The following is a 57,093-nucleotide window of genomic DNA, read 5'->3' as shown; positions in this document are numbered from 1 at the left end:
AGGGCGCCAGCGCCGAAGAACGCCTTCCAACGATTGAAACCGGGGGCCGTCCAGGGCACGGCTGCCCGGCACGATGGCTGGATGAACTCAAACCCCATCCTTCCGGGCTTCAACCCTGACCCGAGCATCGTCAGCACCCCGGACGGCTACTACCTGGTCACGTCGTCCTTCGAATACCTGCCGGGCCTGCCGGTCTACCACAGCCCGGACCTGGAGCACTGGGAGTTGGTGGGCCACGTGGCTACGCGGGAGGAACAGGCAGGGATTGCCAACGTCCCCACACCGGGAGGCGTATGGGCTCCAACCCTCCGCTACCGTGACGGCGTGTTCTACCTGATCGTCTCGGTGTTCCTCGGGGGCAGGGGGTGCGTCCTGTTCACGGCCACCGACCCCTCCGGGCCATGGAGTGACGGCACTGTTATCGGCGCGGTGGACGGCATCGACCCCGACCTTGCCTGGGACGAGGAGGGGACAGCGTACGTGACGTTTGCCCGCCACCCAGACGCGATCCAGCAGGTGCGGGTGGACCTCGAGACCGGGGAAGCCCTGGAACAGCCGCGGGCACTGTGGCCCGGCAGCGGGTTGTATTCGCCGGAAGGGCCACACCTCTACCGGCGTGACGGCTGGTGGTACCTGCTGGCGGCGGAGGGCGGAACGGACCGGGGCCACGCCGTGACGGTGGCCCGCTCACGCCGGCCGGACGGACCGTTCGAATCCGCGCCGCACAATCCAGTCCTCACCGCTGCCGGAACCGGTTCGCCCATCCAGAACACCGGGCACGCAGACCTCGTTGAACTGCCCGACGGCGGAACCGCCATGGTCCTGCTGGGCGTCCGCCCGGTGGGGCTGGCAAGGTCGTTCTCACCGCTGGGACGGGAAACATTCCTGACCGAGGTGGAGTGGGTTGACGGCTGGCCGCACGCGCGGCTGCCACAGCCCGGCGGGACGCCGCCGGAAGAGCTTGGCTACGACTTCAGCCACGGTGAAGGGCTGGCGGACCCGCGGTGGATCAGCGTACGAAGGGTGCCGGGGGAGTTTGCATCACCCACCTCGAAGGGCCTGCTGATCAGGGGAGAGGGGAACACCCTCAGCTCGCGCCGGCCCAGCTTCGTGGCGCAGCGCCAGCGCCATCTTGGCATGGAGTTCCGGGCCGTGCTGGATGTCAGCGGGGGCACAGGCGGGGTGGCGGTCCGCAACGCGGAGGACAACTGGTTTGGAATCGAAGCCGCTGGCGACGGTGCATCCATCAGGGTTACGGCGCGCGCAGTCGTTGCCGGGTTCGACCGGACGTGGGAAGCAACGGTTCCCGGCGGCGACGTCGAACTCGCTGTCATTGCCAGCCCGCCGCCGTCGGACTTCAGCGCCGGGGCCGTGGGCGGTGACCGGATCCGCCTCCGGGCCCAACCCGCCGACGGCACCACGGACGGTGTGGTCCTCGCCGAGCTGGACGGCCGGCACTGGGCCTTTGAAACCGCCAAGGCCTTTACCGGCCGCACCGCAGGCGTCTTTGCGGTGCACGGCGAGGTGCTGGTCCGGCGGCTGTCCTACAGCGGTGTGGACGAGCCGCTGCAGCCCCTGGATTCCCGGGCCTCCTGATACTGTGGGCGCACCGTCCAGCCCCGGCGAAGGAGGGCCGTGTGTCGTTCTTCCAGCTGTCGCTGATCGCGGCGGTGGCGCTCCTTGGCCCGCTCCTGGCATTCCCGCGGAAATGGCACCTGCCCATGGTGCTGGGGCAGCTGTTGGCGGGGATCGCCATCGGCCGCACCGGGCTTGGCCTGGTGGACGCCGCTGATCCCACCTTCACGTTCGTCGCGGACGTCGGCTTCGCGCTCATCATGTTCGTGGCCGGAACCCACGTCCCGGTGCGTGACCGGGCCATCCGTTCCGCCCTGGGCAGCGGCGCCATCCGTGCCGCCATCGCCGCACTGCCCGCAGCCGCCGTCGGAACTTTGATCGCGTTCGTCTTCGGCACCGGACATGCCCCTCTCTACATCGTCCTGCTCGCGTCCTCGTCCGCGGCCCTGGTGCTGCCCATCGTCGACTCACTGCAGCTTGGCGGACCGAAAGTCCTCACCACGACGGCGCAGGTGGCCGTGGCAGACATCGCCTGCATCGTGGCGCTGCCGCTCGCCGTCGACCCGCCCAACGCTGCTAGGGCAGCAGCCGGGGCCGCCGGCGTCGGCGCCTGCGCGCTCCTGCTGTTTTTCGTGCTCCGACGGCTGGAGCTCAGCGGTGCGCGCAGGCGCGTCCACATCCTGTCCGAGAACCGGAAGTTCGCCTTGGAACTGCGCATCCAGCTTGCCCTGCTCTTCGCGCTCTCCGGCCTGGCCGTCGCGGGCCACGTGTCCGTCATGCTCGCTGGTTTCTCCTTTGGCCTGGTGGTGGCCGCCGTGGGTGAGCCACGGCGGCTGGCCCACCAGCTGTTTGCCGTCAGCGACGGGTTCCTGGGACCGGTGTTCTTCGTGTGGCTGGGCGCGTCCCTGGACCTTGGTGCCCTGGCGGGAAGCCCCTCCATGGTGTTGCTGGGGATCTGCCTGGGCCTGGGCACCCTGCTGGTCCATGGCAGCCTGCGCCTGGCTGGCCAGCCGCTGCCGCTGGCTGTGCTGGCAGCTTCCCAGTTGGGAATACCCGTTGCCGCGGCCGCCATCGGTTCCCAGCGGAACCTCCTGCAGCCCGGTGAGGCCGCGGCGCTGATCCTCGGGGCCATCATCACCATCGGCGCAGCTGCCATTGCCGGTTCACGCGCGGCCCGCACTTTTGCGGTGCCGGCGGTGGTGGGCAGGTGAAGTCCGGGCGATGCTGATCCGGGAGCTTGCCTCTGCTGACCTGCCATCCCTGGACGCCGTCTGCGACGCCTGCGGGCGGGAGCGCTGGAGTGCGGCGTCAGTCAGTCCCCGGAGCGACCGGCTGGTCCTGGTGGCTGTCGAGGCGGGACAGGTGGTGGGAACGGCGAAGACGCACTTCCATTCCACTCCGGACGGGGCGGCACCCGCGGGCCACTACCTTGGAGGCCTGCTGGTCGTCCCGGACTTCCGACGGCGGAGCCTGGGTTCCGCGCTGACCCGCGCCAGGATGGAGTGGGCGTGGAGCCGCGCACCCAGCGTTTTCTACTTCACGAACGAACACAACGCGGCGTCCCTTGCCATGCACGAAGCGCTGGGATTCCGTCCCGCAGGCCGCTTTGCCGCCATCCACGGCGTCACGGCGGACAACGGAGCCTCGGAACTTCTCCTCTTTGCGGCTGCCAGGCCGGGGCTGGCCGCCGCCCGGCAACGGACGGCTTAGGCGGCGCAGGCCGTCCGGGGCTCCACGACAGCCAGCTGGCCGGTGGTGTCCGGGACGCCGGGTAGATGCACCGCCGGTGCCTCGTCCACGGGAACAGCCTTTGCTCCGCGCATCCGGAACAGTGCCACGGCGGAGATGAGGCACCACGCCACGTTGGAGACCACCGATGGCCAGGCTCCGTGGAATGCGCCGTTGACGATGAACGCCGCGGCCCCGATGAGGTTGGCGGTCTGGAAGGCCCGGCCGGCCTTGAGCCAGCCCATCGAGACGGCCAGGAAGGCACCCAGAATAGCCACCGCGCCTGCCCATCCGGCGATTTCCCACAACAGTTCCATGATGTCCTTCCCCCTCTTTCTTTGCTCGTTCTGCTGCAATTATTGGGCTGCGTATTTCTTCAGTTCAATTGCATTCTTCTGAAGATGTGGTTTAGAACTGCTTAATATGAATCTTGACCCGCGCCGGCTGCTGGTTCTGCTGGCCGTCGCCCGTACCGGCGGAGTCCTCGCGGCCGCCGACGAACTGCGTATTACGCCCTCCGCCGTGTCCCAGCAAATCGCCAAACTGGAGCGCGAAACCGGCCACACCCTGGTGGTCCGTACCCCGAAGGGCTCGGTGCTGACGCCCGCGGGCCTGGCCATCGCCGAGGCCGGCGAAGAGATTGAGCGGGCCCTCAGTGTTGCCCGTGCGCGGATGGCCGACGGTGCCAATATCGCCGGCGTTGTGCGGCTGGGCGGGTTCACCAGCTTCATCAGGACCGTGGTGATCCCGCGCCTGCCCGAGTGGCGCAACCAGTACCCTCAGCTTGAGCTGCGCATCGTGGAGGACGACTTTCCTGCCCTGATGCGGCTGCTCCGTCAGCGCCAGCTCGACGCTGTGGTGGTGGAGCACGATTCCACCACCCCCGAACAGCTGTCCCTCGCCGCGGGCATGATCGAGGAGCCGCTGCTCGATGAGCCGTGGAAGTTGGCTGTCCCCTCGGGGGCCCTGCTCACCACCGGGAACATCGACCTGGGACGCCTGCCGCTGCCATGGCTGGGGGTGGACGCCTCCGCGGCGAATTCGGCAGTGCTCGGCAGGCTCCGCCGCTCCACGGGCGCGGACATGGAAACCGTGCACCAGTACCAGGAAACCCTCACCGCGCTGGCGTTGGTGGCTGCCGGGGAAGGTGTTGCGGTGCTGCCCACCCTGGCGCTGGCGGGCGTGGTCCAGGACGGCGTGGATGTGCTGGACGTACCCGGGCTGGGAACGCGCCGCATCGTGCTGAGGCGGTTCGTCGGCCGCCGGACAACCAGCACGCCGGTGGATACCGTCGCACGGCTCCTGCGCGAATCAGCGGCGGCCTACGACACCAGGTCGGCGTCATGAAACCCGCCGCCTCCGCTCAGAGACTGGTGTAGCCGCCGTCCACCAGGTAGTAGCCGCCGGTGCAGAACGATGCCTCATCCGAGAGCAGGAAGCAGACCAGGTGCGCCACTTCCTCCGCGGTGCCGAGCCGGCCCAGCGGATGCTTGGCCATGAGGCCCTGCTTGGCTTCCTCGTTCAGGTTCTTGTCCAGCAGCGGCGTGGCGATGTAGCCCGGCCCCACCGAATTGATCCGCAGCCCCTGCGCCCCGTACTCGGCGGCGGCGTTCTTGGTCACGCCCACCACGCCGTGTTTCGCCGCCGTGTAGGCGCCGCTCATGGGAGCCGCCACGCTGCCGTGGATGGATGCCATGTTGACGATGGCACTGTCCTTGGCGCCGGCGTCGAGCATGGCCGGAATCTGGTACCGCATGCCATACAGCACGCCGTTGAGATTAATGCCGATGACCTTGTCCCACTCATCCAGGTCGAACTCTCCGGCGGGGGCGGGCTTGCCGCCGATGCCGGCGTTGTTCACGGCGTAGTTGAGCTTTCCGTAGGTGTCCACAGCGAACTGGACGGCCCTTTGATTGTCCTCCTTGGCGGCCGTGTTGCCCTGGCAGGCCGCAGCAGTCCCACCTGAACCGCCGATCTCCCCGGCCACGCGTTCGGCTGCTGCGAGGTCAAGGTCCAGCACCACCACCTTGGCACCCTTGGCCGCGAGCTCCTTTGCCGTGGCCTCGCCAATGCCTGAGCCGCCTCCGGTCACCAGCGCCACCTTGTCCGTGAACTGTGCCATGCCCATACCTCGATTCCGCGCCCGGCGGTTTCCGTCAGGCCCGCTCGTTCCTGCCAACCGGCCTGCTGCGGAGGTCCCGCGCCGCCGATGCAAACGTACCCGGCGGCAGGCCTTTCCAACAGGGCTTGTGCTACCCCCGGGAGTGCGTCCGCACCTCGGTGCTGACCGTGGCCTGGTGCCCCAGGTTCCTGGACACCGCCCGTGCGGTGGCGCGCACCGCCGGGGCCAGCACGTTCGGCGGAGTGGAACCGTCGGGGACGACGATGGACAGGGCCGCCACCACCGAGCCCTGCGCGTCGAAGATGGGGGAGGCCACGGAGACCGTCATCGAGGGGTGGCTGCGCCTGATCATGGCGATCCCGGTCCGGCGGACGTCGGACAGTGTCCGCCGCAACTGGCCCTCGGGCATCTCGGCCACGCCGGGTTCCTTTTCCGCCGGCTTGGCCATGATGGCTTCCTGGAAGTGCTGGTCTGCGCCGGCCAGGAGCACCAGGCCGACGGCGGTGGAACGCAGCGGCGCGCGCCCGCCCACCCGGTAGGCCACCTCGGTGGCGTCCTTGGAGGACAGGCGTTCAATCAGCACAGCCTCTTCGTTGTCCCGCACGGCCAGCAGGACGTGATGGCGGGTGACCTCGAACAGGTCCTCCAGGTACGGCAGCGCGATTTCCCGGACCCCGTGCCCGCGCGGCGACAGGGATGCCACCTCCCAGAGCCGGACACCCACCACGTACCGGCCGTCGTCGAGCCTTTCCAGCGCGCCCCAGGCCACCAGCCGGGAGATCAGCCGCAGCGCCGTGGGGGCGGGCATGTCAGCGTGGCGGGCCAGTTCGGACAACGTCAGCGCGCGGCGCCGGTCGGAAAAGACGGCGAGCAGGCTCAGGGCGCGGTCAATGACGGGTTCGCCCTGCTTGGGGCGTTTGCCGCGGGCGGGCGCTTCAGTTGGAGCGTCCGTGTCCGGAGTGGCAGTCATGGCAGTGGTTCCTAGCGCCGGTGGTAGCAAATGGCTCACAGTGAGCTGAACCACAATACTATTCCAACCATTGAAAGCCACCTGTGGAGGGAAAGCCACGGAACGCGAAGCTGGAACTCCCAGTTACCGCGCCTTCCAGGAGTCCTGCCCCATGAACGCCCCCACCCGGCTTCGCACCGAGCACCTGCCCGAGGCGATGGGCCTGGCCATCAGCGAGCCACGGCTCAGCTGGACACCGCCCGCCGGAACCCTGGGCCAAACGGCTTACCGCATCACGGCCAGCAACGGCTGGGACACCGGCAGGCAGGAATCAGCGGTGTGCGCCGTCCCCTACGACGGCCCCACGCTGGGTTCCCGCAGCCGGTTCGAGTGGCGGGTCCGCACCTGGAACATCGGTGAAAACGGCAGCGACACAGCCAGCGGCTGGTCCGAACCGATGCCCGTGGAACTGGGCCTCCTGCACGCCACGGACTGGACCGCGCGATGGATCGGCCCCGACGAGCCGGAGGTCCCGGCTCCCGGACGGCGCCCCGGCTATGCCCTCACCAAGACCTTCTCGCTCCACACAGCTCCGGAAAGGGCGCGCGCCTACGCCACGGCCCGCGGGATCTACGAGCTCTTCATCAACGGGAACCGCGTGGGCGACCAGCAGCTGACCCCCGGCTCCACCAGCTACAACACCACGCTCCAGGTCCAGGCCTACGACATCACCGGCCTGCTCCGCGAAGGCAGCAACACCGTCCGGGCCGTCCTCACCGACGGCTGGTACCGCGGCACGTTCGGCTACACGCGCGACGCCGACATGTACGGCACCCACACCGCCTTCCTGGCGCAGCTGGAGCTGGAGTCCGGGGCGGGCAGGCAGGTCATCGGCACCGACAGTTCCTGGCTGGTGTCCGCCACGGAGATCGTCAGCGCCGACCTCATGGGCGGCCAACAGGTGGACTTCAGGAAGCACGACGGCGGGAGGGCTCCTTCCGCGGGCAGCCCACCCACGGTGCGTCCCGCCGTCGTCCGCCCCGGCAACGCTGCGGCACTGACCGGGCCCCTTGCGCCACCGACCAGGGTGACGAAGGAACTGGCCCCCGTGTCCATCACCAGGCTGCCCAGCGGCCACCAAGTGGTGGACTTTGGCCAGAACATCCACGGCTGGGTCCGGCTGGCCAAACCGGGGCTGCCCGGTGAAACAGTCACCCTTGAATACGGCGAGGCGCTGGGGCAGGACGGTGACGTCACCCGGGACCACCTGCGCCCGCACGACTTCCGCGCACCCGGAGCCTTCCTGGATGCCGGGCAGGTGGACGCGGTGACCGCCTCCGGCTCCCCCAACGAGGTGTTCGAGCCGCGCCACACCACCCACGGTTTCCAGTACGTGTCCGTGCAGGGCCTCGCAGCCGACCTGCAGCCTGGGGACATCACCGGCTGCCTGGTGCGGACGGACCTGGAGCGCATCGGTACCTTCCGCTGCAGCGATGAACGGCTCAACAAGTTCCACGACATCGTGGAATGGAGCTTCCTGGACAACTCCTGCGAGGTCCCCACCGACTGCCCCCAACGCGAAAAAGCCGGCTGGACCGGGGACTGGCAGCTGTTCGTCCCCACCGCCGCGTACCTGTACGACGTCACCGGCTTCTCCCGTAAATGGCTCCGCGACGTCCGCGCGGACCAGTGGGACAGCGGCGTCATTGCCAACATCTCGCCGTCGCCAGGACCCGCCGTCACTTCGGCCGAGTTCATGGGCTTCACCAACGGTTCTGCCGGATGGGGCGACGCCATCGTCATGGTCCCCTGGGAGGTCTACCTCGCGTCGGGGGATGCCGGGATACTCGCGGAAAACTGGGACGCCATGAACCGTTGGCTGGGTTTCGTCCGGGCATCGGCACAGACGCAGCGGCACCCCTCCCGCGCTTCACAACCTCCGGCGCCGCACGAGCAGTACCTCTGGGACACCGGCTTCCACTTTGGCGAATGGATGGAACCGGGCGGCCCGGAGCCGGACCTGTTCGCCGCCCGCAGCGCCGACCACGGGATCGTGGCCACCGCCTTCTACCGGCACACCACGCACCTGATGGGACGCATCGCTGCCGTGCTCGGCCTGGCGGCGGAGGCGGCGGAGCTGGCCGAGCTCTCTGCGAACATCAGGGACGCCTGGGAAACCGAATACCTCGATGACGCAGGCCTGGTCACGCGTGCCAGCCAGGCCAACTGCGTCCGTGCACTGGCCTTCGACCTTGTCAGCCCGGAACACCGCGCCGCCGTGACCACGCAGCTGGTGGACCTGGTGCGGGCCGCGGGGACGCACCTCGGCACCGGCTTCCTGGCCACGCCGTACCTGCTTCCCGTCCTGGCCGGCAACGGCGAACAGGGCCTGGCCTACGAGCTGCTCACGCAGGACACCGAACCGTCATGGCTGGCCATGGTGAACCGCGGTGCCACCACGGTGTGGGAGCTGTGGAACGGCATCGATGCCGCCGGCACCGCGCACCAGTCGCTCAACCACTACAGCAAGGGGGCTGTGGTCTCCTTCCTGCACCGGTACACCGCCGGGTTGCGGCAGGCGCCCGGCAGCGCCGGCTGGGAGCGGGTCATCATCGGACCACGTCCCGGCGGCGGCATCACGTCCGCCTCCACCTCGCACCAGGGGCCGCGCGGCCTGCTCTCGGTTGCCTGGAGCCTGGGTGCCGCGGCTGCGGGAGAGCCCGCCGGGGTGGAACCAGCGGACGACGGCGTGCTGACGCTCACTGCCGATATCCCGCCCGGCACCACCGCCGAGGTGCTGCTGCCGGGCGCGCCGGCCGCCGTCGTCGGACCCGGACACCACACCTTCCGTGCCGCGACCGGCACGAACAACGCCTACCCTGAGCTGATGAGGAGCATTCCATGACCCGGAACGATGCCACCGACGTCCTCGATCCGTCCCGCGGCGCCTCGCGCCCGGGAGGCCGCGAGGTGCCGCCCTTCCCGGTGTACGACGCCCCCGGCACTCCGGACCACGTCTCTGATGCCTCCTCCGTGTACCGGGAGGTGACCTACGCCCGTGCCCTCGGATTCCGGCCGTTGAAGCTGGATATCTGGCTGCCCCGCAAGGCTTCCGGACCCGTCCCGCTGGTGCTGTGGGTGCACGGCGGCGCGTTCCAGCTGGGGGACCGGCGCGAACTGCCGCCCACCTTCGCCCCGGGTTCAGTCTTCAGGCTCCTGAACGAGGCCGGCATCGCCTGCGCCACCGCGGATTACCGGCATTGCCTTGAGGCGCCTTTCCCCGCCCAGCTGCACGACCTCAAGGCCGCCGTCCGGTACCTCCGTGAATTCGCGGCAGTGCTCAACGTGGACCCGCAGCGGTTCGGTGCGTGGGGCGAATCTGCGGGCGGCCATCTGGTAGCCCTGTTGGGCCTCACCGGCGGGCACCCTGGCCTGGAAGGCGGCCTCGGTGCCCAGGGGCACCCCAGCGGCGTGAGCGCCGTCGTCGACTTCTACGGAGTCTCTTCCCTTGCGGATATTCCTCCCATGCAGCGGCCTGACGGGCTGTTCCCGGCCGCGCTGACGGCAGCGGTCCCGCCGGGCATGACACTGCAGCCCGAACACATGCTGGTGGGCGGCTCGGACGATTCCGCGCTGCTGGCGGCGGCCAGCCCGGTCAGCTATGTCAGTGCGGGCGCGGCCCCGTTCCTCCTGGTCCACGGCGACAGCGACGGCCTGGTCCCGCACTCCCAGACGGACCTGCTGGCGGCGGCGCTCGCCGCGGCCGGCGTGGACCACGAGGTGGTGACGGTCAAGGGCGGAGACCATTGCTTCTTCGGGGCAGAGGACCAGGTGGAGTCCATCCTGGCCGGCGCCGTTGACTACTTCGTCCGGAAGCTGGGCACGCCATGACCCCGCGGCAACCCGGCACCGCCGCGCAGGCCGCTGACCATCCCCGGCCAGGGCCTGCGGAGGTGCCGGCAGCGGGCTTTGCCGAGTACCTTGCCAGCCCCGAAGGCCCCCGGTTCCTGAACCCGGACGCCGTCCGCGCACCCGGACCGGAGGTTCCCGTCCGCACGGTGACCGCAGACGGCCGGAGCGGCCAGGTGCGCATCAGGATCTACGGTGAAGCTGCGGAAGCTGGGATGCCGGCGCTCGTGTGGCTGCATGGCGGCGGGTTCGTCAGCGGCAGCGTGGACATTCCGGAATCGGACTACCTTGCGCGGGTGCTGGCGGACGGCGGGATGCCCGTCCTGTCCGTGGACTATCGGCTGGCACGCGACGGCGTTTCCTACCCCATCCCGCATGAGGACGCCCTGGCCGGCTGGTTCTGGGCCCGCGGGAACGCGTCATCATTGGGCATTGACCCCGGCCTGCTCTGCCTGGGCGGGGCCGGGGCCGGCGGAAACCTGGCGGTGGGTGCGGCCCTCTACCTGATGGACGCCGGGAAACCCCTGCCCGCCAAACTCCTGCTGGCCTACCCCTTCCTGCATGCCGAACTGCCGCCACCCGCCCAGGGCCTGGACGAAGACGTGATGGCGGGACTCCCGCGGCACCTGCGCTTCACGCCCGAAGACAGCCTCCGGACCGCCGAGAACTACGTGGGCGGCCCCGTCAGCATGGCACCCTCCTACGCCATGCCGGGCTACGCGGACCCCGCCGGACTTCCGCCCACCGCCCTGCTGGCCTGCGAGTACGACGACGCCCGCGGCTCGGCCGAGCTGTTCGCCTCCAGCCTGGAGCGGGCCGGCGTTCCCCTGACCTACTACCTGGCCGAGGGCGGCGTCCACGGCCACCTCAACCACACGGCCGGCCTTCCCGAAGGCAAACCGGCGCTGGAGTTCCTGGCCCGGGAACTGCGGTCCGCAGGGCGGCGGCAGGACCTCCGCCCGTAGGATGGAATAAAACCGCAGGCCAGCAGGGGGTCCCGTATGTCCGACGAGCAGTCCACCGAAGAGGGGACGGGCCGGGGCCGGCTCTTCCTCAGCCGGGCGCGGGACTGGGCGGTCCCCGGCCTCGTGGTGCTGGTCGCGGCGGGCCTGGGTGCCGCCGGCATCTCCAGCGGGCTGGCCAACCGCGACCGCCCGGACGCGGAGGCAACCCCCAGCCGGAGCGCCGCCAACCCCGCGTGCGCGGTGACGGACAGGACGGCCTGGGTACCGGCGTCGGGCGCCCTCTTTGGCATCAACGCGGACCTGGATGCCAAGCCGCTGTCCCGCTACGCCGCAGACCTGGGACACAAACCCGCCGTCGCCGTAGCCTACGTGGACTTCCCCTACGGCGCGGAGGAACGGGACCGGCTCAACGACACTGCGGCGAAGGTCCGGGCGGACGGGCACATCCTGCTGCTGACCCTGGAGCCCAAACAGGGACTGGAAGCGGTGACCCCGGAGGCCGCCGCCGCGCTGGCCCGGGACGTGGCAGCCGTCAATGCCGGCGGGGTCCCGGTGATCATCCGGTTCGGGCACGAGATGAACGGCTTCTGGTTCCCGTGGGCGCAGCAGCCCCTCGCCTACACAGCAGCTTTCACCCGGGTGGCGGACGCGGTCCATGCCGGAGCGCCCGGAACGGCCACGATGTGGGCCCCGTCCTACGCCGGCGGCTACGCCTACCCGGGGCGCCAGTATGAAGCCCAGGCCGGCACGCCGGAATTCGGCGCCCTGGACACCAACGGCGACGGCCGGCTGAACACCGCCGATGACCCCTATGCCCCGTACTATCCCGGCGACGCCGCGGTGGACTGGGTGGGGCTGTCCCTGTTCCACTGGGGATCCGTCTACCCCTGGGGTGAGAACGAGGTGCCGGAAGCCAACAAGTTCGCCGCCCAGCTCACCGGCACCTACAACGGCGCCAACGGGGATGAAAGTTTCCTCCCGGACTTTTACGCCGAGTACGCCACGGACCGCAACAAGCCCTTCGCCATCCCCGGAACGGCCGCGCTCTACAACCCGGCGGCGGGCGGAGCAGCCGAGGCAGACATCAAGCGGGCCTGGTGGGAGCAGGTGTTCAGCCCCCAGACCCGGGACCGGTTCCCGCAGCTGAAGATGCTGAACTGGTTCGACTGGGACACCGAGGAAGCAGAGGTCAACGGACGGATCGACTGGACGGTCACCAGCACCCCGGCCATCCGGGATGACTTCGCCGCCGCGCTGCCGGCCTGGCTGGTGTACGGCGGGAACGGCTGCGGGGCTTCCGGGTCCTGAGCGCGCGCAGGTGTACGCCTAGCCGGTGCGGCCGCGGCGGAGCACGGCCAGCCTGGCCAGGTATTCGCTTTCGTCGATCTCGCCGCGGGCGAAGCGTTCAGCCAGCAGGTGTTCGGCCACGCCGTAGGTTGGGCCCTCTCCCTCGTGCCGGCGGCCCGCCGCAACATGCCGGGCAAACAGGATGATCGCCGTGATGACGGCGGCCCAGAACAGGATGTAGCTGAGAGCGGGCAGGATGTATCCCCATGCCCCCATGGCGCCGTCCCAATACATCATGGCCCGCATCCTTTCCGGCCAACGCTGCGGAATGGCATCTGCAGCCGTTGTTGCCCGTGCCTGTATTGTCCGCCCGCGCCACCGGCAGCGGCAGGGCCTTAGGCCCCAGCGGGCGGCCGCTATTCCGCGGCGCCCCACAGTGCCTTGCGGAGCAGCCGCTTCAGGTCGTGCTTCTCTTCCCGGGTCAGGCCATTGAGCTGGTCCAGTTCCGCCCTGTCCAGCACCGCTCGTGCCTTCGTGTGCCACCGGCGCCCCTCCGCGGTGGACACGATGATCTTGGCGCGCCGGTCCTGCTTTCCCTGCGCCCGTTCCACCAGGCCGCGGCGTTCCAGGTCGTCCACCAGGGTGACCACCTGGCTCGGGTCCAGGCCGAGGAAATCCGCCAGTTCCCGCTGCGTCGGCTCCAGCCCGCTGCAGGCCAGGGTCAGGACGGAAAAGGAACGTTCCCGCAGGCCATAGTTGGCCAGGGCCTTGTTGTTCAGGGCCGACCCGGCGGCGTGCAGCTTGGCGAGCAGCAGGCCCGCATCACTTCCGATCCTGGCTGCGGCAAGGCGGGGGGTCTGTACGTCTGTGCCCAAGGCGGCCATCACAACTCCGGTGTAAAAATAGTTGACTTTATCAATGATCTGAAAGTTCATTGATTTCAACAAGGATCTCACACCACGGTGGTACCGCCCCAAGTGCCGGCGGTGGCGGATATGCCGCGCGCAGCAGCTTCAGGGTGCCGCCGTTGTGACTGTTCACGGTCATCGATTGGCGGAACCATACCAGCTGGTGCCACCATGATTGGATGCTTGAGGCAACAAAATCCCAGAACACTCCCGGCGGAACACCCGTCAACCCGGCCCTCGCCGCGGAAAGCAGGATTGCCCGTGTGGCCGTCACAGTCTTCCCGCTCCTGGTGGTTGCCGCGGGCATCCTCGGGTTCCTGCTCCCGGGCCTTTTCAAGCCCATGGCCCCCAGCGTGCCCTTCCTGCTGGGCATCATCATGTTCTGCATGGGCCTCACGCTGACCCCGCCCGACTTCGCCGCCGTGGCAAAGCGCCCGTGGGCAGTGGCCCTGGGCATCGTGGCGCACTACGTGATCATGCCGGGCGCCGGCTGGCTGATCGCCACGGCCCTGAACCTCGAACCCGAACTGGCCGTGGGCCTGATCCTGGTGGGCTGCGCACCGTCCGGCACCGCTTCGAACGTGATGGCCTTCCTGGCCAAGGGCGATGTTGCCCTGTCCGTGGCCGTTGCCTCCGTGTCCACGCTGATCGCGCCCATCGTCACGCCGCTGCTGGTCCTGTTCCTGGCCGGCTCCTACCTGAACATCGATGCCGGCGGCATGGTGGTGGACATCCTCAACACCGTCCTCTTCCCGGTGGTTGCGGGCCTGTTGGCCCGGCTGTTCCTCAAGAAGCTCGTGGACAAGGTCCTCCCGGCACTTCCCTGGGCGTCCGCCGTCGTGATTTCCCTGATCGTGGCCATCGTGGTGGCCGGCAGCGCCGGCAAGATCGTGGCCGCCGGCGGCATCGTGTTCCTGGCCGTCGTCCTGCACAACGGCTTCGGCCTGGGCCTGGGCTACCTCGCCGGGAAACTCGGCCGGCTGGACGACAAGGCACGCCGCGCCCTCGCCTTCGAAGTCGGCATGCAGAACTCCGGCCTGGCCGCCACCCTGGCCACGGCACACTTCAGCCCGCTGGCCGCGCTGCCGTCGGCCGTTTTCTCGCTGTGGCACAATATCTCAGGCGCCATAGTTGCAGCTTGGCTGGCCCGACGCCCCCTGAAGGACACCCCGGCGCCCCGCTGAGCGGGAACAACTGAGCGGGGACAAATATGCAGGACGGGGCACTTGCCTGCATAGTTAAGCTCCTGCGCCGGTGGGTACTTCACACCGCAGGACGGAAACGAACAGGGGCTTGAATTGGCAGGTAACGCAACCTTCCGGCACACCAACACCGCGCTGCTCTCGGTCAGCAGCGTCGAAGCTCCCAGGATCGTGAGTTCCGGTGACTTCGACCGCCGGCTGGCATCGACCCTGCAGCGGCTGAAATTCCCGCCGCGGCTCCTGGAACGGGTTGCCGGCATCACGCACCGGCGCTGGTGGGCGGACGGCACCTCCTTCGACGACGCCGCCATCGAAGCCGGTGCCAAGGCCCTCGCCGAGGCCGGCATCGAAGCGTCGGACGTCGGCCTGCTGATCAACACCTCCGTGACCCGGCGGAACCTCGAACCGTCCGTGGCGGTCAAGATCCACCACGGACTGGGCCTGCCGTCGTCGGCCATGAACTTCGACCTCGCCAATGCCTGCCTGGGCTTCGTGAACGGGCTGACCCTGGCGGCGAACATGATCGATTCAGGCCAGATCAAGTACGCGGTGATCGTCAACGCTGAGGACGCCGAAGCCACCCAGGAGGCCACCCTGGCCCGGCTGCAGCGGCCCGAGACTACCCGCGAGGACTTCAACCGCGAGTTCGCCACCCTGACCCTGGGCTCCGGCGCCGCCGCCGCCGTGCTGGGTCCGGCCGACGGCCACCCGGGAGCGCACCGGCTGGTGGGCGGTGTGATGCGCGCCGGCACCGAACACCACGAACTGTGCGTGGGCGGCATCGACGGGATGAACACCGACACCAAGGGCCTGCTCGACGGCGGCCTGCAGCTGGTGGTGGACGCCTGGCATGAAGCCCAGCCGGAATGGGACTGGGCGGCGATGGACCGCTACGTCACGCACCAGGTGAGCAACGCCTATACCCAGGCCATCATCGAAGCAATCAACCTGGACCCCGCCAAGGTTCCCATCACCTTCCCGCACTGGGGCAACGTGGGCCCGGCATCGCTGCCCATGACCCTCGCCGCCGAGGCACAGTCCCTGGAGGCCGGGGACCGCGTCCTGTGCATGGGTGTGGGCTCCGGGCTGAACACCGCGATGATCGAGATCGTTTGGTAGCCGCCGCCTGGCCAGGCGTGGACCCGGAGTGGTCCCGCGAGGTTCAGGTTCCCTCCACGTCCGCTCCGGATGCGCCCGGAACTGCCCGCCGCTGGCACATCCTGGACAACGGACCCCAGCTTGCGGCCAAGGGGCTGGCTCCCGCCGGCACCCTGCTGTGCGTGCACGGCAACCCCACCTGGTCCTACCTGTGGCGGACCCTGCTGGCCGCCGGGTCCGATCCCGCCCACCCGTGGCGGGTGGTGGCGGTGGACCAGCTGGACATGGGCTATTCGGAACGGACAGGAACCTTCCGCCGCCTGGCGGACCGGATCAATGACCTCGGCGACCTCACCGCGGCACTGGGCCTTGACGGACCAGTGGTCACGGTGGGCCACGACTGGGGCGGAGCCATCAGCCTCGGCTGGGCACTGGCCCACCGGGACCAGCTCTCCGGCGTGGTGCTGACCAACACCGCCGTCCACCAGCCCGCCGCCTCGAAGATCCCGCCGGCGCTCCGGCTGGCCCTGCACCCTGCGGTGCACCAGTGGGGGACCGTGACCTCGGATTCCTTCCTGCGGGTGACCCACTCCCTGGCCCATCCGCCGCTGCCTGCAGATATCCGTGCCGCCTACATGGCCCCTTACCGCGGCGCCGCGCGCCGCTTCGGGGTGGGCAACTTCGTGGCGGACATCCCTGTGGATGGAACCCACCCCAGCTTCCCGGCGCTCACCGGCGTGGCGGAAGGGCTGCGCGGTCTGGACGTCCCGGCGCTGATGCTCTGGGGGCCACGGGACCCCATTTTCTCCGACCGGTACCTGAAGGACCTGGTGGAGCGGCTGCCGCACGCACAGGTGCACCGCTTCGAGGGCGCCGGCCACCTGGTGGCCGAGGACCGGGACATCGCCTCGCCGATCTTCCAGTGGCTCGCCGCCCTGGATCCTGCGGCAGCTGCCCGGCCGGCACCCGCTGCGGAACCGGCAACAGGGGCAGAACCCTGGGGCGCTGCAGACTTCCGCCCGCTCTGGTCCCTGCTGGATGAACAGGCCGCGGGCCCGGCGGGTACGGGCATGGCCGTGGCGGAGATGGCAGCGGACGGCAGCACGTCCCGGCAGCTGAGCTGGCAGCAGCTGGACCGGAAGATCCTGGACCTCGCGGCCGGGCTGGCAGCGGCCGGAGTGGGCCCCGGCAGCCGGGTCAGCCTGATGGTGCCCCCGGGCGTGGACCTGACGGTGGCGCTGTACGCCTGCCTCCGTTTGGGTGCCGTAGTGGTCGTGGCCGATGCCGGACTGGGAACCGCAGGCCTCAGCCGCGCCGTCAGGGGCGCCACCCCCGATGTCATCATCGGCATCGACCGCGCACTTGCGGCGGCGTCCGTGCTCGGCTGGCCGGGGCGGCGGATCAGCGTGCGCGACCTTCCGGCCGCCCGGCGCCGGATCCTCGGCGTCGAAACCTCCCTTGACACGCTGGGCCGGCCCGTTACCGCACGCCCTGAACCACACCCGGGGCAGGCCCCGGACAAGCCCGCCGGGCAGGCCGGCCCGGACGCGCCGGCCGCCGTCCTCTTCACCTCCGGCTCCACGGGCCCCGCCAAGGGCGTGGTCTACACGCACCGGCAACTGGCAGCAATGCGGGACACCGTTGCCTCCACGTTCGGCATCCGGCCCGGTTCAAGGCTGGTGGCGGGCTTCGCTCCCTTTGCCCTGCTGGGTCCGGCCCTCGGGGCGGTCTCGGTGACGCCGGACATGGACGTCACCGCGCCGCGCACCCTCACCGCCGGCGCCCTCGCTGCGGCCGCCGCGGCCATCGACGCCACGGTGGTGTTCGCCTCGCCCGCGGCACTGCGGAACGTGGTGGACACCCGGGACGGCCTGGATGAGGCAGGGCTGAAGGTGCTGGCCCGGGTGGAACTGCTGTTGTCCGCCGGCGCGCCCGTGCCGGAGCCGCTCCTGGCCGCGGTCCAGCAGCTGGTCCCGGCGGCGTCGCTGCGCACCCCGTACGGGATGACCGAAGCACTGCCGGTCACCGACATCAGCCTGGAACAGATCCGCGGGGCGGACGCCGAAACGGCGGCAGGGAACCTGCAGGGCGGCGGCAACGGCGTGTGTGTCGGGAAACCCGTCCATGGCGCCCGCCTGGCCGTCATCCCGCTGGAGGCGGACGGAACCGCCCCGGGCACCGTGCCCGTAACGGACCCCGGCGTGACCGGCGAAATCCTGGTCAGCGCCCCGCACGTCAAGGACTCCTACGACAGGTTGTGGCTGACCCAGCAGGCCAGTGCAGGCCTTCCCGGCTGGCACCGCACCGGCGACGTGGGACACTTCGACGCCGCCGGCCGGCTCTGGGTGGAAGGACGCCTGGCCCACGTGGTGACGGCTCCCGGCGGCCCGGTGACGCCCGTGGGCGCCGAACAGGCCATCGAGCGGCTCGAGGACATCCGGCTGGCCGCCGTCACCGGGGTGGGGCCTGCCGGCACCCAGGCCGTGGTGGCCGTCGTCGAAACCGTGCCGCCCGCACGCCGCGCCGGCCCCGCCGCGCCCGCGCTCGCAGGCAGCGTCCGCGCCGCTGCCCGCACTGCCGGCGTCGAAATTTCGGCGGTCCTCGTGGTTCCCGCCCAGCCCACCGACATCCGGCACAACGCCAAAATCGACAGGACACGGCTCTCCCGGTGGGCTTCACGGGTGCTGGCCGGTGGCCGTCCGGGAACGCCGTGAGGGTCCTTGTCACCGGCGCCAGCGGCATGCTGGGCGGGGCCGTTGCCCGGCTGCTCGTGGACCGCGGCCACTCCGTCACCACGCTCCAGCGGCGCCCATCAGGGGTCGACGGCGCCACTGACCTGCGCGGTTCCATCACCGACGCCGAGGTGCTCAAGGACGCTGTCCGCGGCCAGGACGGCATCATCCACCTGGCGGCGAAGGTCTCCTTCACCGGACGGGCCGCCGACTTCGACAACGTGAACATCGAAGGCACCCGCCGCCTCCTCGCCGCCGCCCGAGCGGCATCCGTCCCGGACTTCGTGTTCGTTTCATCCCCGTCTGTGGCCAACTCCGGTGCCGCCCTCGTGGGATTGGGGGCAGGCCCGGCAGACCCGGCCAGGGCACACGGCGACTACGCACGCACCAAAGGCGAAGCGGAACTGCTGGCGCTGGCCGCGGATTCCCTGGACTTCCGGGTGGCCGCCGTCCGCCCCCACGTGGTGTGGGGCCCGGGCGACACCCAGCTGGTGGAACGCGTCCTGGCCCGCGCCGCCCGGAGGCGCCTGCCGCTCCTGGACTCCGGAGCGGCGCTGATCGACACCACCTACGTGGACAACGCGGCGGCGGCCATCGCCGCCGCGCTGGACCGGATGGACCGCGTCCACGGCTCCGCGGTGGTGGTGACCAACGGGGAACCCCGTCCGGTGGGCGAACTCATTGCCGGCATCTGCGCCGCCGGCGGCGTCCCGGCGCCGTCGTGGGCCGTCCCCGGGGCCGTTGCCAGGGGAGCAGGAGCCGTGGTGGAGAAGCTCTGGCTGTGGGCCGGGCGGCAGGAGGAACCGCCCATGACCCGGTTCCTGGCCGAACAGCTGTCCACCGCCCACTGGTTCGACCAGCGCCGCACCCGCGAACTCCTCGACTGGACGCCGGCCGTGTCCCTGGACGAAGGACTGGAACGGCTCGCCGCGTACTACTCCCCGGGATCGGCAAGCCTTTCCAATCAGTGAAACTGGCCGCGCCCGCCAGGTTCCCGATACCCCAGAGTTGATTCATGGCGCAGCCCGCACCGGGCTGCGCGTCATCTGGGACCACGGGACAGAACGGCGCGGTACACATGGAGTCAACGACGACGGCGGGACGGGTCCTCCGGGGCATCGAATTCGCGCGCCCCGGCGGAGCGGCGCTCCTGCTGGATCTGTACCTTCCGGCCCCTGCCGCAGCCGCGGGACGTGGCTCCCGGCTCCCCGCCGTGGTGCATTTCCACGGCGGCGGCTGGCGGACGGGGGAGCGGTCCTCGCTCGGACCCACTGTGGACGGCTTCGGCCTCAGCCCCATTGAACAGCTCGTGGCGGCCGGATTTGTGGTGGCCTCCGCCGACTACCGGCTGAGCGGCACGGCAACCTTTCCAGCCCAGCTCCACGACGCCAAGGCTGCCGTGCGCTGGCTCAGGGACCACGCGGCCGAGCACGGGGTGGATCCGGACCGGATCTTCGCCTGGGGCGACTCCGCCGGCGGACACCTTGCCAGCCTGGTGGGCCTGACCGGCGGGTCACCGGAATTATCCGACGACGGCGCCACGGGGACCGTTGCCAGCGTAGCCGGGGTGGTGGCCTGGTACCCGCCCACGGACCTGCTGGGGATGGGCAGCCAGGCCCTGCCCGACGCCGTCGCCCGGGCCGACGACCCCGGTTCCCGCGAAGCCCTGCTGATCGGCGCCCAGCCGGCCGACGCCCCGGACCTTGCCCGGGCCGCCAGCCCCTTGGCGTACGTGCACGCCGGCGCTCCGCCTTTCCTCCTGATCCACGGCACCGCGGACCGGTTCGTCCCGGCAGCACAATCCGCCGGCCTCGCCGCGGCGCTGGAAGGCGCCGGGTCCGCCGTCGAACTCCTCCTGATCGAGGATGCCGACCACATGTGGTCACTCCCGGACGGCGGCACCGAAGCCGCCGAACAGGCCACCGCCGCCACCCTCGACTTCCTCCGCCGCCACGCGCGGCCCTGACGTGCAACGCCGCGGCAGCTTCCTGCCCGGCCCCTGACCTGAAAGGCCACCCATGCAGTTCATCGGCATCACCCACCTCGGCGGACCCTGGGCGGCAGCCCTCACCGGCTCCCGCGTCCTCCCGCTGGCCCCCGTCACCGACTTCTGGGCCGACCCCCAGGGCTGGCAGGACAAGGCCGCCGGCCTGGTGTCCGCCCAGCTGCCCGGTGCGGAAGAGGCGTCCGACGCCGGCCCCTGGCTGGAGCGCGGAACGGTCGCCGAGGTGCCGCTGGTCCCCGCGTCGGCCCGGGTGATCTGTGTGGGGCTGAACTACAAGGCACATGTGGCCGAAGGCAGTTTCAAGGACCAGGAACTTCCGCCGTACCCCACCCTGTTTGCCCGCTGGACGGCGTCCCTGTCCGTAGGCGGCGTCCCCGTTCCCGTCCCGGCCGGCGAGGACGGACTGGACTGGGAAGGTGAAGTGGCTGCGTACATCGGCCGCCGGGTGGAATCGGCGGATGAAGCCACGGCCGCGGACTCCGTCTTTGGATATTCCACATTCAACGACATCACGTCCCGCCGGGCACAGAAGCTGACCTCGCAGTGGACCCTGGGCAAGAACGGCGACTTCAGCGGCCCCCTGGGCCCCCTGGTCAGCCGCGACGAGGTGGGCGACCTGCGCGACGGACTCCAGGTCCGGACCCTCGTCAACGGCATCGAAGCCCAGAACGGCAACACCCGGGACATGATCTTCAGCGTCCCGGCCATCATCTCCCTGATCAGCGAAACCTTCACGCTGCACCCCGGGGACATCATCGCCACCGGGACACCGGAAGGGGTGGGCTACGCCCGCACCCCGCAGTGGCTGCTGCAGCCCGGCGACAACGTTCAGGTGGAAATCGAGAAGCTGGGCACCCTGACCACCCCCGTGGGTGGCACTTCCCTGCGGAGCCGTGCCTGATGAGTGCCCGTCCACGCGGGTTACCCCGCACTTTTCCCGTCACGGAGGCGGCGGACATCCCGGAGGTGGCCCAGGTCCTCATCGCCGGCGGCGGTCCCAGCGGACTGTTCCTGGCCCTGGACCTGGCTTCCTGTGGCATCGCCAGCACCGTCATTGAACCCCGGGCCGTGGTGGACCACACCCGTCCGCGGGCCAAGACCACCAACGCCCGCACCATGACGCACCTGCGGCGGCTGGGGCTCGCCGGCGCACTCCGGGAGGCTTCGCCGCTGCCGGTGGACTACGCCCAGGACGTCATCTTCTGCACCGGACTCACCGGTCCGGCCGCGCATGAGCTGCGCCGGTTCCGGAACGCGTTCCAACTGGTCCCTGGCCGCTACGGCCCCCAGCCGGAATGCGGCCAGCAGGTCCCGCAGCCCGTGCTGGAGGAAGTCCTCCGGGCCGCCGCAGCGGAGAATCCGCTGGTGACGTTCGTGACCGGCTGGACCGTCACACAGCTTGCAGCCGCCGAGGTGGGCGGGGGCTCCGGTGCGGGGGCCGCTGCGCCGGCGGCCGACGTCGTCATCGCTGACGCCTCGGGTGCCCCGCGCACCATCGCGGCCGATTACGTGGTCGGTGCCGACGGCGGCTCCTCCGCCGTGCGCCGCAGCCTCGGTTTGCGGCTGGAGGGCGGGTCCGCGGCGCTGTCCAACATCAGCATCCTCTTCCGCTCGGAATCACTGGCTTCGGCGATCAGACTGGACCCCGCGGTGCAGTACTGGGTGGTGGGTTCGGAGACGTCGGGCATGGTGGGGCCCATGGACCTAGACGGCACCTGGTGGGCCATCGTCCAGGGCGTGGACCCTTCCGTCACCGTCACCACCGGTGACGCCCGTGCGATGGTCCGGCAACTGGTGGGCAGTGACGTGGACGTCGACGTACTGGCCACGGACCCGTGGACTGCCCGCATGCTGCTGGCTCCGGAGTACAGCCGCGGCAACGTCTTCCTGGTGGGCGACGCCGCCCACCTCAACCCGCCGTGGGGCGGCCACGGCTTCAACACCTGCATTGGCGACGCCGCCAACCTGGCCTGGAAGCTCGCCGCGACCCTCCAGGGGTGGGCGGGTCCGGACCTGCTGGCCAGCTACGGTGCCGAACGCCGGCCGGTGGCCGCCCGCACCATCAGCGACGCCGCGGAGAACGGCAAGGCCCTGGCGTACCATTTCGCTGACCCGGACCTGGCACTTTCCGGCCCGGCCGGCGATGCTGCACGGCGTGAAGCCCGCGCGGCGCTGGCCGTCAAGCAAAGCGAGTTCGACTCTTTGGGCCTGGTGCTCGGCTACGCCTACGGCAGCTCTCCGGTGGTGCTGCCGGACGGTCCGGCCGGCCCGGCCGAGCATCCCATCCGTTACGTCCCGTCCGCCGCCCCGGGTGCCCTGCTGCCGCACGCCTGGCTGGCGGAGTCCTTCTCCCTGTACGACGCCCTGGGGGCCGGGTTCACCCTGCTGGTCGACGCCGGTTCCTTGGACGGGGTGCCCGCGGACGACGCTTTTGCGCCGGTACGGGAGGCCGGAGCCCGGCAGGGCATCCCGGTGACCATCGCCGCCGTCGGCCCTTCCGACGACGGGACGCACCTTTCACAGGTATGGGGAGCCAACGCCGTGCTGGTCCGGCCGGACCAGCACGTTGCCTGGCGGGGCAACGCCGCCGCGGCTGCCGCGGCCGCGTTACCCGTTGCCGCGGGGTGGACCCCGGAAACCCGCCTTGCATCTTCCATCGATGAGACCAGGAGCACCCGTGTCAGCGCCGTCCTTCCGTGACTTCCTCTTCGCTTCGGACCACCCGCGGGTGGCGGAGATCCGGGGCCTGACCGCCCGCGAATACGCCGAACATGCCACTGCCGATTCCTTCGCGGGGCCCATGATCGAGGGCTGGCGGAAGCTCTACCCGCAACCGTTCACCGGCATCACAAACGACGGTGTCCGCCGCGAAGGCCTGTTCCCGCTGGCTCCCGCGCAGCCCGGGGAAGAGGCGCCGACGGGGGACATGGCCGCCGCTGCCCGCAAGCTGCTCGGTGCCCTGGCACCGGCCCAGGCCCGGACGCTCCGCTACGCGGTGGATGCGCAGGAGTGGCAGAGCTGGGCCAACCCGGAGTTCATGCAGCACGACACCGGGCTGAGGCTGGATGAGCTTGATGCTCCGGTCCGCGACGCAATTCTTGGCGTGGTGGAGGCTTCGCTAAGCCCCGCCGGGTTTGAGCTGGTGCGGAACCTGATGCGCATTAACGGCTTCCTGGGGGATTTGGTGGAGCTGCCGCTGCTCATGAACGAATTCAGCTACAACTTTGCCCTCTACGGCGAACCCTCCGAGACCGAACCGTGGGGGTGGCAGCTCTTTGGCCACCATGCTGCGCTGAACTGCCTGGTGGCCGGCACGCAGCTGGTGATCTCGCCCGTCTTCATGGGTGCCGAGCCGGACGGGATCGACGACGGCCCGCACCGGGGCGTGAAGGTCTTCAAGGAACGCATCGCCCTGGCCCGGCGGCTGATGGGCGCGCTGCCGGCGGACCTGCGCGCCCGTGCCGTTACCTACCCGTCCATGGTGGACCCGGGGATGCCCGAAGGTCGGCTCCATGCCGGCGACGAACGGCACCTGGGCGGCTGCTTCCAGGACAACAGGGTCATCCCGTACGAGGGAATCCTGGTGGCGGGCATGCCCCGGGAAGCCCGTGACCTGCTGGACGCCCTGGTGGACGACTTCATCGCCTACCTGCCGGATGGCCCCCGCGCTGCCCGGCACCGGGAAATCCGGGAACACCACGGGGAAACCTTCTTCAGCTGGATCGGCGGCTGGGAGGGCGATGAGGCCTTCTACTTCCGCCTCCAGAGCCCGGTGGTGGTGCTGGAACTGGACCACCACACCGGGGTGTTCCTCGGCAACGACGAACCCGCCCCGTTCCACATGCACACCGTTGTCCGCACCCCCAACGGCAACGACTACGGCCGCGAACTGGTGAGGCAGGGCCGCTAGAGCACAGAAGGCCCGGATTTCCTTTTGGAAGTCCGGGCCTTCACCATGTCCAACCCCATCGACTGCTCCGTAACTGCCCTTTTGAGCGCTCAAAACGGCAGTTACGGAGCAATGGATGTGGGTTTAGGGGATGTCCAGGGCTGCGCGGCGCTGGGGCGGGGGCCCGACGACGGTCAGGTCCATCTCCGCCTGCGCCCGGCCGAAGCCTTCCATGTCCATGTACGGTTCGCCGCCCTCGGTGTACATGTAGTCATCCGTGGGCTTGTTGAAGTACTCGAAGAAGCCGTTGAAGACGGACGGTGTCAGGAACCCCACCATCTGGGTGTTGTGCGCATCAAACGCGAAGGAATGGATGGTCCCGGCGGGGGCGTGCACGAAGTCGCCCTTGGTCAGCAGCATTTCCCGGCCGTTGGCGTAGAGCCACATGCGCCCCTCGGTGCACAGGAAGTTCTCCGTATGTTCCGAGTGGAAGTGCAGGGGGATGTACGGCGTCTTGGCGCCCTTGGTGTGTACCGCGAAGTAGTTGGACCCCGTGTTGGCCGGCCGGGAGAGGTAGGTGAACATGGTCTGGTAGCTGACCAGCCGCTCACCCTCGCCGGCGCTGAGGAAGTAGGGGCTCTGCGTTGGCGGCAGCCCGGCGTCGTGCTTGAACGACGGCGCCACGCGTTCCACGTCCGGGAACGTGATGCCGAACTCCGCGCCCACCTCGGCCTGCTCCTGCGGGCTGGCCCGGTGCCCGGGGCGGACGGGCGGGACGTGCGAATCAATGGGGGTTCCCACGCGCTCGTAGTACGCCTCGCCGCCACCGGGGGTCATCCAGTTCAGGAAGCGGGTGTAGTGGCTGGCCATCCGGTAGGCGTGCGGGGTGTTCGGCGGGATGACCACAGAATCGCCCGGCGTGAGGATGCGGCTCTCTCCCGGCAGCCAGACGTGCAGGATGCCGTCAAAGACGTACAGGGTTTTGTGTTCGATGCTGTGGCTGACGAACGGGGACTCTGCGCCCATGCCGCCGGAAATATAGGCGGCGCTGAAGATGCCGCCGGTGTCCGCCGCCCGGGCGATCACCGTGACCAGCTGGCCATTGATCTCGTACCGCGCACCCTCGCCGGAGGCCATGTAGTACGGGACGGCCTCGCCCGGCAACGCATTCGCCACCGGGAGTTGCCGGTTCATTTCCTCCACGCTGAGGGACATCGGTTCCTTCTTTCCAGGCTGTGATGTGGGTTCCCCACAGCATGACGCACGTCCAGTCTCCTCGTCAGCACCGGTTTTCATTCAATGAACAGTTCCGTGCGCGACGCCAGGCCTACAGGGTGGGCAGCAGGAGGGCCGGCTCCGGCCGGTGCACTCCACGCGGACGGTAGCCCAGGGATTCCGAGTGGCCCAGGAGGTCGGCCAGGTACCAGATGATGCTGAGCCACATCTCCGTTCCCTGCAGTCCGGGCAGGTTCTGCTCCCCGCTCTCAGGGGCCGTGCTGAACGCCATGCCCTGCCCGGGACGCCACTGCGAGAGGGCATGGTCCAGTTGGCCGGCGGCCCAGGCCTCGATATCGGCCTCCCGATGCATCGACTGTTTCCGGGCGAGCCAGAGGGGATGCGCCACATCCAGCACGTTGCAGGCGTTCTGCCGTCCGTCGGCGAAGTAGCGGGGATCCGCCCCGTGCCCGAGGACCGTGTCGATGAGTTTTTCCGGGTGCGGGACCGGCAGGCCGAACTGGGCGAAGGTCCCGCGCGTCAGGCGGTAGTAGCCGTTGACCACCTTGAGCCGGGTGTCGGACGCAGGTGTTCCCCACGTTCCCGCGGCGCTGTTGACCCGTGTGAGGAGCCATCCGAAGAGCGCGTCCAGGGTGTCCGCCGTCCTTGGTGCGCTGCTGGTGCCGGCCGACGTTTGCCGGGAAAGGTTCCAGTACTCCGCCGTGCCCCAGGCATCCACCCAGGCGCCGGATTCCCAGGCTTCCTTGCGCCACGGGAGCGCGTTCAGCCGGGCCATCAGGTCCGCCGGGCCGGTCCCGGCCACCGCGTGAATGGGGTGCTTGAACCCGCCGCCGAGCAGGTCCAGGGCGTATCCCACGGAGAGCACGTGGTACGTGGCGGGCCCCCGGCCGAACTCGAGGTCCGCCGGGAGGGGCAGCCCGTCCGGCCCGTATTCAGGAACGAGGCCGGTCCGGGGGTCCTGCAGCGACAGCAACCGGTCACGGTGCCCGTCCCGGCTGAGCTGCGGCGGCGCGGTTCGGAGGAGGAGGTCTGCGATTTCGATGGCGTCGCAATGGGCCCGGACTGTTGCCGGGGCACCGGGCCGGTCCACATAGCGGCCTTCGCCGAAACCGTCCGTCCCGGACGCGTAATGCTGCCATGAACGGGCCATAATGTCCGCGGCCTCCCGGCGTGCCGTGTCCGCGAAGGCTGCGAGCCGTTCGCGGAGCGCTGCGCCGCTGGAGGCCGCGTCCTGCTGCAGGACACCGCCGGGCCTTCCCGCTGCCTGGCCGCCCGGCACGGCGGCGTCCTTGCGCGGGGCCCTCCTGTCCCGGATGAACCGGGCCGGGTTGCCGCCCACCACGGCCCAGTCCGGGACGTCCTTGGTAACGAGGGCGCCGGCGGCGATCACCGCATGCGAGCCGACCGTCACCCCGTCCAGCAGCACCGCGTTGGACCCGATCCAGACGTCGTCGCCCAGGATGATCCCCTTGCTGGTGAGCGGCTGCCGGAACACGGGTTCGGACGGGTCCATGGAGTGGTTGAAGCCCAGGATGGAGGTGTGGGCGCCGATGCGGACCCCGTCACCCATGCCCACAGTGCCGCGGACAACGGTGAAGGCGTTGACCGTGCAGTTACTGCCGATCCGCAGGTCCCCGGTCAGGTACGCGTGGGCCGCGATGAGCGATTCGTCGCCGAGGGACAGGCTGTCCGGGTCCACCATGGCAAGGGCGGACACGTAGGCCCGGTCCCCGATGGTGATGGCGGCGTGCCCGGCGAGGGCCCGCTGCCGTTCCAGCTGCGCCTCCTGCTGCGGGGCGGACGCGCCGGCCCAGAAGGTCCAGGGCGAGTAATCGAAGTTCAGGTCGGGGCGGGTGCTCACGGTGTCTCCACAACGGGGGTTGGTCGGGGTCGGTCGGGGCGGGGCGGCTGCGGGGCTATGCCGACGGCGGGGTGGTCCGGCCAGTGCCGGCCGAACCAGGCCGTGGTCGATTCGATGGCGGCGTCAAGGCGGGCCGCTCCGGGGTGCCAGGCCTTCTCCCACTCCAGGCAGAGGACCCCGGCGTAGCCTTTGTCCTTGAGAAGCTGCGCAAAGCCGTCCACGGGAAGGGTTCCGTCCCCGATGGGCACGGGGGTCCGGCTGTCCGGCAGCCGCGCGTCCTTGACCTGGACGCTGCCCAGCCCGTTGTCCAGCCAGGGCTGCAGGACGGCCCACGTCTCGTCAAGGCTTTCGCCCACGCGCCAGGGATGCATGAGGTCCCAGACGGCGCCTGCGCGTCCTTCCACCTGGCCCAGGATCTCCGCGATGTCCCGGCCCCGGGGATGGGAGTCGTGGGTTTCCAGCACGGGGTAGACGTCCAGTTCCGCGGCCAGGCGTCCGACGGCGGTGAGGCGCCGGGCGGCGAGGGCGTTGACGTCGTGCCGGGCCGCCGTCGTCATGGGCACCTGGGTGTATTCAGCAGGTTCCGTGGCGGCTCCGGGAAACACCCGCACCGCGGGGGCGCCGAGGTCCGCAGCGAGGAGCAACGCAGCCTCCAGGGCGCCCACCACGAGGTCGTCCGGGGCCGTGTCCGCGACGCGGATGTAGCTGGCCAGCCCCGTGATGGCAACGCCGGCGCCGTCCGCTTCGGCCCGCAGCCGGGTGCGCGCCTGCCGGGTCATAGCCGGTGAAGCAATCTCTCCGGCGGCGAGCCGCAGCTCGATGCCTGTCACGCCCTGGCCGGCCAGCCAGCCCAGGACCGTGCCCAGCGGCTCGCCGGGAGCGCCGAGGGTGGAAACGGTGAGGACCGGGCGGGCCTGTGGAACGTGGTGCAAGGGTCTCCCCGGTCTGTTGGCAATATCGTTTCAACAATTCTTTGCGGGTCCCTGGGAGGGGTCAACGGCCGGACGGCCGTTCGATCACACTCGGTCAGGAGCCTGCAGCCCCGTCATGGCGCAGCGGTGGGTGCCCTATCTGCCCTGCGGCTGACCCGCCCCACCACCTCGGCGTTGTATGACTGGGATGAGCGCATGCTGCCGCGGAACCACACCACCGCGTGGACGGATGGATCACCTGGCACCACCATGGGGCGGAGGTTGTCGGCGTCGGAGTCCTCCGTCACCGCCGCCCAGCTCCAGGAAGCGCCGCCGTCGGGCGTCCGCCCGCGGTAGATCTCGTAGTGGCGGGTGGCCTCACCGGTGCCCGGATGAATTGGAGCCGAGATGTACACCTGGTCCAGGCAGTGCGGGTCCACGGCGCCCAGGCCGGTGTAGTCCTGTTCGTGGGGCAGCAGCGCCGGGCCCGCGGCGGCCAGCGGGTGCAACACCCAGCGCGTCCCGTCATGGCGCGCGTACAGCAGGCGGTGGTCGTCGACGTCGAGCTGCTGCAGCCTCTGGAGGGGGCCGTTGACGTCGTTGGCGCGGCAGCTGATGATGGCGGCGAGCCGGTTGCCCTGCCCGCGCAGGTCGGTGGTCCAGGCATGGCTGAGGACATCGCCGCCCAATTCCATGCCGGCGGTGAACACCGGGGTGAGGACGTCCTGGTTGACGCCAGGGGAGCCCAGGAGCGGTTTTTCGGCCACCCGGCCCTCTGCATCATGCAGGGCGTCGCCGCGGATGAAGCCGTGGTAGATGCTGTTGTTGAAGTCGCGGGGGTGGTGGTCCGTGGTGATCAGGTCGATCCGGTCCGCGCCGTTGCCCCAGTAGCGCGTGTACCCGTTGACGTAGCCCACCTTGCGCCGGGTGAACAGCTTCCCGCCGTAGCGCCAGGTGCCGCCGTCGTCGTCGGAAACCATCATGCTGGGGTCATCGTTGACGGCGCGGACAAAGTTGTACACGCGGGATTCGGCGTCCAGCCGGTGCAGGTTGGAGTAGGTGGCGCCGCTGCCGCCGGCCAGGTCGGTCCAGTCGAAGGCCTGCTCGGGTTCCCATTCGGAGGCGTCATGCGGACGCACGGAGACCCGCCAGCGTGAGTAGTTGTCCGTCTTGTGCCTGGCGTACATGGCCACGTACCTGCCGTCCGGCCGGATCAGCAGGGCGGGTGCGTTATGGTCGTCGGATTCAAGCCGGTGGTGGAGCACGTGGACCCGGCTGTGGCCTGTACCAAGGTCCACCACCGCTACTTCGATGTTGCCGCCCCGGGCGGCGCCCCCGGAGCCTTCGGGTGCGGCCACCGAACCGATCAGCAGGGTGTTGTTGGCGGGATCGATGAGGGCGCGTTCGTCCTGGAACCAGCACCATGCCCCGTTGTCGTTGATGCGCACTTGGCAGCCATTCTGCTTGATTGATGGAGGTGGCGTTCTTCATTCAATCAGGGACAGTCGCCATTGGAAAGGGCTTTCCGATATACGATCTCAAACGAACAGGGCGGAAGCGGCGGGGGCCGCCTCCGCATGTCCGGTCAGGACTCGCACTCCTTGCAGTACTTCTTCCCGTCCTTCTCCCGTGCCAGCTGGCTGCGGTGGTGGACCAGGAAGCAGGACATGCAGGTGAACTCGTCGGACTGGACCGGAACCACCTGGATCTGGAGCTCCTCGTTGGAAAGATCGGCCCCGGGGAGCTCGAAACTGTCCGCAAGGTCCGTCTCGTCCACATCGGGAGCAGCCTCGCGGCGTCCCGGTTTCTCGGTCTTCAGCTCGTCGAGGGCAACATTCGGTTCGTCTTCCGGCGTCACCCGCGGAGCATCGTAGTCAACTGCCATTAATTGGCTTCTCCTCTCTGGCTGTTGTCCAGATTCTCCTGCGCAAAATACCCGAACAGGATTGCCTGGACAGATCGACAACGGGTGCCCGGGCAACATTATTCCCGGTTCCGGCGGGGCGGACCCGTGGCGAAAGACCTGCAGGAAACCGGGGTCCGGCAGGGCATCGCTGCCCCTGGGGCATGGCCGCAGACCGGGCCGTTCCCCTTGGTCGGGTTCCGGGTCAGGGCGCCTGCCGCGGCGCAGCGCCGCGCGTCATCTTGCGGACCTCGTCATGCTTCAGCCCGCTGACCGAGGCCAGCTGGTATTCGTCCAGCAGCCGGAGCCGGCGGGCGTCCGCCAGCAGCTGGGTCCGTGTGCGTTCGACGGCGGCGCGCGCGGCTTCCACGGCCGCCAGCTCTTCAGCCACCCCGGCAATGGCCCGGAGCTGTTCCCCGGCCGGCTGCCCGGACGGGAAGAGCCCGTCCTTCCCCAGCCCGATGCTGCGGACCTTGGCAGCCGGGACTCCGGCGGCGCGGGCAACCGCGGCCACTTTGGCTCCATCGCAGACTGCCTGGGCCACCCGCTCGTTCAACTCGGAGACCAACGCCCGCAGCCGGCTCGACTTCAGCGAAATCATGCGCCGCTGCTGCGCCAGGAGCTCACGGATCTCAAGCGCCTGCGATGCCGCCACGTCCTGCCGCGGTGTTCCCTGGTAGCGGTAGCCGCCCCTCGGGGTCCCCTGCTGGTGCCCGCCGCCAGGGGAGCGGGTCGATCGCCGGTGGAGATTGTGGGCAGGCATGGCCGGCTCCCTGCTGCCGAAGGATCTGGATTGGACACACGCTACGCCGCCCCGGCAAGCCCGGGAAATACCGATTTGGCGTGATGCAATAGCGGATTCTTCTGGCCGCGGTGTCATAAGGGCCGCTTATCTGTCCACGCACTTTAGGTCTTATCCAACCGGGTCCCCCATTCCCTACGCTCGAATGAACCACCCCCATCCGCACTGGAAGGCCCCGGAACAGATCATGCCCGAATTCGTGCCCGCATCCCGCGTCACCCGTATCAAATCCTCCCCCAGCGTGGCCGCAGCAGCCCGGGTGCGTGAGCTCAAGGCCGAGGGCCGGCGAATCCTGGACCTGACGGTGGGCGAGCCGGACTTCGACACCCCCCAGCACGTGAAGGACGCCGCCATCGCCGCCATCGGCCGCGGCGAAACCAAATACACGTCCGTTACCGGAACACCGGAACTGCAGAAAGCCATCCTGCAGACGCTCGAGCGCAAGACCGGGCAGCAGTACACGCCCGCCGAAATCACCATCGGCGGCGGCGGCAAGCAGGTCATCTTCACCGCCTTCATGGCCACCCTCAACGAGGGTGACGAAGTGGTCATTCCCGCCCCGTACTGGGTTTCCTACCCGGACATGGTCCTGGCCAACGAGGGCACTCCCGTGATCGTTCCCTGCTCCGAGGAGACGGGCTTCAAGCTCACCCCCGAGGCCCTGTCCGCGGCCCTCACCGAACGCACCAAGTGGGTTATCCTCAACACCCCGTCCAACCCCACCGGCGCCGTCTACTCACGCGAGGAACTCGCCGGCCTGGCCGCAGTCCTTGAGGACCACCCCTCCGTCTACGTCCTCACTGACGAGATCTACGACGAAATCAACTTCGGCGCCGAACCCATCACCGGCCTGGTGGCTGTGGCACCCGGGCTCAAGGACCGTGTACTGGTGACCAACGGAGTCTCCAAGGCCTACGCCATGACCGGTTGGCGCCTCGGCTACGCCGGCGGCCCGGCAGCCCTGGTGGCGGCCATCAACAAACTCCAGTCGCAGATGTCATCCTGCCCGTCGTCCGTCAGCCAGGCTGCCGCGGCCGCGGCGCTCACCGGGGACCAGTCCTTCGTGCGGGACAGCGTGGAGGTCTACCGCGAACGGCGCGACGCGGCAGTGGCCGGATTCAACGCGATTGAGGGCCTGCACTGCGCCACGCCGGACGGCGCTTTCTACGCCTACGTGAACTGCAGCGGGGTCATCGGGAAGACCGCCCCGGACGGCAGGATGATCAGCAACGACGAGGACTTCACCCTCTACCTGCTGGATGCCGCCTCCGTTGCCGTTATCCAGGGTTCCGCCTACGGCGTGGGCCCCTACTTCCGGATCTCCTACGCCACCGCACTGCCCGTCATCGAGGAATCCATCGCCGCCATCGAAAAGGCCGTCCTCGCACTGTCCTGAACCACCCCACCATCGCTTACAGGAGCAATCCATGATCCACGTCAAGACCAAGTTCGATCGTCCCTCGGAGGACGCCATCGAACGGCTCTCCAAGTTCTCGTCCGCCACCGTCCATGAGGCCCAGGGCCGCAAGGGCGCCCTGAGTTCCAGGATCAAGCCCATTGACCGCAGCATGTCCTTCTGTGGCCCCGCCGTCACCGTGGTGTGCGCGCCGCGGGACAACCTCATGCTGCAGGTGGCCATCCACTATGCCCAAAAAGGCGATGTGGTCCTGGTGTCAGCCGGCGAATACGAGGAAGCGGGAACCTTCGGCGACGTCCTGGGCAACGCCATGAAAGCCAAAGGTGTGGCGGCAATGGTCACCGACTCCGGCGTCCGCGACACCAAGGACCTGATCGAACTCGGCCTGCCCGTGTTCTCCGGCAGCGTCTGCATCAAGGGAACCGTCAAGGAAACCATTGGCCCCATCAACCATCCCCTGGTGTTCGGCGACGAAATCGTCTACCCCGGCGATGTCCTGCTGGGCGACGCCGACGGCGTGGTGGTGGTCCGCAAGGACGAGATCGAGGAAGTCATCAAGCTCTCGCAGGCACGAGTGGACGCCGAAGACGAACTGATCCGCCTCTATAAGGCCGGCGGCACCACCATCGAGTTGTGCAAGCTGACGGACGTCCTGAAGGCCAAGGGCCTGCTCGTGGAGGATGCCGAACTGGAGCCGGCACTGTAGCTCCCGCCATCTCATCCATTGCTGGGTAACTGCCGTTTTGACCTCTCATAACGGCAGTTACCCAGCAGTCGATTCTTAAAAGACGAGGCCCGGAGTTCAATCGGAACTCCGGGCCTTCCCCGTGCCGGCCTGCATTTCAACCGACGATGTGGCGGGTGTCAGTTCAAGCCGGGCAGGAGGTAGGCGGGCGGGCCCACCTGGGAGTCGTCCAGGTACCACATGGTGGAGCCGCGCTTGCCCGGCGGCATCATGCTGCCTTCGAACACGAACACCGGATCCGACGACGGCCCGTCTTCGGGCCGCCAGAATCCGTTCGCGGGGCAGTGCGAACCGGTGCTCGCTTTAAGCTGCACCCTTCTTTCCGAGGCTTTCCGGTATTGCAGGCTGGTGATCTTTTTCATGGCTGGGCTCCAAGGAATCTTTCCGGGTAATCGCCGCTGGCGGACCTTTATGGCTTTTATCCTAGGACTCCGTAAATTCCCTGCATAAGACCAATGAAGCATGGCCTGATAAGGGCCACTTATGCCCTGTATCAACCCTGCGCCTGGGTGGCGCCGATAATTGGCTGGTATTTGCTGCGCAGCATTTCCTGCAGCATTTCCTTGAGTACCAGCAGGACCGCCGAGCCTGCCTCGGACAACGGCTCGTGGTCCGGCGTGCACAGCGCGATCTTGCACTGCAGGGCTGGTTCCACGATCCGCAGGACCCGGAAGTCCTCCTCATGGAACAGTGCATCCGCCGCGGACTTCGGCAGGACCGTGGCGCCGAGGTCACTGCGGAGCAGCCTGGTCAGGGAAGGAACGGACTCCACTTCACCCACCAGGCGAAGCTTCAGGCCCTTGCCGTCGATACCGGCCTCCACCACCTGCCGCAAGGTATGGATCCGCTCCGGCAGGAACAGGCCCAGCTGCGCGGCTTCCTCCAGCGTGATGGTTCCGGCGTCAGGCCCCACCGGAAGCTCCCGTCCGGCGTTGACCACCAGGTACAGGTCCTCCACGATCAGCGTGGTGAACTGCGCGCCCCGGATGGGCCCGGGCTCGTAGATCAGGGCCATATCCAGACGCCCGTTCTTGATGGCCTCGCTCAGCACGCCCCCGTATATTTCGGTCAGGTGCAGGACGATGTCCGGGTAGCGCCTGTTCACCTCGCTGATGATCCGCGGGGTGAGGCTGGACGCCATGCTGTACGGGGCGATGGCAATGGAAACCCGGCCCGACGGCGCCGCCCCTGACGCTGCCACGTCGAGCCTGGCCTGTTCCACCAGCCGGAGGATGGTCTGGGAATGCCGGTACAGGGTATGCCCGGCGGCCGTTGGTTCCACGCCCTGCTTGCTCCGGATCAGGAGCCGCTGCTTCAGCTCGGTCTCCAGTGAGGACACCTGCTGGCTCAAGGCCGGCTGGGCCACGTGCAGCGCTGCGGCGGCCTTGGTAATGCTTCCTGAATCGACAATCTTCACGAAGTACGCCAGCTTCCGGGTGTCCATGGCGCTCCTCTTTCCGGCGGGGACGGCACAGTGTGCGGTGGAGGTCATACGTTGGCGCTATGGCGGGACAGGCATTACGTCTTTGTGTGATCCCAGTCTCGGGCATAGGTTAATTGCAGATGACTTTTCAATGACCAGGACATTCTATCCCCGCTCCGGCCATAGTGGTTTGCAATGACGGCATATGCATATTGCATGAATGCCACTATCCAAGATAGCCACATTCTTTTTACATTTACGAAACAAGCGATAAGTACATTTTCCGGTGTCGGAACAAATGTCCCAGGCAAACGGGTCATAACCGTCCCCTATCCCGTGACAACAATTACGTCTTTGTGTGAGTGAAGTCTCGGATGCCACACTTTTTTACACCCCCCAACACGCAGCAGAGGAAGGCCCGCAATGCCCACAGTTGATCTCGTAGCGGATCTTGGTGAAGGTTTTGGCGCCTACTCGATCGGCGACGACAAGGCCCTCCTGGACATCGTCTCCAGCGCCAACATCGCCTGCGGATTCCACGCCGGAGACCCGGACATCATGAACGCCACCGTGGCCGAATGTGTCCGCAAGGGAGTGGGCATCGGTGCCCACCCGAGCTTCCCGGACCTCCGCGGATTCGGCCGCCGTGCCGTGGACCTCACCGCTGACGAGGTCCGCAACGACGTTGTGTACCAGTTGGGTGCCCTGACCGCTTTCGCCGCCTTCCACGGCGGATCCGTCTCACACATCGCACCCCACGGCAGGCTCGGCAACCTCGTGGCCACCCGCGCGGACTATGCCGGAGCAGTTGCCGACGCCGCAGTCCGCGTCGACCCCCGCCTGATCGTGCTGGCCCAGGACGGCGAACTCGCAACGGCAGCCGCGGACCGTGGCCTGCCGGTCGCCATCGTCGGCATTGCCGACCGCGCCTACCAGCAGGACGGCACCCTGGTGCCCCGCAGCCAGCCCGGCGCCGTCATCCACGACCCCGCCGTCATCGTCGAACGCACCGTCCGCATGGTCACCGAAGGGCTCATCACCACGGCCTCCGGACAGGACATCGCCATCCAGGCGGACACGGTCCTGCTGCACGGCGACAACCCCGGCGCCGTCGAACTGGCCCGGCTCATCCGCAGCGAACTGGTCAACGCCGGCGTCACCATCGCCCCGCTGGCGCAGGTCCTTGCAGCGAAGCAGAAGGTTTCCTGACCATGCCCGCCCCCTCCACCCTGGACATCTACGAATCGGGAGACGCCGCCCTGCGCGTCGTGGCACGCTCCGGTGACGCCGACGCGGACTGGGCCACCGTCCACTCCCTGGCCGGCTGGCTGGCCACGGCAGGAGTCGACGGCGTCCACGGCGCGGTGCCCACCTACGACTCCGTCCTGGTCGAGTTCGATCCCTACCTGACGTCCGCACGCCAGGTCCGGGCCTTTGTGCTCCTGGCCATGCGCCAGCTGGACTTCGCAGGCACCGGCCGGCGGAAGCCGCGGCGCTTCGACGTGCCGGTGGTGTACGGCGGCAGCTACGGCCCCGACCTGGAACGCGTCGCGGAGCAGCAGGGATTCACCACGGCCGAGGTCATCGCCCGGCACACCGGAAAGACCTACGTCATCAGGTGCCTGGGGGCGCCCGCCGGCTCACCCATGATGGACGGACCGGAATTTCCGTTCCCCGTCCCGAGGCTCAAGGACCCGCGCCTGTCCGTACCCGCCGGAGCGGTCTCCGTGGCCGGGCGGCAGGCAGTGATCGCCCCGGCAAAGGCCCCCGGCGGCTGGTGTGTCATCGGCCAGACGCCGTTGACCGTCCTGGACGCCGCCCGCGAACCGCTGGTGCCCTATGTCCCCGGTGACGAACTGCGTTTCCGCCAGATAGCAGAGGCGGACTTCGACAGCTTCGCCGGGCAGTTCCTGGAGGCACAACCATGACCGCTCCACTCGTCATCCTGCAGCCGGGCAACTCGGTGGTCACGGACCTCGGCCGGACCAAAGGCCCCGCCTTCGGGCTTCCCGTCAACGGCGCCCTGGACCAGTTCTCGGCCAAGGCCGCGAACATCCTCGCCGGCAACCCGGACAACTCACCGCTGCTGGAACTGACCGCCCTGGACTTCCGGATGCGCGCCACCACCGATCTCCTGATCGCCGTGACCGGCGCGCCCCTGGACCTCACTGTGGGCGGCCGCACGTGCCCGCAGTGGGAACCTGTGTCCGTCCGGGCGGGCGAAACGGTGGCCGTGCGTGGCATCCACACCGGGCTCCGGGCCTATATCGCCGTCCACGGCTCGTTCACGGTGCCTGCCCTGCTGGGCAGCTGCGCGCCGGACACCGTGGTGGGGTTCGGCCTGAAACTGGAGGAGGGCACGGAGCTTCCCACCCGGGTCGCCACTGCCCCCATCACCCAGCCGCACTTCGGACTGCCGCTGTTCCGGCTGGGACTGACCCGTCCCGCGTTCAGCACGCACCCGGTCATCGACGTCACCGACGGGCCGGACGTGGACGAGTTCGGGGACACCGCAGACCTGCTGTTCACCTCGCAGTACACCGTCAGCCCCAGGAGCAACCACATAGGCCTGCGGCTCGGCGGGGCACTGCCCGAACGCCAGCTCAGCTCCGAAGTACTGTCCCGCGGCGTTCCGGTGGGGGCCATCGAGGTCCCCTCCCGGGACGAACTGCTGGTCCTTCACCGGGGACGCGGCGTTACCGCGGGCTATCCGGTCCTGGCAGTGGTCACGAGCCGCTCCCTGGACACCCTGGCCCAGGCCAGGCCCGGACACACCATCACTTTTCGAAAGACAACCGTTGCCCAGGCAACGGCCACCCACAGGGCAGCCTGCCTCGAACTGGACAGGCTGCGCAGCACCATCCAAACGGTCTTCGGACTCCTCGGCATCGGCGCCGGCGAGCGCTGGCATGAACTCAGCCCAGCGTCAGGAAGCTGAATCCCGTGAATGCTTTTCCCAAACCCACAAAGGAAAACAAGATGTCAACATCAACGAATGCGGTTTCGCCGCAGCATGACCGTCTGACTGCGAAGCAGACACGCAAGGTTGTCACCGCCGGATGCGTGGGCATCTTCGTGGAGCTCTACGACAACGGCATCTTCGCCTTCATGGCGGGGACCCTTGCCTTGGTCTTCCTGGCCCCGGGCAACCCGGACAACGCGCTGCTGTTCGTCTTTGCGGGCTACGCGGTGTCCTTCTTCGTCCGGCCCCTCGGTGCCATTGTCTGCGGTTACCTGGGCGACCGGATCGGCAGGCAGAAACTGCTGGTCTTCGTCATCATGCTGATCAGCGTGGCCACTGCGGGCATCGGCCTGCTGCCGCCGTACGCGGCGATCGGCATCGCTGCACCCATCCTGCTGGTCCTCCTCCGGCTGGTCCAGGGCTTCTCGGTGGGCGGCGAAGCCGCTGGCGCCATGACCTTCCTCGCCGAGCACGCCCCCGAGGGCAAGCGCGGCGTCATCACCTCCTTTGCCCAGATTGCCTCCTTCGCAGCACTGCTCACCGGCACCCTGGTTGCCTTCGCGATGTCCCCCTGGCTGACCCAGGCCGCGATCGACGGCGGCGGCTTCGGCTCCTTCGCATGGCGCATTCCGTTCCTGGTGGCCATCCCCATGGGCATCATCGGCTGGTACATCCGCCGGGCCATCAGCGACACCCCCAACTTCGAAAAGCTCAAGGAAGAGGGCGGCCTGTCCAAGAACCCGCTCAAGGAAGCCCTGGCCAGCCCGGTCCACCGCCGCGCCATGCTCCTGGCCCTGTTCATCCCGCTGATGAACGGCTCCGGCTACTACGTCCTCTTTTCCTACATGCCCACGTTCCTCAAGGGCAAGCAGCTGAACTTCACCATCGGTGAAGCCCTCCTGGTCACCGCGTGCAGCCTGGTGGTCATCTGCATTGCCATCCCGTTCATGGGCGCACTCTCCGACCGCCTGGGCCGCAAGAAGGTCATTGCCGGGTCCGCCATTGCCATGGCCGTCCTGGGCATCCCGTCCTACGCACTCATTGCCACCGGCGAGATGGGCCTGGCCATCCTCGGGGCCAGCATCATGGCCGTGATCTTCGCCGGGCACACCGCGGTCATCCACATCCTGCTCGTGGAACTGTTCCCCACCCGCGTCCGCTACTCCGCCTACGGCGTGGGCTACAACATTTCCTCGGCACTGTTCGGCGGCACCGCCCCGCTGCTGATGACCTGGCTGATCAGCAGCACCGGCAACATCTACATGCCGGCGTTCTACGCAGTCATCACCGCCCTGGGCACGCTGGCAGCGGTGAGCACGGTCAAGGACCGCGCCCACGAACCGCTGCGCGACGCCTGAGCCCCACCTTTTCCAGCAGGCCCTTGCGTCCGGCCTCCGCCGGACGCAAGGGCACGCACCATGCCCCACCCTTTTGGAGAACCGATGTCCTTTTCTGACTACACCACCGCCCTCGTCACCGGAGCCTCCACCGGCATGGGCGCCGCCATCGCCGAACGGCTCACCAAGCGCGGCCTGACCGTCCACGCCGTGGCCCGCAACTCCGAGCGCCTCGCCGAACTGGCCGACCGCACCGGCGCCGTCCCGCACGTGCTGGACCTGACCGACACCGCCGCCCTGGCCGCCGTCGTCAATGACCTGAAAGTGGATGTCCTGGTCAACTGCGCCGGCGTCTCCCGCCCCGGCAACATCCTGGACTCCTCGGAACAGGACATCGACGAACTCGTGGACGTCAACCTCCGCGGCCTGCTGCAGCTGACCCGCCTGGTCCTGCCCGGCATGGTGGAACGCGACCTGGGCCACGTGGTCAATATCAGCTCGATCGCCGGGACGTACAACTTCTACGGCCACACGGTCTACCACGCCACCAAGGCGGCCGTGCACCAGATCTCCCGGCAGCTGCGCAACGACACCGTGGGCAAGCGCATCCGCGTCACCGAAATCTGCCCGGGCCGGGTGGAAACCGAGATCTTCGGACGGAACATGGGCGGCAGCCCCGAGGCCATGGAAGAAGCCTGGAAGACGTACTACGAGGGTTACGAGTCGCTGACCACCGACGACATTGTCAATGCGCTGGATTACGCCATCGAATCCCCGCGCCACGTGAATGTTGGCATGCTTGAACTGATGCCCACGTTCCAGGTGCCCGGCGGCCTGACCTTCGACCGCCGCGAGGACTGAAGACCAGTACATCCCGCGATGCCCGGCACCGGGCACCGGACAACCACACCGAATAAACCGATAGGCCCCACCGATGCAGTTGATACGAACCGTCAGTTTCCCCGAACCCCAGCTCCTGGCCGACCTTTCCCCGCTCCCGGAGGGACTCAAGGGAGTGGTGTGGGACATGCAGGGCGAACCCGACGAGGCCCACGGCAGCATTGACGGGGTCATCCTTCCCTACCTCAACGCCGGGGCCGTCCTGGGAAACCTGGACAAGGTCCAGGACCTTAAGTTCGTGCAGACCCAGTCCACCGGGTTCGACGGCGTCCGCGAGGCAGCAGGGCCTGGCGCCGCAGTGGCAAACGCCTCGGGCGTCCACGCCGCAGCAACGGCCGAACTGGCCGTGGGCCTCATCTTGGCCAAGCTGCGCGGCATCGACCAGGCCGTACGGGACCAGCAAACCGAAAACTGGGCACCGCAGCGCCGCCAGTCCCTGGCGGACCGCCGCATCCTGCTGCTGGGCATCGGCGGCATCGGGCAGGAGCTGGCCCGCAGGCTTGAACCCTTTGAGGTGACGGTGACACGCGTCGGCAGCACCGCCCGCACTGACGGGCATGGCCAGGTCCACTCCTCCGCGGACCTGGAAAGCCTGGCCCGCGACCACGACATCCTGGTTTCCGTCCTGCCCCTGAACGATCACACCCACCACCTGGTGGGTGCCAGGGTCCTGGCCGCGCTGCCGGACGGCGCCCTGGTGGTCAACGTGGGCCGCGGCCCCGTCATCGACACCGACGCGCTCACCGCCGAGGTGGTCTCCGGCCGGCTGCAGTGCGCCCTGGACGTGGTGGACCCCGAGCCGCTGCCGAAGGGCCACCCGCTGTGGTCCACGGACAACGCCCTGATCACCCCGCACGTGGGCGGCAACGCCTCCGCCTTCGAACCCAGGATCCTCAAGCTCCTGAAGCGCCAGCTGGAGGCCCTGGCCGCCGGCGAAACCCCGGCGAACCTGGTCCAGCAGGGCCCCTTCCAGCAGGACGCCGCCAAGCAGGGAGCCTCAGCATGAGCGCGCTGTTCGACCTGACCGGCCGGGTCGCGTTGGTGACCGGTTCGAGCCGCGGCATTGGGTCCTCCCTGGCCCGGGCACTGGCCGACGCCGGCGCCACAGTGGTGCTCAACGGCGTCACCCCGGAACGGCTCAAGGAAGCCGAAACGGCGCTCGCCGCCCACTTCCCGCCCGGACGGATCACCAGCATCGCCTTCGACGTCACCGACGGCGACGCCGCCGCCCGCAGCATCGCCTGGATCGAGGAGAACGTCGGCCCGCTGGAGATCCTGGTCAACAACGCCGGCATCCAGCACCGCGTCCCCATGCTGGACCTGGACGTGGCGGACTGGGAACGGGTGATCTCCACCGACCTCACCAGCGCCTTCCTGGTGGGCCGGGAAGCGGCCCGGCACATGATCCCCCGCGGCCGCGGCAAGATCATCAACATCTGCTCCGTGCAGACAGACCTGGCCCGCCCCACCATCGCCCCCTACGTCGCAGCCAAGGGCGGACTGCGGAACCTCACCCGGGCCATGACCGCCGAGTGGGCCGCCTCCGGGCTGCAGATCAACGGCATCGCCCCTGGCTACATCCACACCGAAATGACCCAGAACCTGGTGGACGACGAACAGTTCAACTCCTGGATCCTCGGCCGCACCCCCGCCCACCGCTGGGGCACCCCGCAGGACCTCGCAGGACCGGTGGTCTGGCTCGCCTCGGCCGGATCCGACTTCGTCAACGGCCAAACAATCTTCATCGACGGCGGAATGACGGTGGTGGTCTGATGCCAGAAAACACTTTGCAGGACTCTGCGGCTGAAAAGCTGCCCGCCTCCGGCCCCGCCCTGGTAGCGCATGCGGCCGGAGACCTGCGCATCGACGACGTGCCGCTGGCTCCACCGGCCGAGGACCAGGCCGTCGTCGAGGTCCTCTACGGCGGCATCTGCGGCTCGGACCTGCACTACTGGCTGCACGGCGCGGCGGGGGAATCCATCCTGAAGGATCCCCTGGTCCTGGGCCACGAGATCTCCGGCATGGTGGTCCGCGCCGCAGCCAACGGCAAGGGACCGCAGCCGGGAACCGCCGTCGCCGTCCACCCGGCCACCCCCGGCCCCGGCGCGGCGAAGTACCCTGCCGACCGGCCCAACCTCTCGCCCGGCTGCACCTACCTGGGCAGCGCGGCCCGCCACCCGCACACGGACGGCGCGTTCAGCAGGTACGTCAACCTTCCCGTGCGGATGCTGCGGCCCCTGCCCGAGGGCATCGACCTGCGCACGGCAGCCCTGATCGAACCCGCGTCCGTCGCCTGGCATGCCGTGTCCCGGGCGGGCGATGTCCGCGGCAAGACCGCCCTGGTCATCGGCTCCGGACCCATCGGCGCGCTGGCCGTGGCTGTGCTCAAGCGCGCCGGTGCCGCCAGGATCACCGCGGTGGACCTGCACCCGAAGCCACTCGAAATCGCCACCGCCGCAGGCGCGGACCAGGTCATCAACGCCGCGGACACCGCAGCCATCGAAGCCGTGGAGGCGGACGTGGTGATCGAATCTTCCGGCAACCACCACGGACTGGCCTCGGCCATCCGCGGCGCCGTCCGCGGCGGCACCGTGGTGATGGTCGGACTGCTGCCCACCGGCATGCAGCCCGTTCCCATCTCGCTGGCCATCACCCGGGAGCTGGACCTCAAAGGCTCGTTCCGGTTCAACGACGAAATCGATGAGGTCATCGCGGCGCTTGCCGACGGGTCACTGCACATCGACCCCGTCATCACGCACGAATTCCCGCTCGCGGACGCCCTGCACGCGTTCGCGGTTGCCAGGGACTCCACCAGTTCCGGCAAGGTCCTCCTGAGCTTCGCCGGCAACGGGGACAGGACGTGACACCGCCGGCCTCCGCAGTCCGCCGGTTCCCGCCCGTGGTGGTGATGGGCGTGTCCGGTTGCGGCAAGTCCACGGTGGGTGCCCTGCTGGCCCGCCGCCTGGGCGTCCCGTTCCTGGACGGAGACGATTACCACCCGCCCGCCAACAAGGAAAAGATGGCCGCCGGCGTCCCGCTGACCGACGGCGACAGGGAGCCGTGGCTAGCGCGCATCGGGCAGCTCCTCGCCGGCGCCGGGAGCGCGGCAACGGACGACGGCGGTACGGCCCCGGCGCCCGTCGTCGCCTGCTCCGCGCTCAAGCGCAGCTACCGGGACCTTCTGCGCGGCACCGCACCCGGGACGGTCTTCGTCCACCTCTCGGGCGGTGCGGCAACCATCGCGGCCCGGATGGATGCGCGGGCCCACGAGTTCATGCCCCGCACCCTGCTCGAGTCGCAGCTGGCCACCCTCGAACCGCCGGCAGCGGATGAGGACCACATCCTCGCTGACGTCAGGCTGGAACCGGAGGCCATCGTGGACGCCGTGATCCTGGAACTGCAGTCCCGGACCGCCGGGGCCGCTGCATAGCACAAGGTTCCGCACACTGTCCTGGGTAGGTAGACTGGTCTACCTACCCAGGATTTCGTGAGGAGTGACCGTGACTGCATCCCAGGGCGTCGTGCCGTCCCGCCGGCCGGCCCGTAATCTTCTTCTCGAGGCTGCCGCCCGGCTCTTCTATGCGCAGGGCGTTGCCGCCACCGGTATCGACACCATCACTGCCGAGGCGGGAGTAGCGAAAAAGAGCCTCTACAACAACTTCTCGTCCAAGGCGGACCTCGTGGCTGCCTACCTCGCGGCCCGCCACGAAGAATGGCTGGGCCTCTACCGGGCACGCCTGGCCGCCGCCGACTCCCCGACGGCACGCGCGCTGTCGGTTTTCGACGCCTACCTGGACCACGCCAACGCCGCCTACGAGCATGGCTTCCGTGGCTGCGGACTCCTCAACGCAGCAGCTGAGCTCCCCGCGGGCAGCGCAGGGCGGGCTGCGGTACGGGAGCACAAGGAAGAGGTGGAAGCACTCTTGGCCGGCCACGTCCGTGAACTCCTTCCGGACGATCCCCGGCGGGCCGGGCGGACCGCCCGGCACCTGTCCTTCCTGCTCGAAGGCGCCATGTCCCGGGCAGGACTCGAAGGCGACGAGGCGTGCCTGCGCGACGCCCGGGGCATCGCCGCGGACATGCTGGCAGCCCTGTGACAGGCAATGCTACGCCGGGCCGCCCTGGCCCAGGCAGCCTGGCGTCAGGCAGCCTGGGTTCAGGCGGTTCCGGGACGGCGGGTAACCCCAAGACCCCGCTCTGGGGTGCCCTGTTCGTAGCTACTGCCTCCATCCTCTGGGGCACCACCGGGACCGCCGCCACCTTCGCCGCCGGGGTGGGTCCGCTGGCCATCGGTGCGGTGGCCATGGGCATCGGCGGCCTCCTGCAGGCCCTGACCGCGGCGCGGGCCATCCGGCGGCAGTGGCATGGCATCCTGCGGCAGTGGCAGCTGGCTGTCCTGGGCGCTGTGGCTGTTGCTGTGTATCCGCTGGCCTTTTACAGCTCCATGGACCTGTCCGGCGTGGCGGTGGGAACGGTGGTGTCCATCGGCTCGGCTCCCGTGGCGGCGGCGCTGATTGAACGGTTCGCGGACCGGAAGCCGCTGACCCGGCGATGGACGGCCGGTGCGCTGCTGGGGGTGGGAGGAGCAGCCGTGCTGTCCTTCGCCGGCCACAGTCCCGAAACGCCTGCGGGAACGGTGGCCGCCGGTTCCTGGTCCTTCACGGCGGGGATCCTGCTGGGCCTGCTGGCCGGCGGCACCTATGCCCTCTACTCGTGGGCCGTGCACCGGATGATCGGCGGAACGGTTGTCAACGCAGGCAGCGGCACCATTGCCGGCGGCGTCACGTCGCGCGCCGCCATGGGATGCGTCTTCGGCCTGGGCGGGCTGCTGCTCATGCCCGTCCTTGCCGCCACCGGCGCACCCCTGCTTGCCTCCGGAACAAACTTCGCCGTGGGCGCCTACATGGCACTGGTGCCGATGTTCGCCGGCTACGTCCTCTTCGGGCTTGGCCTGGCCAGGGTCAGGGCCAGCACCGCCACGGGCATCTCCCTGCTGGAAACGGTGGTGGCAGCCGCCCTCGCCGTGCTGGTGGTGGGGGAGCGGCTGCCGGCACTTGGCTGGCTTGGCGCCGCCGTCGTGCTGGGCAGTATGTTCATCCTGGCGCCGCGGCACGCAGGCCGACGCGGGCGGTCCGTTGCGTCCCCGGACGCGTCAGCCGATGGTGCGTCCGCGGTGCCGGCTGCCCCGCACGAGGGACCGGTTCAGCAGCAGGCAGGCGCCAAGTGCCAGCAGCAGGACACCGACCACGACGGCGGCCACCTCCTGGCTGCCGATGCCCGCCGCGACGATCGCGAATGCCAGCAGGCACACCAGTGAGCCTGCGATCAGGCCCGGCGGAACGCGGCGGGACGGGTAACCGGAGAGCAGCTCCATGGCCAGGTGGGGATCGTCGGCGATCAGCCCGAGCTCCAGTTCCTTGAGCAGCCTCCGCTCCTCTTCAGACATTGGCATTGGATGCCCCTGGATTCCATGAGACGCGGGTATCGCTTTCGACGGTAAGAGTGTTCCCGCGCCCAGTCAAGGGTTTGGCCTGGCGGCCGGGCACGGGCGCGACGGTCCGGAGGGGGCCTGCCCGTCCACGGCGTCGTAGACCAGTCCGCCGTCCAGTACCCGGACGCCCAGGGTTGGGACATGCGGCGTCGTCCGGCCCGGGGGCATCAGGTGTTCCACCGGCTCTTCGGCGAGGAGGACGCAGTGGTCGGCGATGAGCCTGCGGTGGCAGCGCCACCACACTGTCTCGCTGCACATGATGGCCGTCTGTTCCTGCCGGGCGCCCGCCAGCAGTTCAGCGGCGGCGGCACCGAAGGCGGCCGACCGCATCCAGCCGGCATAGGCGCGGAAGGAATCGTTGCGCAGCGCCACATCGGGGGAGTCCGGACTGGGCTTCCGGAAACCGCCAAGCCGCTGCTCCCAGCGGTAGCTGATTCCGGCGTCGGGCAACCATTGCGCCATCAGGTCCTTGCCGAAGTGCGGGTACTTCCGGCTGCCGGGGCCGATCCGCACGTCCACCAGAGACGTCACGTCCGCCGCTGCCAACAACCGGGTGAACTCCTCCTGCGAGGCAGTGCCATGGCCAACCGTGAGAAGCGCCCTCATCCAAGCCATCTTAGGCCGGGGGGGGGCTGCGGGGGCTCCCGGGGCTCCGGAGGCTGAGGAGACGGGGGCCGCCCGAAGCTACCGCCGCCGCAGCTCCGCGAACTCAATGGACGGGACGATCGCTCCGGCGTCCCGTTCCACAAAGTTGGTTCCCGGGGGCACCAGCTCGTCGATGGCGTCCAGCACGTCCTCGCCGAGCCGGACGTCCGCCGCCCGCAGGTAGGCCTGCAGGTGCTCACTGTTGCGGGGGCCGATAATAACGCTGCTGATGGCGGGATGCGTCAGGGCGAAGCCCAGGGACAGGTCCACCAGGGACAGCTCCAGCTTGTCCGCCAACCTGGCCAGCGCGTCCGCGGCGTGGAGCTTGCGCTCGCTGGAGGGACCGGAGATGTCATACCGGCCAGGCAGCGAATGCACCCGCGTGGGCGCCTTGCTTGCTTCCAGGGTGAATTCCCCGGACAGCCAGCCGCCCGCCAGGGGGCCGTAGGCGAGGACGCCGAGCCCGTACTGCTGGGCAATCGGGAACACGTCACGCTCATTGCCGCGGACCAGCATGGAGTAGGGCACCTGGTTCCCGAGCGGCGGGATCAAGTGGTTGGTGGTGGCCAGCCACTGCGCTTCCACCAGCTGCGCAGGGGTGAACACTGAGGTGCCGTAGTAGAGGATCTTGCCCTGCCGGATCAGGTCGTTGAGGGTGGTGATGGTTTCCAGGACGTCGGTGTTGTAGTCCGGCCGGTGGGCCTGGTAGAGATCGATCCGGTCCGTTTGCAGCCGGCGGAGGCTGCCCTCCACCGCCTGCGTGATCCAGCGGCGGGAGTTGCCGGAATGGGCCGGGTTGGCGCTCATTTGGCCGTGGAACTTGGTGGCCAGGAAGACGTCGTCGCGGCGGCCGCGGAGGGCGCGGCCCACCACCTGTTCCGATTCGCCCTGTGAGTAGACGTCCGCGGTGTCGATGGCGGTGATGCCGGAGTCGAGCGCCTCGTGGATGACACGGATGCTTTCCTCGGCGCCAGTGGGCGCCCCGTGCGGTCCGCCGGTGCCCTCGCCGAAGTTCATGGTGCCAATGGTCAGTTGGCTGACGGGGGTGCCCGAACGTCCGAACACCCTCAATTCGCTGAGGCTCATCCCCGGTTCCCTCCTGTTGCCTGTATATCCATAGTTGCCGCTGCCTGCGGCCCTGCGGTGGTGCGTGCCGTCGGACCCGCACGGCCGGGCAGTGGCCCGCTGGGCCGCGGCGTGGCGCCGTGAAGCCGCAGGCCGGCAGGTCCCCCTTGGTCGTCACGAGGCTACACAGATTCGTTTCCGCCCGGCGGAATCCCGCCTTGTTCCTTCTCTTTTCGACGCGCGGAGTAACGGAACGCGTCCGGGATGACGTTTTGTGGCGTGCGGGCTGTTTCCGGACACAGTTTCATCCCGCGGCGGCACTGCAATAATCTGAACCAACGGTTGTGCGCGGGGGTGCAAACGCCCGGTGCAACATGCAGCACTGTAAGTTCAGGCCCATCACACCAGACGAGGCGGACACGCATGACGGCATCAGAGCAGCAGCAGGCACTACGGCGGGATGTGCCCGCGGAACCATTGGCGGCAGGGACCGGCCCGGCCGCCGGCGGAGACGCCCTGGATACCCACTTGCTGCAGCAGCTGGCCGACGCCCACGGGGTGGGAACCTCCTTCCAGGGCTGGGACGGGCTGCCGCATACGGTCGCCGAAGGGACACTGGTCAAGGTGTTGGGCGCCCTGGGCGTTCCTGCCCATTCCAACGAACAGATCCGCGCCGGGCTGGAAGAGGCGGAGCTGGCTCCCTGGCGGCGGATGCTGCCTCCCGCCGTCGTCATCCAGCAAGGCGAACCCGCGCAGGTCCCGGTGCACGTGCCGGACGGCGCGTCCGTGAGCCTGCGCATCAGCCTCGAGGGCGGCGGCACCCGGGACGCGGCCCAGCAGGACGTATGGGTTCAGCCGCGGGACGTGGACGGTGTCTCCATCGGCCGGGCAACGTTTGCCCTGCCGGAGGACCTGCCGCTCGGCTGGCATACGCTCCACGCCGCCTCCGGAAGCCATACCGCGGAGGCAACGCTCGTGGTGACCCCGGCACGGCTGGACACCGCCCGGGACCTTGAAAAGCGCCGGGGCTGGGGCCTGGCCACACAGCTTTACTCCGTGCGGTCCAAGAGGTCGTGGGGCATCGGCGACTTCGCGGACCTGGCCGATCTGGCCGCGCTCAGCGGAGCCCGGGGCGCCGACTACGTGCTGGTCAACCCGCTGCACGCTGCCGAACCCGTGCCGCCGGTGCAGCCCTCACCGTACTCGCCATCCACGCGCCGGTTCTTCAACCCGATCTACATCCGCATCGAGGCCATCCCGGAGCTCGCCTACCTGCGGCCGCGGCGCCGGGCATCCCTGGAGAAACTCCACGAAGAGGTGGCCGGCCTGAACAAGGACGGCGGGCGGCTGGACCGGGACGCTGTCTACGCGGCCAAGCTGCAGGCCCTCGAACTGCTGTACCACACGCGCCGGTCACCGTCCCGGCAGGCGGCGTTCGACGAGTTCTGCCGGATTGCCGGTGCCGGACTGGACGACTTCGCCCTGTGGTCGGCCATCCGCGAAGACACCGCACCAGGCGATCCCCTGTGGGCGGACCCGGCCTTTTCGCTGGGCTCGCCCCAGGCGGAGGCGCTGCGGGAGAAGCTCGCGGACCGGATCGGGTTCCACCGCTGGCTTCAGTGGATCTGCGATGAACAGCTCGAAAGCGCCCAGCAGGCCGCGCTGCGGGCGGGGATGCGGCTTGGCGTGGTGCACGACCTGGCGGTGGGGGTGGACCACAGCAGCGCCGATGCGTGGACCCTCCGCGGCGTGCTGGCGCCTGCCACCAGCGTCGGCGCCCCGCCGGACATGTACAACCAGCAGGGCCAGGACTGGGGCCAGCCCCCGTGGCATCCCGCCCGGCTGGCCGAGGCAGGCTACCGGCCGTTCCGGAACATGCTGGCCACGGTCCTGCGGCACGCCGGCGGCATCCGGGTGGACCACATCCTGGGCCTGTTCCGGCTCTGGTGGATCCCCACCGGCAACGCCCCCGGCGACGGCGCGTACGTCAAATACGACCACGAGGCCCTGATTGGCATCCTCGCGCTGGAGGCCCACCGGGCCGGAGCCGTGGTCATTGGCGAGGACCTGGGCACGTTTGAGCCGTGGGTCAGGGACTACCTCGCGGCCCGCGGCATCCTGGGCACCTCCATCCTCTGGTTTGAGTACGACGGCGACTCTCCCCTTGCGCCCGAAAAGTACCGCACGCAGGCGCTGGCCAGCGTCAATACCCATGACCTTCCGCCCACCGCCGGATACCTCGCCGGCGACCACGTGGCGCTGCGGAGCACGCTGGGTCTGCTGGAACGGTCCGAGGCGGAGGAACGTGCGGAGCACAACGCCTCGCTGGAGAAGATGTTCGCGCTGCTCCGGGAACGGGGGTATCTGCCGGAAGCCGGCAGCTCCGCCGAGACTGAGGCGCGGACCATCGAAGCCCTGCACCTGCTGCTGACCCAAACGCCGTCGGTACTGCTGGGGGTGGCCTTGGTCGACGCAGTGGGGGAGAGGCGGGTCCAGAACCAGCCGGGCACCACCGAAGCCCTGTACCCGAACTGGCAGGTCCCGCTGGCCGGCCCGGACGGCAGGCCTGTTTTCCTTGACGACCTTCCCGCCAACGTGCGGTTCAACTCGCTGCTCGCGGCGGTGGAGGGGGCCCTGCACAACTAGCCAACCGTGAGGAGAATCAAATGAGTGACGATGGCCCGGTACTGGTAATCGGCGGTACGGGCATGCTCGGCGGCCAGGTGGTCACCGCACTGGTGGACAGGGGCAAGCCGGTGCGTGCCCTGGTACGGCCCGGTTCGGATGCCTCCCGGCTGGAATCCCTCGGCGTGGAAATAGCCCGCGGGGACATGATGGACCCCCGGTCCCTGGACCAGGCGATGGCGGGAGCGGACGCCGTGGTGACATCAGCCGCCGGATACACGCGGCACCGCAAGGGCGACACTGCCGCCACCGACACCGAGGGCAACTCCAACCTCGCCGCGGCAGCATCCCGGGCCGGCGTGCGGCGGTTCGTCCTCACCAGCATCCTGACCTGTGACGAGACTCCGCAGGTGCCACACTTCTGGCACAAGAAATTGATGGAGGACCACCTTGAAAGCCTGGGCGTACCTTTTGTGGCGCTCCGGCCGGGGGCCTTCCTGGACCAGGTGACACGCTTCGGCGGGGACCCGGTCGCGAAGGGCAGGCTGATGTGGTTCGGGTCGCCCACCATTCCCATGACATTCGTGCTGACCCCGGACCTTGCCGGGTACCTGGCCGATGCCGTGGACGCTCCCGGCATCGAGGGGCAGCGCATCGATGTCGGCTGGGACCGGCCGGTCCGGATGAAGGACGTGGCAGACCTCCTGGGCCGGCTCACCGGCAGGAAGATCAAGGTCCGGTCAACACCCGTCGGTGTCCTGAAGGCTGCAGGCCTGGTGGCCGGGCGGGTCAACCCGATGGTCAAGGACATGGCCTCGATGATCGAGTGGTTCCAGACCGGCCGTTACGTGGCAAATACCGGCAGGCAGCGTGAAGTGTTCGGCCCGCCGCCCACGGCCGAGGACGCAGTCGCCCGGCTTGCCGGCCTGCTCGGGCATCCGGTCACGGGCTAGCGCACGGCGGGGCCGGGACAGCCTGGGTCTCCCACGCTGTCCCGGCCCCGGTGCCTTGCAGGCCTTACCTATCCCGCCGTAATCAGGTGGGTGAAGTGGTCGTACCGGAAGGTGACCGGGCCGCCGTCGTGGTCAAAGGTGATGTTGGCACCCGGGGAAACCCCGCCGGCGCCGTAACTGACGTTCCAGGAGCGGTCCAGGGCAGCCTTGAACTCGTAGCTGCCGGCCGGGAGGTCCGGCACTGACAGCTTCCACACCAGGTCTGCCGGGTCGAGGACGAGTTGGGCCTGATCGCAGGCCGGCTCCCAGTCCCCGGCACAGCCCAGCTCGCTGTCCATGCTTCCCGCCGCGGCCACCGCGCCGGGCTGCTGCGAGGCGTAGACCGTGCTGAGCAGGTGGGTGCTGTTGTCATAGCGGAAGGTGACCGGTCCGCCCGGATGGTCCAGGGCGATGTTCGGTCCGTCCAGCTCACCGTCTGCGCCGTAGTTTTCGGTCCAGCCGCCGTTGAGGGCTGCCTTGAACTCGTAGCTGCCTTTGGGCAGGTCAACAGTCAGCCGCCAGATCCGGTCAGCCGGATCAAGGACCATCTGCGCCTGGGAACACGCAGGATCCCAAGGCGCGGCGCACCCCATTGCCTGGTTCAGCGATCCCGCCACGGCGACGGCATCGGGCTGTGGTGCCTCGCCCACGGTGACCGTCCGGATCCCGCTGGCCACCGCGAAGCCGGGCCCCGCCATGGACGCCCTGTACTGCACGCTGGTGCCGTCGGCCACGCCGGAAACATCATCGCTGGCCGTGTAAGCAGGGGACGAGTCGTCCGTGCCGATCACCGTCCAGGCGCCGCCTGACACGCTGCGCTCGAACGTGACCACGTGGCTGGGCTTCTCCGGGTCTGCCGTGGCGCTGAGCTCCACGGTCCCTTGCACGCTGCTGCCCTCCGCAGGTTTCTGCAGCGTCAGTACGGGCGCCGGGACGTTCGCCTGGCGTGCCTGGCTGGTGGCGGTGTGGCCGCCGTTGTCCAGGACGGTGGCGCGGTACTCCACGGGGGTGCCGGCGTCCAGCGCCGCGACGTCGTGGAACACCTGGTACGGCGCGCTGTCATCGGTGCCGATCGTTGTCCAGTCCCCGCCTGCCTGCCTCGCCTCGAAGGTGACCTCATGGAACGAAGCACCGTCGACGTCGGCCGTCACCTGGAGCCGGCCGTTGTCGCCGGGAGCCGGCGCCGGGTCTCCCAGCACGACGGCGGGCGCTGCTTTGGAGTGCGGGATGCGGCCGGCGGACTGGTACACCACGGCAGAAAGCGGCGGAACGGTGACGGCCAGTTTCGCGTCTGGCGAGGTCTTGGCCTCTGGCGCGCCGTCGCCGTAGATGCGCGTGTAGGTGCGCTTGGCGATGTAGGTGGGGATGTCGGCTGTCTGGACCTGTTCGCTGTTGTTCAGGGCCACGACGTATTCGCGCTGGTCCTTGGCGTCCGTGCGGGAGAAAGCGTAAATGCCTGGCCCGTCGGCGGCGTACCGGTCCTGCTGCGCCCCATTCCGGAGGGCAGGATGCTCCTTGGCCAGGGCAGCGAGCTCACGGATCTTGGCGTACAGCGGGTGGCCGGTATTGAAGTTGTCCGTGGCGTGGGTGGCATCGGTTCCCAGCAGGTCGTCGTCCAGGTACTCCGGCACCAGGCTGGCGAACATGGTCTGGCGGGCGTCCTGGTCACCGCCGGGGCCCGTGAAGCCCTGTTCGTCACCGTAGTAGATGACGGGGTTGCCGCGGGAAAAGTACATGAGTTCGTGCGCCAGCCGGTCGCGGGCCACTTTCTCGGTGTCCGTGGCGTCGGGGTTGTCGGCCGCGATGAAGCTGCCGATGCGGCCCATGTCGTGGTTGCCCAGGAACGTGGGGAGCTGGTAGGCGTTCGAGTCGGCGTCCGTGTACCAGTCATCACCGGCGAAGAAGGCCTGCAACGCTCCGGCGTCCTGGCCCTTTGACGCGAAGTTCCGTGCAGCGTCCTGGAACGGGAAATCCAGGACCGCCTGCATCTTGTTCCGGGTGGTGAACTGGGACGTGAAGCTCTTGGTGGTGTCGAAGACCTCGCCAAACATGAAGAACTCGTCCTTGCCCTGTTCCCTGGCAAAGCTGAGGACGTCCGGGCCGAAGTCCTGCCAGAACTCGTCGTTGACGTGCTTCATGGTGTCGATGCGGAAGCCGTCCACGCCGAAGTCACGGATCCACGCCTTGTAGATGTCCTTCATGCCGTTGACCACGGTGGGGTGTTCAGTGAAGAGGTCGTCCAGGCCGAAGAAGTCGCCGTAGGAGGAATCCTCGCCGGTGAAGGTGGTGTCGCCACGGTTGTGGTACAGGGCGGGATCGTTGAGCCAGGCCGGGACTTTCAGGTCCTCCTCGCCCGGCTCGAGCACTGGCCGGTAGGGAAAGGATGTGGCGGCATCCAGCTCCGGGAAGGTGGCGGATCCGGCGTAGTCGCGGTCGTCGAACTCCTCCCCGGCGGCCGTCTTGTAGGGGGCGGCGTCCTTGGAGACGTAACCCTTGCGGGCTCCTTCCTGGTACCCGATGACGTCGGCGGTGTGGTTGGTGATGATGTCGAAGTAGACCTTCATGCCGCGCGCGTGGGCGTCGTCGATGAGGGCCTTCAGTTCGGCGTTCGTGCCCAGGTGCGGGTCGATCTGGGTGAAGTCCGTAACCCAGTAGCCGTGGTAGCCGGCGGACTTGTCCTCGGGCTGAACGGCCTTGTTCTTGAAACTGGGGGTCAGCCAGATGGAGGTGGTGCCGAGCCCCTGGATGTAGTCGATGTTGTTCCGGAGGCCCGCGAGGTCGCCGCCGTTGTAAAAGCCCTTCTTCGTGGGGTCGAAGCCGGACACCATGGGGTCCGCGCCGAGGCCGCCCCGGTCATTCGCGGCGCTGCCGTTGCTGAAGCGGTCCGCCATCACGAAGTAGAAGTTTTCGTCGGTGACGGGTGCCCGCAGCGAGTGCCCGGCCGCCGAAGAAGGGCCCTTGGACCCGGGATCCTTCGGACCCGGGGCCGCTGCGGCCGGAAGGGACGTGGCTGAGAATGCGAGGACCGCGGCGGCCAGTCCGGCGGCGGTGCGCCGGACGGCGCCGGAGCGGGGCCGCCTGGGTGGGGGCGGCGCCGTTTGGGCGCGCGGCGGCGCGCTGTTGGGGGTGCGGTGTATCAAGGGTGAGACCTTCCTGGTAGCGGCACTGCTGTACAGGTTGCTGTTCGGCAAGGGTGTGCGGCCCGGGGCCGCATGATTCACAGCAAGCTTATTTTTCTGTGAATCACGTCACAACCGTAAGCGCTTACGCAGGATTACTCCAGTGTTGACGAAACGCTTGGAGCGCCGGGAAGCCGGTGCATCAGCCGTGATGGGTGGCCCCTGCCGAATGCGTGGCGTCGCGGAGCCGCGGAAGGATCAGTCCGCGGGCACCAGGGCGGTGGGCGATGGCGCAGCGGCGTCGTGGAGCACCGGCCCGGGGAGTCCCGTCCCGGGATCCAGCGCGAAGGTGGCAACATTGTCTGAGCGCTCGTGGGCGACGTGCAGCCAGGGGCCCCGGACCAGGTGGTGGCGCGGCCAGTCTCCTCCGCTGTCGATGTCCTTGAGCGGCAGCAGCCCGCTGCCGTCGCTGCCCACCTCGAGCACGCTGATCCGGTTTGACCCGCGGACGCCTGTATAAGCGAACCTGCCGTCCGCGCCCAAACAGATTTCCGCGGCAGAGTCGCCTTCCAAGGCACCTCCGGCGGTGGCGGGCCCCCGGAAAACGAGCTCGAATGTTCCGGCTTCCAAGCGCACGACAAAGACTTCCACCGAGTATTCGGAGACGACAAAGACGTTGCCGCCGGGGTGCTGGACCAGGTGCCGCGGTCCGCTCCCGAAGGGAAGGACCACCTCGTGGTCGGCCACCAGCCCTGTCCCGGCCTCGTAAGTCCAGATCCGCAGGGTGTCGTGGCCAAGATCGGTGGTCATCACCCGCCCGTCCTGCATCATGAGGCTCGCATGTGCCCTGCTTTGCCGGGGTTCGCCGGGGGACAGGCTTGCGTGCGGATCCACCGACGGCGGTGCGGGGTATCTCCGGGCGGGTACGCCGTCGGAATCCAGCTCGTAGAGGATGACCTGGCCGTCACCCCAGCACGCTGCTGTTATGAAGCGGCCCTGCGGGTCCGACGCGACATGGCATGCGGCCTCTCCGGCAGGTTGCGGTGCGCCGAGGGGCTCCAGTGCGAACTCCCCGGCACGGCGGTAGGCCTGCACAAGCTTCTGCTGTTCGGCAACGGCGTACACCACCGGCAGTGTGGGGTGGACAGCAACGAACGACGGCGACTGGGCGTCCACTGCGGTGCCGAGCCACTCCAGCCTGCCGTTGCCGTCGGCGCGCAGGGCGCCGATGCCCTCGGCCCGGCCGCCACCGTCAGGCGTGTACGTTCCTGTCCAGATGATCGTGGGCGCGGGGATGAAGCTTTCCCCATCAAGGGTGCCTGAGGTGAGTGTCATCAATCCATCCTGCCAATGAACGCCGCCCCTGCAGCGGCGTCGTGGCGTCCTTTAGGATGAAATTTCCAGCTAGGCTGCAAAAAGCGGGCGGGTTGACCACGCTGTTGTCGGATCCGCCCGCTGCCACCCAGGCAGTTGTGCTCCCGCTTGACGGGGCACCGCCACCCTCCGGACAAGGGGTTCCATGTCAACCTTTGCCTCCTGCTCCTCCCCGTCACCCGGCAGCGGCACCGACGGCCTCGACGGTCCAGTACGGCGCTCTCCTGGTGCCGAAGCGGTGCCTGGAACGGTGCTCGCCGACACGGTCAGCGCGCTCCGCTCCGCCGGGTGTGTTTTTGCCGAGGAGGAGGCCGTGCTCCTCATCCGGCATGCCGCCGGCGGGGCCGACCTGGCCCAGTGCGTGCAGCGGCGTGCCAGCGGGATTCCCTTGGAATACATCCTGGGGTGGGCTGAGTTCGCCGGCGCACAGATTGCCATCCGGCCGGGCGTCTTCGTGCCACGCCGGCGGACTGAACTTCTGGTCAGGCTTGCCTGCGGGTTGATTCCTGCTGGCCCTGGAGCTTTAGGCGACGAGGGTGGGGTGTCGTCCCGCGACGTGGTGGTCGACCTGTGCTGCGGTTCCGGGGCGGTAGGCGCGGCCCTGCTGGGGAGGTTCCCACGCATCGAACTGCATGCCACGGACATCGATCCCCGCGCTGCGGCATGTGCCCGGCAGAACCTGGAACCCGTGGGTGGCTTCGTTTATGAAGGTGACCTCTTTGACGCACTTCCGCTTCGGCTCCAGGGACGGGTCCGCGTGCTCGTGGTGAATGCCCCGTATGTGCCGACCGACGCGATCAGGACCATGCCGCCGGAAGCCCGCATCCATGAACCGCGGATATCGCTTGATGGCGGTGCCGACGGCCTCGATATGCACCGCCGCATTGCTGCCGGCGCACAGCCATGGTTGGCGCCGGCGGCCCATGTGCTGATTGAAACCAGCGTGCAGCAGGCAGCCGGGACAGCCGGGTTGCTGGCTGCGGCGGGGCTGAATGTACATACGGTGCACGCGGACGATCTCGACGGGACCGTCGTTGTGGGGAGTCGGAGCGCCAGGCATTGAGCTCGGGAGAAATTGCATCTTTCTTGAGGCAATCCAGCGGTTGGTGCGGCGCCATGGGTCTAGGGTTTCCCTAGTGGTTCAAGCAGCCGGACCCTCGTCAACGATGGGGGAGTTGGAATGGCGGGAAGCCAGCGGGGCCGGAGAGACCGCAGGGACGACAAAGACCTGGAGGCGGAGAGCGCCGTCGCCGGCCATGGAAGCGGCCCGAAAGACGCTGCCGACCGGCAGGGCGCTGATGTCTCCGGGGACAATGATCAGGCACAGGAAAGTGCCAGGTCAGCAAGGTCTGACGTGCCATCAAGGTCCGGCGTGTCACCGGAGGGTGGCGTGCCACAGCACAATGACGCCGGTGACGCGGACGAACCTCCGGTGAGGCGTGTGCCGGGCATCAACGGCTATGACCCGTCACAATGGCCGGACGCCCGACCGTAGGCATGGCCGTACTCCGGCGCAGGGGCGCTGCGGCGGCCGCCTCCCTGGCAGTGTTGCTTTCCCTGGCTGCGGCGGGTTGCTCCTCCCTGGGGCCGGACTCTGCTGCCTCGAAGGACGCCCGTCACGCAGTTCCTGCAACGCCGGCTGCAGCAGCGGATGGCTCTGCCCGCGAAGTCCCGGTCTCGTCGCGAGCCCCGGCGCCTACCCAGCCTCCGCCGTCAACAGAACCTCCCACGGTGACGGCCGAGCGGGACTTTTTCGACCGTCAAGGCGCGAAGTGGCCGGCGGTGCTGGGCGAGGGGTGGGAGACGTCCCCGTCGTTCCTTGTGCTGAGCAATGACGACAGGAAAGCCGCCGCTGCCCTGGGCAGGGCTGCCCTGCGCTTCTACGACATTGACGAGTTTGGCAGGGAAATGCCGCG

Annotated in this window: 50 protein-coding genes and 2 pseudogenes (2 of these 52 cut by a window edge); 34 read left to right on the top strand and 18 right to left on the bottom strand. The window is 68.8% G+C overall.

Annotated features, from left to right (window positions below; all coding sequences use genetic code 11):
* The 4 genes from AS031_RS10935 to AS031_RS10920 form a co-directional block, all read left to right on the top strand.
* Positions 1 to 2, top strand: partial view of a hypothetical protein gene (locus tag AS031_RS10935; protein ID WP_058268187.1) — a 2-nt sliver only. 463 nt of this gene lie to the left of the window's left edge; just 2 of its 465 coding nucleotides fall inside the window; its start codon lies beyond the left edge, outside the window; the stop codon is cut by the window's left edge — 2 of its three bases fall inside, at positions 1 to 2.
* A 79-nt stretch (positions 3 to 81) separates the two neighbouring features.
* Entirely contained in the window at positions 82 to 1,596 is a 1,515-nt protein-coding gene (locus AS031_RS10930) for a glycoside hydrolase family 43 protein (protein WP_058268471.1), read from the top strand.
* Between the two features lie 41 nt (positions 1,597 to 1,637).
* Entirely contained in the window at positions 1,638 to 2,786 is a 1,149-nt protein-coding gene (locus AS031_RS10925) for a cation:proton antiporter (RefSeq protein ID WP_058268186.1), read from the top strand.
* Between the two features lie 10 nt (positions 2,787 to 2,796).
* Positions 2,797 to 3,285 carry a GNAT family N-acetyltransferase gene (locus AS031_RS10920; RefSeq protein ID WP_058268185.1) on the top strand — a complete coding sequence of 163 codons (489 nt, stop codon included), beginning with the start codon at positions 2,797 to 2,799 and terminating at the stop codon, positions 3,283 to 3,285.
* Here AS031_RS10920 and AS031_RS10915 read toward each other — a convergent pair.
* Complete coding sequence (locus AS031_RS10915) at positions 3,282 to 3,620, bottom strand: CBU_0592 family membrane protein (protein ID WP_058268184.1); 339 nt, start codon at positions 3,618 to 3,620, stop codon at positions 3,282 to 3,284. The two genes, AS031_RS10920 and AS031_RS10915, sit on opposite strands and share 4 nt — an antisense overlap.
* 106 nt (positions 3,621 to 3,726) lie before the next feature.
* On the opposite strand from AS031_RS10915, the gene AS031_RS10910 reads away from it, so the two are divergent.
* Positions 3,727 to 4,650, top strand: a complete 924-nt coding sequence (locus tag AS031_RS10910; RefSeq protein ID WP_058268183.1) for a LysR family transcriptional regulator — start codon at positions 3,727 to 3,729, stop codon at positions 4,648 to 4,650.
* A 16-nt stretch (positions 4,651 to 4,666) separates the two neighbouring features.
* Here AS031_RS10910 and AS031_RS10905 read toward each other — a convergent pair whose 3' ends face one another.
* On the bottom strand, positions 4,667 to 5,425 hold the full coding sequence (locus tag AS031_RS10905; RefSeq protein ID WP_058268470.1) for an SDR family NAD(P)-dependent oxidoreductase: 759 nt from the start codon (positions 5,423 to 5,425) through the stop codon (positions 4,667 to 4,669).
* Between the two features lie 130 nt (positions 5,426 to 5,555).
* A complete protein-coding gene (locus tag AS031_RS10900) occupies positions 5,556 to 6,395 on the bottom strand; it encodes an IclR family transcriptional regulator (RefSeq protein WP_058268182.1) in 840 nt (279 codons plus the stop codon).
* A 151-nt stretch (positions 6,396 to 6,546) separates the two neighbouring features.
* On the opposite strand from AS031_RS10900, the gene AS031_RS10895 reads away from it, so the two are divergent.
* Genes AS031_RS10895 through AS031_RS10880 form a run of 4 tightly spaced genes read left to right on the top strand, consistent with a single transcriptional unit; the run spans position 6,547 to position 12,556 of the window.
* Positions 6,547 to 9,279 (top strand): alpha-L-rhamnosidase, encoded by a 2,733-nt coding sequence (locus AS031_RS10895; protein ID WP_058268181.1) that lies wholly within the window; start codon positions 6,547 to 6,549, stop codon positions 9,277 to 9,279.
* Positions 9,276 to 10,265, top strand: a complete 990-nt coding sequence (locus AS031_RS10890) for an alpha/beta hydrolase (RefSeq protein WP_058268180.1) — start codon at positions 9,276 to 9,278, stop codon at positions 10,263 to 10,265. Before AS031_RS10895 ends, AS031_RS10890 begins: the two co-directional genes overlap by 4 nt.
* Complete coding sequence (locus AS031_RS10885) at positions 10,262 to 11,248, top strand: alpha/beta hydrolase (protein ID WP_058268179.1); 987 nt, start codon at positions 10,262 to 10,264, stop codon at positions 11,246 to 11,248. The genes AS031_RS10890 and AS031_RS10885 overlap by 4 nt, the downstream gene beginning before the upstream one ends.
* A gap of 36 nt (positions 11,249 to 11,284) precedes the next feature.
* Positions 11,285 to 12,556, top strand: a complete 1,272-nt coding sequence (locus AS031_RS10880) for a glycoside hydrolase family 26 protein (RefSeq protein ID WP_058268178.1) — start codon at positions 11,285 to 11,287, stop codon at positions 12,554 to 12,556.
* Between the two features lie 18 nt (positions 12,557 to 12,574).
* On the opposite strand, the gene AS031_RS10875 is transcribed toward AS031_RS10880, so the two are convergent.
* Positions 12,575 to 12,832, bottom strand: coding sequence for an SHOCT domain-containing protein (locus tag AS031_RS10875; protein ID WP_176716539.1), 258 nt, complete (start codon positions 12,830 to 12,832; stop codon positions 12,575 to 12,577).
* 119 nt (positions 12,833 to 12,951) lie between these two features.
* A complete protein-coding gene (locus AS031_RS10870; protein ID WP_058268468.1) occupies positions 12,952 to 13,419 on the bottom strand; it encodes a MarR family winged helix-turn-helix transcriptional regulator in 468 nt (155 codons plus the stop codon).
* 203 nt (positions 13,420 to 13,622) lie between these two features.
* Between AS031_RS10870 and AS031_RS10865 the strand changes: the two genes are divergently transcribed.
* The 8 genes from AS031_RS10865 to AS031_RS10830 all read left to right on the top strand — a co-directional run bounded on the left by AS031_RS10865 (position 13,623) and on the right by AS031_RS10830 (position 24,390).
* Entirely contained in the window at positions 13,623 to 14,627 is a 1,005-nt protein-coding gene (locus tag AS031_RS10865; protein WP_058268177.1) for a bile acid:sodium symporter family protein, read from the top strand.
* Positions 14,628 to 14,741: 114 nt separating this feature from the next.
* Positions 14,742 to 15,764: a 3-oxoacyl-ACP synthase III gene (locus tag AS031_RS10860; RefSeq protein ID WP_058268176.1), complete on the top strand. Its 1,023-nt coding sequence runs from the start codon at positions 14,742 to 14,744 to the stop codon at positions 15,762 to 15,764.
* Positions 15,758 to 18,457, top strand: a complete 2,700-nt coding sequence (locus AS031_RS10855; protein ID WP_058268175.1) for an alpha/beta fold hydrolase — start codon at positions 15,758 to 15,760, stop codon at positions 18,455 to 18,457. Before AS031_RS10860 ends, AS031_RS10855 begins: the two co-directional genes overlap by 7 nt.
* Positions 18,454 to 19,446 carry an NAD-dependent epimerase/dehydratase family protein gene (locus AS031_RS10850; protein ID WP_058268467.1) on the top strand — a complete coding sequence of 331 codons (993 nt, stop codon included), beginning with the start codon at positions 18,454 to 18,456 and terminating at the stop codon, positions 19,444 to 19,446. The genes AS031_RS10855 and AS031_RS10850 overlap by 4 nt, the downstream gene beginning before the upstream one ends.
* Positions 19,447 to 19,553: 107 nt before the next feature.
* Positions 19,554 to 20,441, top strand: coding sequence for an alpha/beta hydrolase (locus AS031_RS10845; RefSeq protein WP_058268174.1), 888 nt, complete (start codon positions 19,554 to 19,556; stop codon positions 20,439 to 20,441).
* Between the two features lie 52 nt (positions 20,442 to 20,493).
* Complete coding sequence (locus AS031_RS10840; RefSeq protein WP_058268173.1) at positions 20,494 to 21,381, top strand: fumarylacetoacetate hydrolase family protein; 888 nt, start codon at positions 20,494 to 20,496, stop codon at positions 21,379 to 21,381.
* Positions 21,381 to 23,180 carry an FAD-dependent monooxygenase gene (locus AS031_RS10835; RefSeq protein ID WP_058268172.1) on the top strand — a complete coding sequence of 600 codons (1,800 nt, stop codon included), beginning with the start codon at positions 21,381 to 21,383 and terminating at the stop codon, positions 23,178 to 23,180. The genes AS031_RS10840 and AS031_RS10835 overlap by 1 nt, the downstream gene beginning before the upstream one ends.
* Positions 23,158 to 24,390 (top strand): DUF3500 domain-containing protein, encoded by a 1,233-nt coding sequence (locus tag AS031_RS10830; RefSeq protein WP_141688806.1) that lies wholly within the window; start codon positions 23,158 to 23,160, stop codon positions 24,388 to 24,390. Before AS031_RS10835 ends, AS031_RS10830 begins: the two co-directional genes overlap by 23 nt.
* A 123-nt stretch (positions 24,391 to 24,513) precedes the next feature.
* On the opposite strand, the gene AS031_RS10825 is transcribed toward AS031_RS10830, so the two are convergent.
* The 6 genes and pseudogenes from AS031_RS10825 to AS031_RS10800 all read right to left on the bottom strand — a co-directional run bounded on the left by AS031_RS10825 (position 24,514) and on the right by AS031_RS10800 (position 31,043).
* Positions 24,514 to 25,584 carry a quercetin 2,3-dioxygenase gene (locus AS031_RS10825; protein WP_058268170.1) on the bottom strand — a complete coding sequence of 357 codons (1,071 nt, stop codon included), beginning with the start codon at positions 25,582 to 25,584 and terminating at the stop codon, positions 24,514 to 24,516.
* A gap of 1,324 nt (positions 25,585 to 26,908) precedes the next feature.
* Positions 26,909 to 27,061, bottom strand: a pseudogene (locus tag AS031_RS20305) (DapH/DapD/GlmU-related protein); the annotation flags it as partial.
* 401 nt (positions 27,062 to 27,462) lie between these two features.
* Positions 27,463 to 28,398: a sugar phosphate isomerase/epimerase family protein gene (locus AS031_RS10815; protein WP_082641993.1), complete on the bottom strand. Its 936-nt coding sequence runs from the start codon at positions 28,396 to 28,398 to the stop codon at positions 27,463 to 27,465.
* A gap of 113 nt (positions 28,399 to 28,511) precedes the next feature.
* On the bottom strand, positions 28,512 to 29,825 hold the full coding sequence (locus AS031_RS10810; RefSeq protein WP_228379616.1) for a BNR-4 repeat-containing protein: 1,314 nt from the start codon (positions 29,823 to 29,825) through the stop codon (positions 28,512 to 28,514).
* A 137-nt stretch (positions 29,826 to 29,962) separates the two neighbouring features.
* Positions 29,963 to 30,262: a DUF4193 domain-containing protein gene (locus AS031_RS10805; RefSeq protein WP_058268167.1), complete on the bottom strand. Its 300-nt coding sequence runs from the start codon at positions 30,260 to 30,262 to the stop codon at positions 29,963 to 29,965.
* 223 nt (positions 30,263 to 30,485) lie between these two features.
* Positions 30,486 to 31,043 carry a hypothetical protein gene (locus AS031_RS10800; protein ID WP_058268166.1) on the bottom strand — a complete coding sequence of 186 codons (558 nt, stop codon included), beginning with the start codon at positions 31,041 to 31,043 and terminating at the stop codon, positions 30,486 to 30,488.
* Between the two features lie 226 nt (positions 31,044 to 31,269).
* Between AS031_RS10800 and AS031_RS10795 the strand changes: the two genes are divergently transcribed.
* Together AS031_RS10795 and AS031_RS10790 are read left to right on the top strand one after the other, a co-directional pair.
* Positions 31,270 to 32,478, top strand: a complete 1,209-nt coding sequence (locus AS031_RS10795) for an aspartate transaminase (protein WP_058268165.1) — start codon at positions 31,270 to 31,272, stop codon at positions 32,476 to 32,478.
* A 31-nt stretch (positions 32,479 to 32,509) separates the two neighbouring features.
* The gene (locus AS031_RS10790; RefSeq protein WP_058268164.1) at positions 32,510 to 33,205 is read left to right on the top strand and encodes a 4-carboxy-4-hydroxy-2-oxoadipate aldolase/oxaloacetate decarboxylase; all 696 of its coding nucleotides are present in this window, start codon (positions 32,510 to 32,512) and stop codon (positions 33,203 to 33,205) included.
* Positions 33,206 to 33,363: 158 nt separating this feature from the next.
* Here the strand turns inward: AS031_RS10790 and AS031_RS10785 are convergent, their stop codons facing one another.
* Together AS031_RS10785 and AS031_RS10780 are read right to left on the bottom strand one after the other, a co-directional pair.
* The gene (locus AS031_RS10785; RefSeq protein ID WP_058268163.1) at positions 33,364 to 33,606 is read right to left on the bottom strand and encodes a hypothetical protein; all 243 of its coding nucleotides are present in this window, start codon (positions 33,604 to 33,606) and stop codon (positions 33,364 to 33,366) included.
* Positions 33,607 to 33,737: 131 nt separating this feature from the next.
* Complete coding sequence (locus AS031_RS10780) at positions 33,738 to 34,688, bottom strand: LysR substrate-binding domain-containing protein (protein WP_058268162.1); 951 nt, start codon at positions 34,686 to 34,688, stop codon at positions 33,738 to 33,740.
* A 402-nt stretch (positions 34,689 to 35,090) separates the two neighbouring features.
* Here AS031_RS10780 and AS031_RS10775 point away from each other — a divergent pair, with 402 nt between their 5' ends.
* From AS031_RS10775 to AS031_RS10725, 11 genes are all read left to right on the top strand, one after another.
* Entirely contained in the window at positions 35,091 to 35,876 is a 786-nt protein-coding gene (locus AS031_RS10775) for a LamB/YcsF family protein (protein ID WP_058268161.1), read from the top strand.
* 2 nt (positions 35,877 to 35,878) lie between these two features.
* Complete coding sequence (locus AS031_RS10770; protein ID WP_058268160.1) at positions 35,879 to 36,595, top strand: 5-oxoprolinase subunit B family protein; 717 nt, start codon at positions 35,879 to 35,881, stop codon at positions 36,593 to 36,595.
* A complete protein-coding gene (locus AS031_RS10765; protein WP_058268159.1) occupies positions 36,592 to 37,605 on the top strand; it encodes a 5-oxoprolinase subunit C family protein in 1,014 nt (337 codons plus the stop codon). Before AS031_RS10770 ends, AS031_RS10765 begins: the two co-directional genes overlap by 4 nt.
* Positions 37,606 to 37,646: 41 nt before the next feature.
* Positions 37,647 to 38,987, top strand: a complete 1,341-nt coding sequence (locus AS031_RS10760) for an MFS transporter (protein ID WP_058268158.1) — start codon at positions 37,647 to 37,649, stop codon at positions 38,985 to 38,987.
* 84 nt (positions 38,988 to 39,071) lie between these two features.
* Positions 39,072 to 39,827 carry an SDR family oxidoreductase gene (locus AS031_RS10755; protein ID WP_058268157.1) on the top strand — a complete coding sequence of 252 codons (756 nt, stop codon included), beginning with the start codon at positions 39,072 to 39,074 and terminating at the stop codon, positions 39,825 to 39,827.
* A 73-nt stretch (positions 39,828 to 39,900) separates the two neighbouring features.
* Positions 39,901 to 40,872, top strand: coding sequence for a 2-hydroxyacid dehydrogenase (locus AS031_RS10750; protein ID WP_058268156.1), 972 nt, complete (start codon positions 39,901 to 39,903; stop codon positions 40,870 to 40,872).
* The gene (locus AS031_RS10745; RefSeq protein ID WP_058268155.1) at positions 40,869 to 41,639 is read left to right on the top strand and encodes an SDR family oxidoreductase; all 771 of its coding nucleotides are present in this window, start codon (positions 40,869 to 40,871) and stop codon (positions 41,637 to 41,639) included. Before AS031_RS10750 ends, AS031_RS10745 begins: the two co-directional genes overlap by 4 nt.
* Positions 41,639 to 42,730 (top strand): L-idonate 5-dehydrogenase, encoded by a 1,092-nt coding sequence (locus tag AS031_RS10740; protein WP_058268154.1) that lies wholly within the window; start codon positions 41,639 to 41,641, stop codon positions 42,728 to 42,730. Before AS031_RS10745 ends, AS031_RS10740 begins: the two co-directional genes overlap by 1 nt.
* Positions 42,727 to 43,296, top strand: coding sequence for a gluconokinase (locus tag AS031_RS10735; protein ID WP_371325984.1), 570 nt, complete (start codon positions 42,727 to 42,729; stop codon positions 43,294 to 43,296). Before AS031_RS10740 ends, AS031_RS10735 begins: the two co-directional genes overlap by 4 nt.
* A gap of 70 nt (positions 43,297 to 43,366) precedes the next feature.
* Positions 43,367 to 43,963 carry a TetR/AcrR family transcriptional regulator gene (locus AS031_RS10730; protein ID WP_141688805.1) on the top strand — a complete coding sequence of 199 codons (597 nt, stop codon included), beginning with the start codon at positions 43,367 to 43,369 and terminating at the stop codon, positions 43,961 to 43,963.
* A complete protein-coding gene (locus AS031_RS10725; protein ID WP_371325983.1) occupies positions 43,960 to 45,183 on the top strand; it encodes a DMT family transporter in 1,224 nt (407 codons plus the stop codon). Before AS031_RS10730 ends, AS031_RS10725 begins: the two co-directional genes overlap by 4 nt.
* On the opposite strand, the pseudogene AS031_RS20170 reads toward AS031_RS10725, so the two are convergent.
* The 3 genes and pseudogenes from AS031_RS20170 to AS031_RS10715 form a co-directional block, all read right to left on the bottom strand.
* Positions 45,139 to 45,312 (bottom strand): annotated as a pseudogene (locus AS031_RS20170) (DUF3040 domain-containing protein); the annotation flags it as partial. The gene AS031_RS10725 and the pseudogene AS031_RS20170 sit on opposite strands and share 45 nt — an antisense overlap.
* A 72-nt stretch (positions 45,313 to 45,384) precedes the next feature.
* A complete protein-coding gene (locus tag AS031_RS10720) occupies positions 45,385 to 45,963 on the bottom strand; it encodes a DUF488 domain-containing protein (RefSeq protein WP_058268152.1) in 579 nt (192 codons plus the stop codon).
* Between the two features lie 78 nt (positions 45,964 to 46,041).
* On the bottom strand, positions 46,042 to 47,088 hold the full coding sequence (locus tag AS031_RS10715) for an aldo/keto reductase (RefSeq protein WP_058268151.1): 1,047 nt from the start codon (positions 47,086 to 47,088) through the stop codon (positions 46,042 to 46,044).
* A gap of 402 nt (positions 47,089 to 47,490) precedes the next feature.
* Here AS031_RS10715 and malQ point away from each other — a divergent pair, with 402 nt between their 5' ends.
* Positions 47,491 to 49,713 (top strand): 4-alpha-glucanotransferase, encoded by a 2,223-nt coding sequence (gene malQ / locus AS031_RS10710; RefSeq protein WP_058268150.1) that lies wholly within the window; start codon positions 47,491 to 47,493, stop codon positions 49,711 to 49,713.
* Between the two features lie 20 nt (positions 49,714 to 49,733).
* The gene (locus AS031_RS10705; RefSeq protein WP_058268149.1) at positions 49,734 to 50,645 is read left to right on the top strand and encodes an SDR family oxidoreductase; all 912 of its coding nucleotides are present in this window, start codon (positions 49,734 to 49,736) and stop codon (positions 50,643 to 50,645) included.
* A gap of 68 nt (positions 50,646 to 50,713) precedes the next feature.
* On the opposite strand, the gene AS031_RS10700 is transcribed toward AS031_RS10705, so the two are convergent.
* Complete coding sequence (locus AS031_RS10700) at positions 50,714 to 53,824, bottom strand: alpha-amylase family glycosyl hydrolase (protein ID WP_058268148.1); 3,111 nt, start codon at positions 53,822 to 53,824, stop codon at positions 50,714 to 50,716.
* 237 nt (positions 53,825 to 54,061) lie between these two features.
* Positions 54,062 to 55,138 (bottom strand): lactonase family protein, encoded by a 1,077-nt coding sequence (locus tag AS031_RS10695; protein ID WP_082641992.1) that lies wholly within the window; start codon positions 55,136 to 55,138, stop codon positions 54,062 to 54,064.
* 184 nt (positions 55,139 to 55,322) lie between these two features.
* Between AS031_RS10695 and AS031_RS10690 the strand changes: the two genes are divergently transcribed.
* The gene (locus AS031_RS10690; RefSeq protein ID WP_082641991.1) at positions 55,323 to 56,240 is read left to right on the top strand and encodes a putative protein N(5)-glutamine methyltransferase; all 918 of its coding nucleotides are present in this window, start codon (positions 55,323 to 55,325) and stop codon (positions 56,238 to 56,240) included.
* A 668-nt stretch (positions 56,241 to 56,908) separates the two neighbouring features.
* Positions 56,909 to 57,093: the start of a hypothetical protein gene (locus AS031_RS10685; RefSeq protein ID WP_058268146.1), read on the top strand. 262 nt of this gene lie beyond the right edge of the window; the window shows 185 of its 447 coding nt (coding positions 1–185); it begins with the start codon at positions 56,909 to 56,911; its stop codon lies off the right edge, out of view.

This window comes from Pseudarthrobacter enclensis (assembly GCF_001457025.1).
In the GTDB taxonomy this organism is placed as follows: Bacteria; Actinomycetota; Actinomycetes; order Actinomycetales; family Micrococcaceae; genus Arthrobacter; species Arthrobacter enclensis.
The sequence above is the reverse complement of the archived record's forward strand: the minus strand, read 5'-3'. Positions and strand labels throughout refer to the sequence as shown.

Bases quoted from the DNA above. Each gene is read 5' to 3' on its own strand.
- AS031_RS10835 (WP_058268172.1), top strand. From the start codon at position 21,381: ATGAGTGCCCGTCCACGCGGGTTACCCCGCACTTTTCCCGTCACGGAG.
- AS031_RS10720 (WP_058268152.1), bottom strand. From the start codon at position 45,963: ATGAGGGCGCTTCTCACGGTTGGCCATGGCACTGCCTCGCAGGAGGAG.
- AS031_RS10890 (WP_058268180.1), top strand. From the start codon at position 9,276: ATGACCCGGAACGATGCCACCGACGTCCTCGATCCGTCCCGCGGCGCC.
- AS031_RS10750 (WP_058268156.1), top strand. From the start codon at position 39,901: ATGCAGTTGATACGAACCGTCAGTTTCCCCGAACCCCAGCTCCTGGCC.
- AS031_RS10905 (WP_058268470.1), bottom strand. From the start codon at position 5,425: ATGGCACAGTTCACGGACAAGGTGGCGCTGGTGACCGGAGGCGGCTCA.
- AS031_RS10840 (WP_058268173.1), top strand. From the start codon at position 20,494: ATGCAGTTCATCGGCATCACCCACCTCGGCGGACCCTGGGCGGCAGCC.
- AS031_RS10795 (WP_058268165.1), top strand. From the start codon at position 31,270: ATGCCCGAATTCGTGCCCGCATCCCGCGTCACCCGTATCAAATCCTCC.
- AS031_RS10895 (WP_058268181.1), top strand. From the start codon at position 6,547: ATGAACGCCCCCACCCGGCTTCGCACCGAGCACCTGCCCGAGGCGATG.
- AS031_RS10780 (WP_058268162.1), bottom strand. From the start codon at position 34,688: ATGGACACCCGGAAGCTGGCGTACTTCGTGAAGATTGTCGATTCAGGA.
- AS031_RS10800 (WP_058268166.1), bottom strand. From the start codon at position 31,043: ATGCCTGCCCACAATCTCCACCGGCGATCGACCCGCTCCCCTGGCGGC.
- AS031_RS10745 (WP_058268155.1), top strand. From the start codon at position 40,869: ATGAGCGCGCTGTTCGACCTGACCGGCCGGGTCGCGTTGGTGACCGGT.
- AS031_RS10870 (WP_058268468.1), bottom strand. From the start codon at position 13,419: ATGGCCGCCTTGGGCACAGACGTACAGACCCCCCGCCTTGCCGCAGCC.
- AS031_RS10695 (WP_082641992.1), bottom strand. From the start codon at position 55,138: ATGACACTCACCTCAGGCACCCTTGATGGGGAAAGCTTCATCCCCGCG.
- AS031_RS10885 (WP_058268179.1), top strand. From the start codon at position 10,262: ATGACCCCGCGGCAACCCGGCACCGCCGCGCAGGCCGCTGACCATCCC.
- AS031_RS10825 (WP_058268170.1), bottom strand. From the start codon at position 25,584: ATGTCCCTCAGCGTGGAGGAAATGAACCGGCAACTCCCGGTGGCGAAT.
- AS031_RS10770 (WP_058268160.1), top strand. From the start codon at position 35,879: ATGCCCGCCCCCTCCACCCTGGACATCTACGAATCGGGAGACGCCGCC.
- AS031_RS10740 (WP_058268154.1), top strand. From the start codon at position 41,639: ATGCCAGAAAACACTTTGCAGGACTCTGCGGCTGAAAAGCTGCCCGCC.
- AS031_RS10845 (WP_058268174.1), top strand. From the start codon at position 19,554: ATGGAGTCAACGACGACGGCGGGACGGGTCCTCCGGGGCATCGAATTC.
- AS031_RS10790 (WP_058268164.1), top strand. From the start codon at position 32,510: ATGATCCACGTCAAGACCAAGTTCGATCGTCCCTCGGAGGACGCCATC.
- AS031_RS10880 (WP_058268178.1), top strand. From the start codon at position 11,285: ATGTCCGACGAGCAGTCCACCGAAGAGGGGACGGGCCGGGGCCGGCTC.
- malQ (WP_058268150.1), top strand. From the start codon at position 47,491: ATGACGGCATCAGAGCAGCAGCAGGCACTACGGCGGGATGTGCCCGCG.
- AS031_RS10715 (WP_058268151.1), bottom strand. From the start codon at position 47,088: ATGAGCCTCAGCGAATTGAGGGTGTTCGGACGTTCGGGCACCCCCGTC.
- AS031_RS10765 (WP_058268159.1), top strand. From the start codon at position 36,592: ATGACCGCTCCACTCGTCATCCTGCAGCCGGGCAACTCGGTGGTCACG.
- AS031_RS10920 (WP_058268185.1), top strand. From the start codon at position 2,797: ATGCTGATCCGGGAGCTTGCCTCTGCTGACCTGCCATCCCTGGACGCC.
- AS031_RS10875 (WP_176716539.1), bottom strand. From the start codon at position 12,832: ATGATGTATTGGGACGGCGCCATGGGGGCATGGGGATACATCCTGCCC.
- AS031_RS10915 (WP_058268184.1), bottom strand. From the start codon at position 3,620: ATGGAACTGTTGTGGGAAATCGCCGGATGGGCAGGCGCGGTGGCTATT.
- AS031_RS10930 (WP_058268471.1), top strand. From the start codon at position 82: ATGAACTCAAACCCCATCCTTCCGGGCTTCAACCCTGACCCGAGCATC.
- AS031_RS10865 (WP_058268177.1), top strand. From the start codon at position 13,623: ATGCTTGAGGCAACAAAATCCCAGAACACTCCCGGCGGAACACCCGTC.
- AS031_RS10755 (WP_058268157.1), top strand. From the start codon at position 39,072: ATGTCCTTTTCTGACTACACCACCGCCCTCGTCACCGGAGCCTCCACC.
- AS031_RS10900 (WP_058268182.1), bottom strand. From the start codon at position 6,395: ATGACTGCCACTCCGGACACGGACGCTCCAACTGAAGCGCCCGCCCGC.
- AS031_RS10785 (WP_058268163.1), bottom strand. From the start codon at position 33,606: ATGAAAAAGATCACCAGCCTGCAATACCGGAAAGCCTCGGAAAGAAGG.
- AS031_RS10760 (WP_058268158.1), top strand. From the start codon at position 37,647: ATGTCAACATCAACGAATGCGGTTTCGCCGCAGCATGACCGTCTGACT.
- AS031_RS10910 (WP_058268183.1), top strand. From the start codon at position 3,727: ATGAATCTTGACCCGCGCCGGCTGCTGGTTCTGCTGGCCGTCGCCCGT.
- AS031_RS10705 (WP_058268149.1), top strand. From the start codon at position 49,734: ATGAGTGACGATGGCCCGGTACTGGTAATCGGCGGTACGGGCATGCTC.
- AS031_RS10775 (WP_058268161.1), top strand. From the start codon at position 35,091: ATGCCCACAGTTGATCTCGTAGCGGATCTTGGTGAAGGTTTTGGCGCC.
- AS031_RS10805 (WP_058268167.1), bottom strand. From the start codon at position 30,262: ATGGCAGTTGACTACGATGCTCCGCGGGTGACGCCGGAAGACGAACCG.
- AS031_RS10690 (WP_082641991.1), top strand. From the start codon at position 55,323: ATGTCAACCTTTGCCTCCTGCTCCTCCCCGTCACCCGGCAGCGGCACC.